We start from the raw sequence: 56,745 nt of genomic DNA on the forward strand, positions 1-56,745 counted from the left end.
GCTTTCCGGATTTTCCGGGCGCCAGCTTTACGTTGCTTAGCGACAGAAAGATAGTCCTTGCGGGCTCTTTTTCTGTAGGTCCGTGGCTTATGTAATTCCTTTTGTGTGGTTCATGCAGGACATCAACGATATGCTCCAATTTCTCACGGGCTTCGTTCAACAACCCAAGGTCTGTAGGGTAAGCAATATCAGTCGGTGCACAGGTTGCGTTCAGAATGAGCTTTCCTTTGTTATGCGTTTTAGGAGAAACCGATTCAGTTGAGTCTCTTCCGAAGCAGGACCAGAAGGTTAATGATCATCACTACCATGATCGTCATCAACGTCATCATCATTGTCGTCGTGATGATCATCATCGTTGCTCTTTTCCTCTTCCAATTGACGTTTTTGTTCTTCCAAGACGATCCATTCATTCAGTTCGTTGATGATATTTGCGCCCAAACGTTTTCTAAAACGAGTCATCAGAGAATGGTCGAATGGGGCTTTTTCCTGGAATTCAGGCAAGCCGATAAAATACTGAAGATACGGGTTTTCTGTGATCTGTTCGACTGTTTCCCGGTCAGACAGCCCAAGCCGTTCTTTGATATAAAGAGCCCCAAGAGCGATTCTGACAGAATAAGCCTTTTCGCCTTTGAATTTTTTCTTGGAGGACTTGGCATACTTTTCTTCCGCCATCCACCAAGGAATCATTTCAGCAAGACGGACCCAGCGATTTTCTTTATTTAATTTTCCACCGAAGGGTAGAAAAAAATCATCTACAAAAGTTAATTGATGTTCGGTCTTTTTGTACATCGCAACAGCCTCCAAGTGCAAGGTTTTTTACATGTTTCCTATGAAATCCTTACACTTTATATTCGACAAAAGTAGCCAAAATCCTTGTCAAATCTGGAATTTTTGCTTATTCAGCAAGCCCTACTTAAAAACCCAAATAACTAAAAGAAATCAAATGGAGAAGTTGCTTCTCCATTTGATTTCTTTTTAAGGTGAATTTTTTGCATCTCTATATTAAGATGAACGAAGTATCATGTGATTTGAAAAATTATTTAGAAAGGTTTACTTATAATTCCAAAATATTCCACTATCTTTTCTATTGAATTTATAGTAAAATAAACTGTTAACGCATAGAAAGGAGGCAAACGTCATGGCAAAGAAATCGATGATTGTCAAACAAAAACGTGAGCCGAAATTTAAAGTTCAGGCTTACACACGCTGTGAGCGGTGCGGGCGTCCTCATTCGGTATACCGCAAATTCAAACTTTGCCGCATCTGTTTCCGGGAACTTGCGTATAAAGGCGAGATTCCAGGCGTAAAAAAATCCAGCTGGTAAGCCTTCCCCGCTCCCCTTTTTCGGGGCACGGGATACATATCCCCGTTCTTTCCGCATCTTTGTAAATTCTTTAATCTCTCTTCATCATAATTTAACAAACCGGTGGTACTCTAAAATCAGCGGGGATGGCAAGCGTGGCCATCATCGGTACACCGCGTAGGCGGAGCGGGTACCTTGATTTCCAGTACAGCCGGCATGTTTACTTGGAAATCCAAAACCTTTCCCTTCTGATTTTTTTAAAAGGAATTTCGGCATGCATGCAGAAATTTTTCTTTTATAGAAAATGAAAAAAAGGGAGGACATAGGAAAATGTCGTCATAGGCAAAACCTTTTATGACGAGGTATGTGTCAAGCTTTTCTCGATTGTGAGATGTTGAAGGCAGCCTTCGAATGCGATTGAGAACTATTTTTATACATATGAGACAGTTGTCAAAACTGAATGGTTAGATTTTATGTCAACACTCCGTTCCAATATGCTACTATTAAACCAAAGCAATTGGAACGGAGCAATGTCAATGGACACGAAACAAGACTTTTTTACCCGTAAAAAAGAGGAGTCCGGAATTGTGCTGAATGCAGTGCAGCAAGAGGCCGTAAAGCAAACGGAAGGTCCGCTTTTGCTTTTGGCTTCTCCCGGGTCCGGAAAAACGACGACAATTATCATGCGGATCGGCTATTTAATTGAAGAAAAAGGGGTGGCACCTGCACGGATCAAAGCCATTACGTTCAGCCGGGCCGCTGCCGCTGACATGAAAGACCGGTTCCGAAAGCTTTTTCCGAATCTTCCGCCCGTTGATTTTTCAACGATCCACAGCCTTGCTTTTGAACTCGTCCGCGTATTTTTCAGACGGAACAATGCTCCTTTCTTGCTGATTGAAGGCGAGGCAGGACCGTACCATAAGAAAAAAATCTTGCGGAATGTGTACAAGGCCATTCATGGAGAGAAGATCACGGAAGACCAGCTGGAGGAACTGCAGACGTATATCAGCTATATCAAAAACAAGATGATCCCGCCTGCAAAATGGAGGAAGGTGGCGACGAGTGTGCCGGAAGCTGCCCGGATTTTAAAGGAGTATGAGGCATTTAAAAAGCAGGGCACCAGACAGCTGCTTCTTGATTTTGATGATATGCTGACGCATGCGAATGAAATATTAAGGCGTGATCCTGATCTTCTCCGTATGTATCAGGGGCGTTATGACTATGTGCTGACGGATGAGAGCCAGGATACGTCCATGGTACAGCATGCCATTGTTGAAAAGCTTGTGCGCCGGCATCGCAATTTGTGCGTTGTCGCCGATGATGATCAGTCAATATACAGCTGGCGGGGTGCGGAGCCGTCCTACTTGCTAAATTTTAATAAAGTGTATCCGGATGCGAAAATTTTATTTATGGAACAAAATTACCGGTCATCTCAAGAGGTTGTCACGACTGCCAACCTGTTTATCAAGCGCAACAAGCACCGCTATGATAAAAACATGTTCACGGAAAACCCGCCTGCCGGGCCGATCCGGTTTGTGCGCCTGCCGGATTATAAATACCAGGCAAAATATTTGGCCCAAAACATTGCCGCATCCGAAAATTTCTCGGAAATTGCCGTGCTGTACCGCAACAATATGTCTTCGATTGCCCTGATCAACGAATTTGACCGGGAAGGGATTCCGTTTTATCTCAAAGATACCGACAACCGCTTTTTCTCCCACTGGGTCGTCCAGGATATTTTGAATGTGATGCGGCTCACGTTTACCGATAAACGGGCGGATATCCTCGCGCAGGTCCATTCGAAACTGGACGGTTATATTACGAAACAGCAGATGGAAGCGGTAAAGGGGATCCATAATAACCAATCTGTTTTTGACAATTTAATCCAATACGCACATTTGAAGGACTACCAGGTCCAAAAAGTGCGTGAAGTAAAGGAGACGTTCCGGGAAATGCGGGGCATGCCGCCGCTGGATGCGATTCATGTTATTCGCGGCAGGCTCGGCTATGAAAAAGCGCTCGAAAACATGTGCAAAAGATTAGGATTTCGAAAGGATCCCCTGATTGGCATTTTAAACACACTCGAAGAAATCGCGGACACGCTTTCCACCATGGAGGAATTTGCCGCGCGTCTTCAGCATTTGGCGCAAATTTTAAAAACGGCGAAAGGGAACAAAGGCCGGAATGCTGTGACGCTTTCGACGTTTCACAGCTCTAAAGGCTTGGAGTTTGAAAAAGTATATATGATTGACCTGGTGAATGGGATCATTCCGGGTGACGATGAAAAAGAAGATGAGTTACTGATGGAAGAATCGGTCCGTCTTTTTTATGTGGCCATGACGCGCGCGAAAAAGTCGCTGGAAATGGTCAGCTATGAAAAACGGGACCGAACCCGGACAATGGACTCGCCGTTTGTTGCAGCGGTGAAGGAAATTGTCAACAATGTTGAAAAGGCGGCAAAAACAAAGCCGGACATGGCAGTTGCCCGAATCGGCAAAAAGACGGTCTCCATCCCGCAGAACCCGAATGCAATGAAGGATGCCTCCGCTTTTGTGGCCGGCAAAAAAATCCGGCACCGTGTGTTTGGCCATGGTGAAATTGTAGAGATCAACGGCGACACCATGGCCATCCGGTTCGAAAAACGGACGGTGAAACTGTCTATCCCGACCTGCATCGAAATGGGGCTGCTTGAGGAAGCCGGTCGGTAATCGTGTGTGAAGAAGGAAAACTGAAGCGGATATAAAAAATGCCGGGAATCTCCCGGCATTTTTGCACCCCTGACCGCCGCAAAGGGTTCGCGGCTGTATGTAAGGCAAGGGATGCAGGCCATTTTGATGATTGCAGCAAAGCCTGCATCCGGTTGGTGACACGGGACTCCGTGCAAATGGGAGCAGAGCATTCCCTGCTGTTTGGCATTACTGCTCGCGGATGCTGTTTTCCTGCATTTTTCTTTTTTTTCTCCAAATCAGCAGCTGTTCTGTCAAAATGCCGACTACAGATCCAAGGATTAAGCCGTTGTTTAGAAAAGTTGCCACGACCATTGGCAAATGTTCGGTCGCATGAGCGGGTAAGAACATTGCGCCGATTCCGACCAGGAAGGAGATGCCCGCTGTTGTATGGGCAATCTCTTTGTCCGGGCTTTTTTCAAGGTCATTTAAGGCAAGGCCGACCAACTGTGTGAAGACCACAAAGGTAACGGCATAACCGACCGGCGCGGGAATCGCAGACATGATATGCACGAGCGGTGGGAGCAGAGCAATAATGGAAACGAAACAAGCGCCGTACAAAAATGGTTTCAGCACTTTTATGCCGGTTTGTGCAACATAGCCTGCCGCTGCTGCAATCGGCACCGCACCGACAGCGGAAAAGACGCCGGCAAGCAGCTGGTTGATGCCGGATATGAACAGACTGCTCCGCACCCGCTCTTGGCGGACTCCCGTCACATTTCCCATGACGCGCACAGACGTAATCATATTTGCAGTTAGCAAAAGCCCGATGAATACACCGGTTGTGATGGCGCCGGAATCAAAACGCGGTTTTCCAAAATCAAATACGGCGGGAAGAGAGAACCAGCTTTCCCCAAATGTAATAGCCGGCGCTTCACCGAAAAGCGCGAACAAAATCCAGCCGCAAATCAAACCGAGCATGATCGAATATTGCTTGACCCACGGTTTCTTTACATGACCAAAATAGAATGTAAGCAATACTGTGACAAGGCTCAAAACAGCAACAAGCGGCCGGACTTCCTGATGGGCCCCCGTAATGCCGAGCATCCCTTTCATAAAAGAGCCGCTCAACTGCAGCACCAACAATAGCAAATAAATAAATGTCACTACCGGTGTAAACAGTTTATTTAATTGGTCCACAAGGCCGGTAAAAGCGAGCAGGAAGAAAAAGATGCCGGTTACAATCAGTGCGCCTGACAAATATTGCAGAGATTCAGTGCTTGAACTGTACATGCTGCCGACAAGCCCCGCATAAATGGCAAACACGCTCCACCACAGCCCGGCGGGCCCTTCATTGATTGGCATTCTGTGGCCGAAAATGCCTTGCAAAAGGCCGCCGATCCCGAGTACAAAAAGCGTCCGCTGCACAAACAGGGCAGTCTCACCTGCACTGAAATGGAAAGCAGCCGCAATGGCAATCGGGGCCGCGATCGACCCGGCGATCATAAATGCCATCCATTGCAGCGACGAAATCAATGTTTTCATAGACACACCGTTCTTTCCGTTCAAAAAATGGAAAATACCAGTAAATATAATTATAGCAAAACAGGTTTTACATTTTAAACATAATACACTTTACGGACGAGGGAGGGATAGTGGGCATGGCGGACAGCGGCATAAACTGGGGCGGCAAACCGGACGGGGCGCGTGCTAAGCCATGTTTTTTGCCCATGTTTTAATTTATATAAAAATCTAGCGTATATGTGGCGCGGGCTAAGCTATGTTTGGATCCGCAAAAAATTTCTGGACGATCTTCATGCAGAACGCTTTTTGTTTGTCATTAAAAGAGTTTGCGGTTGCCTTTACTTAGGCGTGCTATCTCGAAAAAAATTATGATGGATAATTTTTGCTGGTGCTACGTGGTATCGGCAGGCCGGTTATGTTAAGGAAGCTCGGTAAAAAGGTGTTGTTTCTTAACATAGAGGCCGTCTACGTAAAGGAAGCGCGGTAAAAAGATGTTGTTTCTTAACATAGAGGCCGTCTACGTTAAGGAAGCACGGTAAAAAGATGTTGTTTTTTAACATAGAGGTCGTCTACGTAAAGGAAGCGCGGTAAAAAGATATTGTTCCTTAACATAGAGCCCGCCTACATTAAGGAAGCGAGCAAAAAAGGCACTGTTTCTTCACATAGAAGCGTATATGTTTATTTTTTGCCAAAATTTGTTTAGGTAAAAACAATTCGGGCAATGGATCCCTTGCCCGAACATGTTCCTTATTCTGCGACGCTTACGCTGGCGCTGGCAACTGCCCGCTTGTGTTTTCTGATTGTATAGAAAATGAGGATTGCCCATATTGCCGCAATGGCTGTATAGGTAACGCCGTACCAGCCGCTTCCGGCGCCGGCCATTTTTAATAAAGTTTGCACGTTGCTGAACACAATCATGCCGCTGACAATGACAGCCAGCAAATGAGCCGGCAAAATTTTAACCAGATAGGCTGCAATCGGTGCGGCGATCAGGCCGCCAAGCATGAGGGCGATCGTCCAGATCCAGTTAATCTGCATAGCGCCGAGGGATAAAAGGAAACCGATGCTTGACGCCAGGGATACGGCAAATTCACTTGTATCCACCGAGCCGATCACTTTCCGCGGTTCGATGTCATTTCTGGACAGCAAAGCCGGTGTGGCGATAGGGCCCCAGCCGCCGCCCCCCGTTGCATCAAAAAATCCTGCGACAAAGCCGAGCGGGATAAAAAATACGTTAGACCCGGTCTTTTCTTTGACTTTCAACGCCCCGCGCGCGTTGATCAGAAACCGGATAAGAATATAGAGGCCAAGGGCGATCAGAAAAATAGAAATGTACGGTTTTAATGTGCTTGCAGGAAGATGGCTGAGAACGGTTGCCCCGAGAAAGGCGCCGACAGCCCCGGGTACAACCAGTTTCCAAATGATCCCTTTATCGACATTCCCAAATTTCATATGTGAGACCCCGGAAGCCGCCGTTGTAAAAACCTCCGCCAAATGCACAGAAGCTGATGCGACAGCCGGCGCAATTCCGAAAGCCAAGAGGAGTGAGGTTGAAGTCACCCCGTAACCCATTCCGAGAGATCCATCCACCAATTGTGCGGCAAGGCCGACAAGTGCTAAGACAATTAATTTTTGCATGTTCATGTTCCCCGCTTTCTTCATCCATAAATTTGATTCATCCTGATGTAGAGGAATTATACGCATCAGGGCCTATCCTGGTTTAAACGGCCGGCCTTGCAGAAATTAAAAATCTTTCCGCCATTTTACGGAAAGACAGCGAGTAAAGGATAAGCGCTTATCTTTCAAAATGGTACCCATTTTGCTGGAATTGGCACCTTGCTGCTCGCTGCAGGTTGCCGGACTTCATTGGGCCAGATCCCTCCGCCGCTCTTGATAAGTAATTTGTTGTTTAAAATTTTATCAGAAAATAAATGGAAGTCAATATAATTATTGCAAGTTTTTTTATCGGATTTATACGAATGGGGGGATAAAGAAAAAACCCCCATCAGATTACGCTCTGTCGGGAGTTTTTTCTTTACGCCGGATTGGTGTTAAAAAGCTTGTTTTAGGATGCGCGGGGGGATTATGGTTGCTTCCATTCAATAGTCCGAACGGGTTAGCGGGCCCGCCCATTCTGGCAGTTTGATACGCGCTATCCACCCGTGCCTGTCCCCTGCACGCCCAAGGAAACCGGTTTTATCAACACAAGCCTATTCCTTTGCTTTGATTTTCAGTGACAGGACGACCAGCACGATTAAAATAGCGAGGCAGACGCTTGTACCAATCGGGTTGCCGCCGCCCAGCAAAAAGGACAGGAAAATGCCTGCCAGTGTAAGCAGCGCAATCCAGACCATGAAAGGGTACCCTTTTACACGGAAGGAAGGCAATTTTGCATACGACTTCCGGAGCCGCAGTTCGGCTGCACAGATGGCGATCCAGACAAGGACGACGGTAAATCCCGGGATGGTCATCAAATAGCTGATGACCTCATCCGGCGTAAGATAGGCCAGAATCACGCCGGCTAAAATAAACAGTGAGGTCAGCAAAATACTGGTGAGCGGGACGCCTTTCCGGGAAATTTTTAAAAAGGCGCGCGGCGCTTCTCCGGATTGTGCCATGTTGAACAGTGTGCGCGAAGTGGCATAAATGCCGGAATTGGCGGCAGAAAGAACGGCCGTCAAGAGCACAAAATTCATCACATGGGCGGCAGCGGGGATCCCCGTGCGGCTGAACACCTGCACAAACGGGCTTTCCACGGAAGAAACCTGGTTCCACGGGATAATGCCGCAAATGATCAGGATGGGCAAAATATAAAAAAGCATGACGCGGACAACGGTCTGTTTAATGACACGCGGCAGCACTTTTTCGCTGTCTTTCGTTTCCGAAATGGTAACGCCGATCAGTTCCGCGCCGCCGTATGAAAACATCACGATCAGAAAAGCGCTGAACGTACCGTGAAGCCCGTTCGGGAAAAACCCGCCGTGCGCTGTATAGTTGGACAGCATGGAAGATGTCCCGGGGAATAAACCGAATATAATCAGCGCGCCAAGCAGGATAAAAACGATTAATGTGATGATTTTAATGCCGGCAATCCAAAATTCAAATTCGCCGTAGTACTTCACTTCAATTAAATTGATGCCGACTATGAAAGCGGCGCAGAGCAAACTGAGCAGCCACAATGGCGCGTGGGGAACCCAGAATTGCAGGAAGCTCCCGGCTGCAAGCAGTTCCACGACTGTAACAATGACCCAGTTAATCCAGTACAGCCAGCCAATAATGAAAGAAACCCGGCTGCCGAACGCTTTGTGGATCAGATTTTGGACGTTGAGGCCGGGGTGGACGAGCGCCATTTCCCCCAGCGCTGACATGACAATGAATAAAAGCGCGCCGCCAATCAGGTAAGAAACGGCAACACTCGGGCCGGCAAGGCTGACGGTATCGGAGCTGCCTTTAAAAATGCCGGTTCCGATCATCCCGGCCAATGCGATGAACTGGACATGCCTTGGTGACAAGCCTTTTTGCAAATGATGTTGGTTTTTTTCCATTTCTATCAATCTCACTTTTCTTTTTTAGATAAACGCTTTTCAGTGCTAAAGCATTTATTCTATTTTAGCAGAAAAAAGGAAATATTGATATACAAAAAAATGGAATCGCCGGATGGCAGATGCATCCATATTTCACCAAAGTAAAATGTAAAAACGGCGGGACACCACTCATTGTAGTATCTCGCCGTTCTGTTTAAATTTGTGCCCCGGGACGGGCAGAGGAAAATACGCGCCAGCTCCCTCTACTTTTTATCAAACCCTTGGTGTTCTACAAATTCCTTCATAAAAACGCGTGACGGTTCTTTAAAAAATTGTGCCATTTGGCCTGTCCAGGTATCGTTCCTTTTTCCGTCGGTGCGTTTTGTGTAATATTGCGAAACCGTTTCATTGTATTCCTTCAGATCGCGCAAAAGACGTTCATCAGCCGGGTATTCATCTTCAAAATAAACATGCTCAGCCGCCATGCGCGGTTTTTTCGCAGACGGATCGGCCGGATAGCCGATTGTCATTGCAAATAGCGGAAGGACATATTGCGGGATTTTCAAAAGTTCGGCCACTTCCGGCAGCCGGTTGCGCAAGCCTCCGACATAACAAATGCCAAGCCCCATCGATTCCGCAGCGAGCGCGGCGTTTTGCGCGGCCAGTGCCGTGTCGATGAGCGCGACCATAAATTTTTCCGTTGTCTCAAGTGTATCTTGCGCATCTACGCCTTCCATTTCCGCCGCAAGTGCATGTTTATGGAGATCGGCACAGAAAATGAGCAGATGGCCGCATGTTCCGACATGGCGGTTCCCGGTCAGTTCTGCTAATCTTTGCTTCCGTCCGGGATCCTGAATGCCGAGAATCGTATAAGCCTGGACGAAATGAGAAGTGGCGGCTGCCTGCGCGGATTCCACAATCAGGCGGATTTGTTCATCAGATAGCGGTCGGTCTTCATAATGGCGGATCGACCGGTGATTGAGAATCGTTTCAATGACTGTGTTCATTCTTTTACACTCCTGTCTTTGGTGAGTCCATTGTATGTTCAAATATAGCACAGAAAATAACGGCCGGCATGAAAGGTGCTTGTTGTCCAGCATGGCCACGATGGTCTGCCAAAAAATATTTGGATTAAGGCTAAATTAACCTATTTTCGTTTTGGTATACCCGAAGTGCGAAGGCGGGAGAACCCAAACAGTACATTTGAACGATGAACAAAATATAAATCGTTTCAAAGATGACGGATTCTTGAAAAAATAAATATGGAGTGAAGTAATGTTTTCAAGCATTGCCAGGAGCGGAGCGGTCGTTCCAAAATTTTATTTTGAAAAACCCCCCATCTTTCCGTTGTGGATTTGGATTTAGCGTTTCAGCTTGATGCCATATTGTTGCAGTTTCTTATAAACCGTCGTTCTTGAAACGCCTAAAATTCTTGAGATCTTGCTGATATTAAAGCCTGTTTCCTCCAACAAGGCTAAAAGATGTTGTTTTTCCGGTTCTTCTTCTGTTCCTTTTCCTTCAATCATTTGGTCCTGCTGGTGTGTATGGTTATACGTATTTAGCAGATAGGGATCCAAACATTCAGGCAGTATGACAGAATGAAAACCGGATAAATAATAACTGCGTTCAATAATGTTCTCCAACTCTCTAATATTGCCGGGCCATTCATACTGTTTAAGAATTTGGACGGCATCTGCTGCGAATTCTTTCCGTGTTCCGTTTTTCTGGTTTAATTGTGATAGAAAATATTCCGATAGTTTCTGAATATCACCCGGCCTTTTTCTGAGCGGCGGGAGTTCGATTTGAAATACATTCAAACGGTAGTATAAGTCACTCCGGAATGATCCGTTATAGGCAATTTCATCCCGGAGATTTTTGTTTGTGGCTGCAATTATTCTGACATCTACCGGAACAGGCTTGTGTTCCCCAATTCTCGTAATTTCCCTTTCCTGTAGCACTCTTAGCAACGTAACCTGCAAGTCAAGCGGCATTTCTCCAATTTCATCAAGAAAAACAGTCCCGCCGTTTGCTTCTTCAAAAAGGCCTTTTTTGCCACCTTTTTTTGACCCGGTAAAAGCTCCTTCTGAATAGCCGAAAAACTCTGAGTGAATCAGATCTTTTGGCACAGCGCCGCAGTTGATGGCAATGAAGGGCTTGTCTTTCCGCAAACTTTCGTGATGAATGGCTTTGGCAAACAATTCTTTGCCTGTGCCGCTTTCCCCGATAATAAGCACATTTGCATCTGTTTTCTCAGCGGTTTTGGCGATATGAACGGCATCAAGGAATGCGGGTTCTTTTCCAATAATATTTTGAAAAGAAGTTTTTGCAGCCGGATTGCTGTCCCCCTCTTTCTTATCCCCCTGCTTGACGTAAATCAAAAAATAATCCTCCCATTGTCGCATTCGGATTTCGTAGGCATCATCTCCAATCCTCCTCCGTAAATGTTTTTCCGGTACAAGGCGGTTGCCCAGCTCGGCAATGTCTGAAGATAAAGCATCAATTAATAGGGGCTGGTCATTGACAATCTGTTCTGCCTGCTCATTGGCAAATACGGTGCTGTTCCGGTATAAAACGATCATGCCTTCAGGGCGTCGTTTCACCATCGCTTCTTGCAAAATATGCTCAAGCAGCCTGCTTTTTTTCCTCTCGGTCACAAGTTTTGAAAACAAGTCTATATGCAATGCAATCTGCCTGGCTGCCTGCTCTACATTTGCCTGGCTGCCGGCGCTCCCGGCAATGCCAAGGACACCTGCTGTTTCATGAAATATTTTGATCGGGATCCCGGCTGTCGTAAAATTTTTTAAACAAGCATGTGTATGATGGCGCCCGGTGACGACGCTCAAATCGTTTCGTTTTAAAGCCCTGCCAAATCCGTTTTCTCCGGCATCTTCCAATCTCCATTTTGAACCGGGCGGAAAGAAAATTGCTGTTTCGGATGAAGAGAAAAACGATTTGATCAAATGACCGGAATGGCTGATCAAATAAAAGGAAAAAGGAAATAATTCCGCAAGACTTTCAAAAAAGATAAAAGTTTCGGCCCATTTTTTCTGTTCCTGGCGCAGCCGGCCCTGTTTTATATACATGTCATCAGGCTGAATGATGTTGTTCTTTTTGAAAGTCGGTTTCGGGTGAGTATTTAATAAAAAAGGCGCCGGTTCTATCAGAGTATTGGATTGCCAGACAATATCAAAACCCCCGTTTCCATTGACTCTCCCTATCCTGGAATGCTGCCATAAGTGCTGGTTGGTCCCGTCGAAGTGAACCGGTCCCTGAGGAGCTGTAAAAGAAGACCGGGCCAATGCGGCTCTTAAAGCGCCGGTTGTTGCCTTATCCGTTTTATGTAAAGCATTAAAAAGAAGATAAATACTGTTGTATGCATTTTCCATCACCGAACTAATCACATTTGAGTGATATTCCGCTTGAAAATGCCGGACGAATGCTCTATTTTCTTTTGTTTGAATGGAGCTGAAATAAGGAAAGGAAGAGTACAAGTTCAGGTGATAATCCGAACGAATTGCGTGTATTTCTGTTTCTGCTGTAATCGGGCTGCAGATAGGCTGTTCGAATCCGCTCCTGTAAAATTGTTTGTAAAAAGCAGCAACACTGTCGCCAACCAATGTGGAAAATATAATATCCGGTTTAAGCCGGCTGATTTCAAGCAGTGCCGGTTCAAAATCCTGGCTTCCGAGCGGATAGTAAGACTCTCCCAATATTTCAGCGTAGTATTCCTTCGAAAGCTTCTTAATGTGTTTATTGGTCTCCCTTGGAAAAACATAATCAGAACTGATCAAATAAAAAGTTCGCCCGAGATTTGTAATGATCCACGGTATAAAAAATTGCAGTTGCTGATTCGGTGTAGCACCGGTGTAAAATACCCACCGATTTGCTTCATTCCCTTCGTACAGCGTCGGATAAATCAAAAGAATGTCCTCTTCTTCCAACAGCGGGAGCAAAGCTTTTCGGCAAGCGGAAGTGTAGGTGCCAAACAATATATCTACTTGGTTTTCCCCTATAAGCTTCCTAGCCTTTTCGACGGTTACAGACGGGTCTGACTCAATATCTTCAAAAAAAGACGTGATCGGATGCCCATTTATCCCTCCTTTTTCATTTATTTCCTTGATCGCAAGCAACGCCGCCTTGTACTGCCCGGTTTCCGTAACGGCTGTGGGCCCGGTCAATGAAAATAACAGTCCGATGCGTATTCCTTCATTTACCATCTCATGACACCTTTCATTACAAAATGGAAAGCCTACACTTATTATAGACAATAAAGGCTGGCAATCAAGAATATTTACAAAAAAATGAACAGTTTGTATACCGGTGTTCATACAGTTTTAAACAAAATGTCCATATTTGATGTAAGGAATTATTACATCTTCAAGGAGAATATAGTTTTAGGTTTTCGGAAAAGTTGGCATGGTTCTTGCAATATTATTTAGTGAACATCAAAAATGGGAGGGATCCTCATGCCAGTAGGTTCTATTTCTTCTTCTCAAGATACGGTAGGAATTGCAGTTGTTAATTACAAAGTGCCGGTTTTAGAAAGCAAAGAAGAGGTGATCGAAAATTGCCGGTGCATTGCCGACTTTGTTGAAGGCACAAAAATGGGATATCCGGGGTTGGATTTAATTGTGTTTCCGGAGTACTCTACCCAGGGTTTTCACCCGACAAAATGGAATGAGTTGTGTACAACCGTCCCGGGTCCTGAAACAGACATTTTTGCAGAAGCCTGCCGTAAAAACAAAGTCTGGGGTGTATTTTCCATCACGGGAGAAATGAATCCGGAAGGCAATCCGTATAACTGTTTCGTCTTAATTGATGATACCGGGAAAATCAGGATGAACTACCACAAAATCAATCCGTGGGTGCCGAAAGAACCTTGGTATCCGGGTTCGGAAACGATGGTGGTGGAAGGACCAAAGGGACTAAAAATAGGGGCGAATATTTGCTATGATTCGAACATGCCTGAAATCGTCCGTGATACCGTGATGAAAGGCGCGGAACTCGTTGTTCGTATTCAAGGATATATGTACCCTTCAAAAGAACAACAAATTAAAGTGGCAAGTATCAGGGCTTGGGAAAATCTGGCTTATTTTGCAGTTGCCAATATGGCCGGCCGGGATAAAGTTTACTCTTACTTTGGGCACTCCAATATTGTGAATTTTGATGGCGTTACTTTAGCGGAATGCGGCAGTTCTCCGGATGAAGTGACATATGCAGAATTATCCATTTCTGCCATCCGGAATGCGCGAAAAAATTGGACGGCTGAAAATCACTTGTTCAATTTAACCCACCGCGGGTATGCGGCAGTTGAAAATGGCGTCGCAGGCTGCCCTTATTCCTTCTATCAAACCTGGGTGGAGAACCCGGAAAAGGCGAGAGAAATTTGCGAAACCTTGACAAGGCCGACACCGGAACAAGAAGAAGGACGTGCAAAAGAAACGGTCGGATGATTAGCATCCACGGGATCATACAAAAGCGAAGGGGGAATGGAAGTGGAACAGGACATATATTCCATGTCAAATACAGCACCAAAATCGAAAACAAAGCCGAAAAGAAAATTCAATTCCTGGGTTAATAACCCTGTTTTAGAAGATTATGCATTACGGTATGCGCCAAAATCATTCCGGAAGTGGTCCAGTTTTTCCGTTGCAAGTTCAGCACTCGGCGGGATCGCTTTTTTGGCCGATTTTGCAATTGGTGCTTCAATCTCTATCTCTTATGGGTTTACGAATGCATTTTGGGGAATTGTTGCAGCAGCAGTCATTATCTTTTTAACCGGAATTCCGATTGGCTATTACTCTGCCAAATATAATGTGGACATGGATTTACTAACCCGGGGCGCAGGATTCGGATATTTAGGATCAACATTAACCTCGCTGGTTTATGCCACCTTTACATTTATCTATTTTTCAACAGAAGGGGCCATCATGGCGCAGGCACTGGAAGTTTATTTTCACCTTCCGCTTGCGATTGGTTATTTAGTCAGTACGTTAATTGTGATCCCGCTTGTATTGTTCGGAATGACAGCCCTGTCGAAATTGCAAGTGTGGACGCAGCCGATCTGGCTTGTTCTAATGATTGCACCTATCCTTGCCATTTTGATGAAAAATCCGCAGGCTTTTAATGCCTGGCTGCACTTTGAAGGCAATTCGCCGGAGGGGACAGCGTTTAACCCGCTTTTCTTTGCAATGGCGTCCGGTGTTGTCTTATCACTGATCACCCAAATTGGGGAACAGGCGGATTATCTTCGTTTTATGCCGGATCAAACATCCAAAAACCGCAAGAAGTGGCTATGGGCAGTTATTTTATCAGGTCCGGGCTGGATCATCCTTGGTTCGTTTAAACAATTGAGCGGCTCTTTCCTTGCTTCTTATATTGCGCCGAGTGTCGGGCTGGCAAAAGCGAATGAACCGATTCAAATGTTTATCAAAGCGTTCAGCGAGTTTATCCCGGGTACCTTTGTTGTACTGACGATCGCGACATTTTTTGTTTTGCTTTCACAGGTCAAAATTAATGTGACCAATGCTTATTCCGGTTCCTTATCATGGTCCAACTTTTTCTCGCGGCTGCTTCATTTTCATCCGGGCCGGGTGGTCTGGTTGATCCTTCAGGTGGCTATTGCGATTACTTTGATGGAAGCTGGGCTGTTTGGTTTTCTGAATACCGTTCTCGGTTTTTATTCCAATGTTGCGGTTGCCTGGATTGGCGCTATTGTGGCAGATCTTGTGATTAATAAAAAATTGCTGAAACTCAGCCCGCCTTATATCGAGTTCAAAAGGGCCCACTTGTATAACTTTAATCCGGTTGGGTTCGGCTCCATGATAATTGCGTCCATTGTCTCAATTTTGGCATACTTTGGCGTATTTGGGGCGGTATTACAGGCATTTTCGCCTTTCCTTTCTCTTATACTCGCCTTTATCTTGGCACCAATTATTGCAATTGCCACAAAAGGAAAGTATTACATTGCGAGAGAAAATCCTGTCATGCAAACCCAGCACGAAATGGTTGCAGGGTTAATGGTTGAGGATGAAGCGGAAGCACCAGCTGGCAGCAGCCGTGCACATCATCACCATCATGTTAACAAAAACGGTGAAGTAACTTGTTCGGTTTGCGGGTTTGATTATGAGCCGATGGACAGTACTTACTGCCCGTTCCACAAGGGAATGATTTGTTCGCTTTGCTGCAGTCTGGAAAAAGATTGCCATGATATGTGTAAGAAGGCCACATCCTGAGCTTATTTTGCAATACTCATTTGAAGATAAACGATAAAGGGGAGTTGGATATGGGAAGCATTGGCAGTATGTCAAAACCAACAGAAGGGTTTTTAACGGCATTGATTCAATATCCTGTGCCGGTAGTCGATTCGAGAAGTGATATTGATAAACAAATCGAGCAGATTGTCAAAATGATCCATTCTACAAAAGCAGGTTATCCGGGCGTGGAACTGATTGTGTTTCCCGAGTACAGCACCCAGGGTTTAAATACAAAGAAATGGACAACGGATGAATTTCTTTGTTCAGTGCCCGGGCCGGAAACGGATATTTTTGGGGAAGCCTGCCGGAAAGCGGAGGTATATGGTGTTTTTTCACTGATGGAAAAAGATCCGGATGGCGGTGCACCTTATAACACGGCAGTCATCATTGATCCGGACGGGGAAATCATTTTAAAATACAGAAAACTGAATCCGTGGGTGCCTGTTGAACCATGGCAGGCAGGCAATCTTGGCCTCCCGGTTTGCGAAGGGCCGGGCGGGAGCAAATTAGCTGTCTGTATTTGCCATGACGGGATGTTTCCGGAAATTGCCCGGGAAGCCGCATATAAAGGGGCGAATGTATTGATCCGGATTTCGGGTTACAGTACTCAGGTGAATGACCAGTGGATTTTGACAAACCGTTCAAATGCATGGCAAAACCTCATGTATACGATGTCTGTCAATCTTGCAGGTTATGACGGCACATTCTACTATTTCGGGGAAGGGCAGGTATGCAATTTTGACGGCACAACTTTAGTACAGGGGCACCGCAATCCTTATGAAATTGTAACAGCGGAAATTTATCCGAAATTGGCGGACCAGGCAAGACTGGGTTGGGGGCTTGAAAATAACATTTACAACCTTGGGTCAAGAGGCTATGTAGCTACGCCAGGGGGTGTGAAGGAGAATCCATACACTTACATCAGGGACTTGGCTGAGAATCGCTACAAGCTTCCATGGGAGGATGAGATTAAGATCAAGGACGGCTCCATATACGGATATCCAGTGCAAAATCCTGTAAAGAGCTGAGTAAGAAAAAGGGGCGCTGGAAAATTCCAGCGCCTTTTTAGTTTATAATTCGGAAAATTTCATCTTGATCAAAATATTTTTCTGTTGTATGATGATGTTAACTGATGTGACATTTAATTGTTATTTTTTTTAACGTCCGATATTTTTATGATGAGGAGGTGTTATGTTGAAACTCACCCCCAGAGAAACCGAAAAACTCATGATTGTGGTAGCGGCGGATCTTGCCCGCAGGCGGCAGAAACGCGGATTGAAGCTGAACTACCCGGAAACAGTTGCCATCATTACATATGAAGTGATGGAAGGAGCAAGAGATGGGAAGACAGTGGCAGAGCTGATGCAATTCGGGGCAACCATTTTAAAACAGGAAGACGTCATGGAAGGCGTCGCGGAAATGATTCCTGACATCCAGGTTGAGGCGACATTTCCGGATGGTACAAAACTGGTCACGGTCCACAATCCGATCCGATAAAGGAGGTGCTCGAATTGATTCCAGGAGAGTACATATTAAAAAATGAACCAGTTGTCTGTAATGCAGGCCGGAAGACGGCCCGGATCACTGTGACGAACCGCGGTGACAGGCCGGTGCAGGTCGGTTCACATTTTCATTTTTATGAAGTGAACCAGGCGCTTGTGATGGACCGTGCCAAAGCGTTCGGTATGCATTTGAATATTCCTGCGGGTACGGCTGTCCGGTTTGAGCCGGGGGATGAAAAAGAAGTGGAGCTGGTATCGTTTGCTGGAAAAAGGGAAGTTTACGGCCTGAATAACCAGACAAACGGCCCGCTTAAAAAGGAGGGGGAAGCATGACTTTTTCAATGCCGCGCAGGCAATATGCGGATATATTCGGTCCCACTACCGGAGATGCGGTAAGGCTTGCGGATACGGAGTTGTTTATCGAGATTGAAAAAGATTTTACCGTGTACGGGGATGAAGTGAAATTCGGCGGCGGCAAGGTAATCCGTGACGGGATGGGGCAGCATCCGCATGCTTCCAGCGATGCCAGCCCGGACCTTGTTTTAACGAATGCCATCATTTTGGATTATACAGGCATCTATAAAGCGGATATCGGGATAAAAGACGGATTTATTTCAGCAATCGGAAAGGCGGGTAATCCGCTCTTAATGGAGGGGGTTGATATCACAATCGGTGCGTCAACTGAAGTGATTGCCGCAGAAGGGATGATTGTAACAGCCGGCGGCATAGATGCGCATATTCATTTTATCAGCCCGCAGCAAATTGAAACGGCGCTTGCATCGGGCATTACAACGATGATTGGCGGCGGGACCGGGCCTGCGACCGGAACGAATGCGACAACGTGCACGCCGGGGCCTTGGAATCTTCACCGGATGCTCGAGTCTGCAGAAGCCTTCCCGATGAATCTCGGATTTCTTGGCAAAGGAAACTGTTCGGCAGAAGCGCCACTAAATGAACAAATTGAAGCCGGAGCCATCGGGCTGAAACTGCATGAAGACTGGGGTTCGACAGCTTCTGCAATTGATACGTGCCTGAAAGTGGCGGATTGTTATGATGTGCAGGTGGCTATTCACACAGACACCTTAAACGAGGGAGGGTTTGTCGAGGACACGCTTAAGGCAATCGGGGGCCGTGTCATCCATACATACCATACGGAAGGCGCGGGCGGCGGGCATGCGCCGGATATCATTAAAGCAGCAAGTTATCCGAATATTTTACCTTCATCTACCAATCCGACCCGCCCGTTCACCGTCAATACATTGGAAGAGCATCTCGATATGCTGATGGTCTGCCACCATCTCGATGCCAATATCCCGGAAGACATCGCTTTTGCAGACTCACGGATCCGAAAAGAAACAATTGCGGCGGAAGATATTCTCCATGATATGGGTGTGTTCAGCATGATTTCGTCCGATTCGCAGGCAATGGGCCGTGTCGGCGAAGTGATTATGCGAACATGGCAGACTGCTGACAAGATGAAAAAACAGCGCGGCAAACTCCCGGAGGATACAGGTATCGGGGACAATTTCCGGGCCAAAAGATATATCGCCAAATACACGATTAATCCGGCTATTGTCCACGGCATTTCCGACTATGTCGGATCTGTTGAAACCGGGAAGTTTGCCGATCTCGTCCTCTGGCATCCTGCTTTTTTCGGTGTCAAACCGGAACTGATTTTAAAAGGCGGGATGATTGCTTACAGCTTGATGGGCGACCCGAACGCAAGCATTCCGACGCCGCAGCCGGTTCTCTACCGTAATATGTTCGGAGCGTTTGGAAAAGCAAGGCAAAAGACCTCTCTGACATTTGTGTCAAAGGCGGCTTACAATAAAGGCATACACCGTGAACTTGGTTTAAACAAACAGGTAAAGCCGGTGAAAAACATTCGCCAATTATCCAAACAAGACCTGCCATATAACGACAAGACACCGAAAATTGAAGTAGACCCGCAAACGTATGATGTCGAAGTGGACGGGGAGCTGATAACGTGTGAACCGGCTGAAACCGTCCCGATGGCACAACGTTACTTTTTGTTTTGAGGGAGAGAATCAGATGATTATTGAAAAAGTAATTGGAAATGTAGAAACTTTAGAGAATAAAGGTTTGCATGTGGAACGGGTGTACATGAACAGCGATGACCTGCTGAAACGGATCAAACGCGCCGTTACGGACCACGGAAATGAACTCGGCATCCGTTTAAAAGAAAACCAGGAACTGCATGACGGCGATATTTTATACATGGATAATCGCAATATGATTGTCGTTTCTGTTTTGGAGGATGATGTGCTGACTATCACACCGCGGTCAATGAAACAAATGGGGGAAATCGCCCATCAGCTCGGAAACCGTCATTTGCCGGCCCAATTTGAAGCAAACGATATGATTGTCCAGTATGATTATTTGGTGGAAGAGTTGCTTGAAGGGCTCGGGATCCCGTACCGGCGGGAGAAACGGAAGATGAAGCAAGCGTTCCGCCATATTGGGCATCATCATGATGCATAACTGGTATCTGCTTTTCCAGCTCTGTGACTCTAATTTCCCATCAGGTGCCTTTTCACACTCGCTCGGTTTTGAAACTTTTTTTCAAAAAAACCGCCTGGAGGACCGGGAACATGTTGAAAAAGCAATTTCTGTCTACATACGCAGGCAGCTTGCTTTTACAGACGGCCTGGCCTGCAAGCTTGCGTATGAAGCGGCAGAAAAAGAAGATCTCCAAATGGTTGAGGAAATTGACAGCATTTTGTTTGCGTCCTGCCTAGCTGAAGAATCGCGGGAAGCGGGTCGAAGAATGGGAGAGCGGATGGCAAAGGTTTGCGCGGAATTGTATCCTTCATCGTTGCTGTCGGGTTATTTGGAAGGGATCCTGGACAAAAGGCTGTGCGGTCATCCGGCGATTGTATTTGCACTTACCGGATTTGGCATTCAGGCACCGAAAGAAGTGGTTACCGGCGTCTGTCTGTTTTCGGCTGTATCCGCACTTGTGCAAAATGCTGTCCGCGGAATTCCGATCGGGCAGACGGATGGACAACGGATTTTAACCAATATCCAGCCGGCAATTGATGAAGCGCTTGGCGTGATTTCAATCTGTACAATAGATGATCTGGGGATCAGCTGCCCGGGGCTTGAAATTGCCCAGATGCAGCATGAAAGGCTTCATGTACGTTTGTTTATGTCTTAATATCTTAATTTTTCATAAAAAAGGGAGATGTGCTTATGGAACCGGTTCGGATTGGCATCGGCGGCCCGGTTGGTGCCGGAAAAACCATGCTTGTTGAAAAACTAACAAGGGCAATGCAGGATGAGTTCAGCATGGCTGTTGTTACAAATGATATTTATACAAAAGAGGATGCAATGTTTCTGGAAAAAAACAGTATCCTCCCGAAAGACCGAATCATCGGCGTTGAAACGGGAGGCTGCCCGCATACTGCGATCCGCGAAGATGCCAGTATGAATTTTGCGGCAATTGATGAGTTAAAAGAGAAGCATCCGGATTTGGATTTGATTTTTATCGAAAGCGGTGGAGATAATCTCGCAGCGACGTTCAGCCCGGAACTGGCCGACTTTTCGATTTATATTATTGACGTGGCGCAAGGGGAAAAAATCCCCCGTAAAAACGGACAGGGAATGATCAAATCCGATTTATTCATCATTAATAAAATTGATCTGGCCCCGTATGTCGGTGCGGACCTTGAGGTAATGAAACGGGATACGATAGCGGCAAGGGGGGAGAAGGAAAATATATTCACGAACCTAAAAAATGAAACCGGGCTTGAAGAAGTCGTGGCCTGGATTAAGCAAAATGCGCTGCTGTACGGATTAGAGTCATGAACTGGACAGGCATGCTTGAAATAGAAGCAGTAAAAAAACAGAAGAAAACGGTTCTTTCCTCTTGTTACCAGGAAGGCGCTTTTAAAGTGAGCCGCCCGATTTATTTGGATGAAGATATGCCGCTTATTTATTTCATTCATGTTGGCGGAGGCTATGTGGACGGGGACAACTATTATACGGCGCTGAAACTCGGGGAGGGAGCCCGAATGACCGCAACGACACAGGCATCTGCAAAAGTGTACAAAACGCCGGTGCAACCGGTAGCGCAAAAGACGGTTTTCCATTTAAAAAGTGGCAGTGTCTTTGAATATTTGCCGGATCCGCTCATTGCTTACGAAGGCGCCCGGTTTGTACAGGAGACTGAAGTCCGGATGGAACTCGGTGCAAGTTTGTTCTACCGGGACATGATTACCCCTGGATGGGCGCAGAACGGCCGCTTTTTTACATATGATTGGATCCGTTCGAAATTAAAGGTATGGATGGACGGAGCGCTTATTTTATTTGATCATTTAAATTTAGAGCCGGACCGGGGGATTGGCGATATATTGCAAATGGACGGGTTTACACATCTTGGCACTTTTGCCGTCATCCATCCGCTGGCTGGGAGGGAATTTCTTGAGGCGCTTTATGAAAAGCTTGAAAAATCCGGCGCCGGCCTGAAGTTCGGTTTGTCATGTCTGCCTTCCGGGTACGGTGTGATGCTGCGGGTAATGGGCTACAATACCGGATTAGTTGAACAGTTTATGAAAACTGCCCATTCATTTGCAAGGGCTGAACTGCTTCATAAAGACAGGCTGTTTTTAAGAAAATACTAGTCAGATATATTTCCGGTTAGCAGGATGAAGGGAGTGGTATTAAATGGATGTAAGTTTTATATCTGTCCTTGCCTTAGGATTTGTGTTGGGAATTAAACATGCGATTGAACCGGATCATATTATTGCTGTATCTACAATTGCCAGCCGAAGCAAGAAACTGTCCCAGTCATCCCTTGCAGGCGTTTTTTGGGGGATTGGCCATACGGCAACCTTATTTATTGTTGGAATTTGCCTTTTAATTATAAAGGGTGAAATTCCGGAAAAATGGGCCATGTCACTTGAATTTCTTGTAGGAATAATGCTGGTTTATCTTGGCATTACAACGTTGTCTGCATTTAAAAGGGTACGTATAAATCATCATTATCATGAACCGGGCCATAAGCGCAACTATTCCTACATCAAATCAGTGTGTATCGGGTTTGTACACGGACTTGCCGGAAGCGGAGCAATGGTACTGCTGACAATGAGTACTGTTAAAAGTGTTGTTGAATCAGCTATTTATATTTTGATATTTGGAATTGGAACTATATTCGGCATGCTTTTCTTTACAACTATCCTGGGTATCCCGTTTATCATAAGCGCTAAAAAAGTAGAGGTAAATAAGACGCTTACGCAGATCACTGGAGCCATTAGTACGGTATTCGGTATCTATTATATGTACAACTTAGGGATAGGGGAAGGATTGTTTAAAATGTGGTTGCAATCATTGTAACTGTCTCTTGCTGCTGTATCACGACAGGCTGGTCCTTCCGAAGTCCCGGATTTTCCGTCCGATTAACAAAAAAACACTGCACCCTGATCGGAGGGCTGCAGTGTTTTTTTGTTATTCGAAATTAAGCTGATAGTCCTCTGACTTGATGAGCCTTAATTTTTTTGAGAAAACGTAAATGAGTCCGACATTTAAGATAAGCGGCAACACGAAGAAAGTGCTTAGCATAATGGCAATATTTTTTGCAGTCCAGCCGCCTTCAGCAAGATGCATGAAATTGAGCGGGCCGACTAAGCCTGACAGCCCGAATCCTGCACTGTAAGGCGTGCCCTGAATATGAAAGACGCCGGCCAGCGCACCGAGCACGGCAGCGGTGATGAGCATCGGGAAAGCAATTTTCGGCTTCATAAAGAAGTTTCGCATCTGAATTTTCGGCGAGCCAAGTACATGGGCAAGGGCGGTGCCGAGCGAGTTGGCTTTATAGCTGGCGATGGCAAGCCCGACCCCGGCGGCACAAATGCCAAGATTTGCCGCCCCTGAACTGACACCTGACAGCATAATAACGGTTGCTACGCCGACTGTTGAAATCGGCGATAAAATAATCAGGCAGAAAATGACGGCGATAATCGCGCCCATTACGACAGGCTGCATGCTTGTCACATGTGCCACCCCGACGCCGACCAACCCGGTAGCCGCTTTAATAAACGGCAAAATCGTGAGGCCGATCATGCCTGGTATTAAAATGCTTAATGTCGGGATCAGGAGGATGGAATAAGCCTTTAACCTTGTTCCGACCCACTTGACGAATAAAACCGCCAATGCCGCAGTAATCCCTGTATTGATGACAATCCCGATCCCGTTTAAAGCAAATGCGCCGGCAGCCGTTTTCTCGATGGCGCCGCTCCCGACCATTGCGGCAATGCCAACACTTGCAATCTGGATCGGTGTCAATTGAAAGGTCATGCCGACCATCACGCCAATCAATACAGGCAGCATACTCATGATGATAACGGTTGCATCCACAACATGCTGCAAATAAGGCGCATGCGGGATAATAAGCTTCAATATCTCCCCGAGCAAGGCGTTTGGGATCAGAGAAACGACAATGCCTATGCTCATTCCATTTAACAGTTTACTGAAAAAATCCTTCATTGTTGGAGCCCCCATTTGTTTTGACCTCGCTGACGGCGCTGCCGGATAAGCGCCGATGCTTGTCTGTTTGCGTATGATTATATAAAACATTCAGATTATAGTCAACAAAAATTTTTAATACTTTACCGCGTGTGTGCATATATGCATAAAAGTACTAAAAAGCAGGCTGTTTTAGATAAAAAGTGATCGAAAACAATCCCGGTTTTTTCAAAGCGGAAAATGACTGAAAAAATAGCGGTTGAAACAAAAGACATAGGGTTGATGAAGAAAAAATGGGCATCCGTGATTGCTGGCCTGGCATGAAAAATGATTTTTTTTCACGATGGAAGCGGTATAATAAAAGTGGTGTTTTAGAATGTGTTGTGCCGGGCAAAAGAAAGGACATCAGGATGCGGAGGGATACGCCATGAAAAAAATTATAAACGACCCTGGAAAAGTTGTCGATGAGATGCTGGATGGATTTGTGTACGCCCATGAAGGAAAAGTGGAGCGATTGGAAGGGACAGGCGTCATTTATCGTACTTTCCGGGATGAAGGGAAAGTGGCGCTCATTAGCGGCGGCGGCAGTGGGCATGAACCGAGCCATGCCGGTTTTGTCGGGGAAGGAATGCTGTCTGCGGCAGTTTGCGGTGAAGTGTTTACCTCGCCGACGCCGGACCAGATTTTTGAAGCGATAAAAAAAGCCGACCAGGGCGCCGGTGTGTTCATGATTGTGAAAAATTATACAGGGGATGTCATGAATTTTGACATGGCCCAGGAATTAGCTGAAATGGAAGATATTCAGGTGGAGAAGATCGTGGTTGACGATGACATCGCGGTAGAAGACAGCACCTATACAGCAGGAAAGCGCGGCGTTGCCGGTACCGTTCTTGTCCATAAAATTCTGGGCGCGGCAGCAGCAGAGGGGCAGACGCTTCAGGAAATCAAGGCGTTGGCTGAACGGCTTGTGCCCAATGTGAAGACAATCGGTGTCGCTATTTCGCCGGCAACAGTTCCGGAAGTCGGAAAGCCGGGCTTTGTCCTTCAGGAAGATGAAATGGAATACGGTGTCGGTATTCACGGGGAACCGGGTTACCGGCGGGAAAAAATCAAGTCGTCAAAAGCGATCGCGGAAGAACTCGTTGCCCGGCTGAAAACTGCGTTCAACTGGAAAGAAGGGGACCGGTTTGCGCTCCTTGTCAATGGGCTTGGGACTACACCGCTTATGGAACAGTATATTTTTACCAAGGATGTGCATGCCCTGCTTGACCGGGAAGGCCTTGCCGTTCCGTTTAGAAAAGTGGGCAATTTGATGACGTCCATTGATATGGCCGGCCTTTCTCTCACGCTTGTAAAACTGGAAGATGAGGCGTGGCTTAAATTTTTAAAACGGCCGGTATCCGTTCCGGCATGGGTGTAAAGGAGGCGGAAATATGTTAACAGCAGAAACAGCAACAGACTGGCTGCATCGTTTTGCAGAAAAAATCAATGAGAACAAAGCCTATTTGAGCGAACTGGACAGTGCGATCGGTGATGGCGACCACGGTTCGAACATGGCACGCGGGGTGGCGGCTATGGAAGAAAAACTGGAAGCCGGCGGTTTTGCCACGGTCCAGGACGTCCTGAAAACAGCGGCGATGGCGTTGCTTGGAAAAGTCGGGGGTGCCTCGGGGCCGCTGTATGGATCAGCGCTGATTGCGATGGCAAAACAGGCAGGGGAAAATGAACAAGATGTTGCGGCAATTGTAAAAGCCGGGCTTGAAGGCATCCAAAAACGCGGGAAAGCGGAAAAAGGCGAGAAAACGATGGTTGATGTCTGGATACCAGCCTGTGAAGCACTCGCGTCCGGATCGCTGACAAAAGAGGCCATTCAATCTGCCGTAGAGGCGACAAAAGAGATGAAAGCGACAAAAGGGCGCGCATCTTATCTTGGCGAGCGTTCCATTGGCCATCTTGACCCTGGGGCGGTTTCAAGCGGCTATTTGTTTGAAGCTTTGTTGGAAGGCGGGATTCTGGATGAGTAAAAAACCAGTCGGCATTGTCATTGTTTCCCATATTCCTGAAATCGCGGCCGGCCTTGCCACATTGTTAAAGGAAGCGGCCAAAGACGTTTCCATTACGTATGCGGGTGGCACCGATGACGGCGAGGTTGGCACCAGTTTTGACAAAATGAATGCCGCCATAGCCGAAAATGAAGCGGATGATCTGTTTGCTTTTTATGACCTCGGCAGCGCCAAAATGAATTTGGAAATGGCAATGGAGATGTCGGATAAGTACATCCGCCTGATGGACACCGCCTTTGTCGAAAGTGCTTATACGGCTGCCGCGCTGATCCAGGCAGATGCAGAACTGGAAGAGATTTTAAAACAGCTGGAACCGTTAAAGGTAAAATAAAAAATAGCCCGGGCCGGTATGAACGGTCCGGGCATTGCTTTTTTGTGGAAAAACATAGGATTAAGGGCCTCGCCAAAATGAAACGTGTGGCATCCTTCATCAGGTTTTCACGCAAAACGCACGGGCGCCCTGCATGGCCATTTTAAAGCCTTTTTTGCCCGCCCGCGCTGTACGGCGTTCGAAAGGCCCTTAGGAAAAACGAGGCCGGTGCTGTATGCATGTTAGAGATTCACGAAAAACCGGGCGCCGCTTTTTAATATCATAATAAAGATATTTCTTCCTTTACGTTTGCGGCAGCAGCAATGGACTGTTTTAAAATATCCAGGCCTTCCTGCAGCTGGTCGTTTGTAATGACAATGGGCATCAGAATGCGGATGACATTGCCGAAAATCCCGGCATCCAAAAGAAGCAGCCCCCGCTTGTTGGCTTCTTTCACAATCCGCTTTGTCAATGCTTTATCCGGTTCTTTTGTTGTTTTGTCTTTTACGACTTCAAATGCACACATGGCGCCAAGTCCGCGCACATCCCCGATAAAGGTAAACGCCTTCTGCCAGCTGCGGAACGTATCAAGTACCTGTCTCCCGATTTTTTTCGCCCGTTCGTTTAATTTTTCAGATTCAATAATGTCCAGTACGGCAAGGGCGGCTGCGCATCCAAGCGGGCTTCCGGCATAGGTGCCGCCAAGTTCACCCGGATTTGCCGCATCCATTATGTCGCTCCGTCCGATTACACCGCTTAACGGGACGCCTGCTGCAAGAGATTTCGAGATGGTAATCAAATCTGGCACAACATCAAAATGCTCAATGGCAAAATAGCGCCCGGTCCGGCTGAATCCTGCCTGAATTTCGTCCGATACGAACAAAATGCCGTTTTCCTGGCAGAAGTCATAAACCGCTTTTACAAATTTTTTGCCTGGCACAATGAATCCGCCTTCTCCCTGTACTGGTTCCATGACCACAGCAGCAACCGTTTCAGCGGCAACATCGTTTTGAAAGAAATTCCGGAACTCCTGGATCATATAGTCTTCATATTCTTCATCAGTAAAATGGCCGGGTTTCCGGTAAGCATAAGGGTAAGGCGCCTTATAAACTTCAGAAGCAAACGGGCCGAATTCGTATTTATACGGCTTCACTTTGCTTGTCATCGACATCGTCATTAACGTTCTGCCGTGAAAGCCGCGGGTAAAGCTGATAATGGCCGGCCGCTTCGTATATTTTCGGGCAATTTTAACGGCATTTTCGACGGCTTCGGCCCCGCTGTTTAAAAGGATGACCTTTTTCTCCGCATTCCCCGGGGCGAGCGCTGCCAATTTCTCAGCCAGTTCAATATAAGGTTCATACATCATGACGTTAAAGCCGGTATGGATAAAATGTTCAAGCTGTTCTTTGACAGCTGCGATAACTTTCGGGTGGTTATGCCCGACATTCAGCGTGCCGATTGCGCCGGCAAAATCAATATACGTATTGCCGTCCACATCTGTAACAAGCGCGCCTTTTGCCTCTTTTGCAAATGTCGGAATGCCATTGCTGACACCGCGGGGAACGGCTTTTTCCCTTCTTTCCAACAGTTCTTTCGATAGCGGCCCCGGCAGTGTTGATTTTACATTTGCATAAGTCATTCGATACGCTTCCTTTCATTTAAATAAAATGTTTTTCAATATTTACAAGGGGTACTTCAGCAGCATTTTCCGCACTTTCGAATTCCATTTCCGGCGGCTCTTGCTTGAATCCCTTTGTTAAAAAGACTAAATAGATCAAACCGATGGCAGCCCAAATGCAGCCAAGGATTTTTGCGTTTTTATCTAAATTTATAAATAATCCGAAGTCTAACAATGCTCCAATCAGTGGAATAAGAAGATAAAGCAAAAAATTTTTCCCGGACCTTTGTTTGCCACGGATATAATAAAAGAAAATGACATCAATATTTACAAAAATAAACGTGAGAAAAGCACCAAAGTTCACGAAAGAAGTGGAAGTTGTCACGTCCATTTTTAAAGCAAACAATGCAATGATGCCGATAATCACAATATCAATAATTGGTGTTTTCGTTTTTGAATTGATATAACCAAATATTTTAACAGGCAGTACATTGTCCCTGCCCATGGCATACAACAAACGTGCCCCGCTTGCCTGGGCTGCAACCCCTGATGCAAATTGGGCGATAATCAATCCTGCCAGGAAAATGGCGCTGAATAAGTTACCGCCGACTTGTTTTGCAATTTCAAAAGCAGCGGAGTCAATATTTTTAAAATGTAAATAACCAGGCTGAACAAGATGCAGGACATAAGATGAAAGGACAAATAGTATCCCGCCTATAAATGTAATCAGGAAGATTGCACTTGGAAGTGTTTTTTCTGGTTGAATGGTTTCTTCTGACATTGTAGTAACGGCGTCAAAGCCTAAGAATGAATAACAGGCAATTGAAGCGCCTGCCAGAATATAGGATAGAGAAGCATGGCTGTTATAAAACGGGCTGCTGCTGAATAAGAAATGTGCGCCGGTTCCGGTTACAACGTCTGAAATACATAAGGCGATAAAGATTGCAACAACCAGTAATTGAAAGACCATCATCAGGATATTTACATTTGATGTCATTTTGACACTGACAACATTAATTATGGATGTGATTAAAATAAACCCGATAATCCATCCCCATGATGGAATGGAAGGGAATGCCGTGTTGAGGTATACAGCGCCAATCAGCCAGATCACCATTGGCAGAAAAATGTAGTCGAGAAGGACAGCCCAGCCGATCATAAAACCAAGATGTGGATGGATTGATTTTCTCGTATACGTGTAGGCGGATCCGGATTTCGGGAAGGCTTTTACCATTTTTCCGTAACTATACGCTGTAAAAAGCATTGCCGCCAATGCAACAATGTATGCTGTTGGCACCATCCCGTGCGTTGTTTCTGTCAGAACCCCGTAAGTTCCGAAAACAATCATTGGTGCCATATAGGCAAGGCCGAATAAAATGACTTGCGGCAGTTTTAAAGTGCGTGTTAAGTGAGTCTGTTTCTCCATATAAGGCACCGCTCCTTTTTAATTTTATTGAAACACCGTGTATTGTTGTAACGATCCATACAAATCAATCCTTCTATCTGTTAGATAATTTAATTTTTCGTCTTTTTTTTCGTTTGCTGGGATTTGGACTACTTCAAGCTGCTCGTGATTTCCCAGCTTTTTCGCCAATTTTCCGTCACCGAGAATGGCAGTGCTTTCTCCGAAAAAATGCGTTTTCAATTCTTTCCCGGTGCGGTTACATAGTATGACGGGAATCTGATTTTCCATAGCACGGCTTTGTGCGTAGATAAATTGATAATGTTCGTATGGAGACATATTGGCCAGCGGCACAAGAAGCATTTCTGCCCCCTTGATGCGGAGAATTCTGGCAACTTCCGGGAACTCCAAATCATAGCAGATCATACAACCAATTTTCCCGAATTTTGTTTCAAATACAGGCAGCACGTCTCCTGGTGAAAAGCAATCTGATTCCTGGTCAAAAAGATGTGTCTTCCGGTACACTCCTGCTATTCTTCCTTCATCATCAATCAGGATTGCGGAAATATAAAAAGTGTCATCCGCTCCTTTTTCTGGGAATGAGTAAAGTGCATGCATGCAGTTGGTTTTGCAAGCATTTTGGATCAGGCAGATACTCTCTCCTGAAGAAAGATCTTCAGCAAGTTCATCCAGGCGGTCTGAAATATGATAACCGGTTAGGCACATTTCCGGGAAAATGATCAAATCGGCGTGCATATTCTTTGCCTCATTCATCATGCTAAGCATTTTTTGCACGTTGCGGTCTTTACTCCCAAGTACGGGCTCCATTTGGGCAATTGCGATTTGAACCGACATCCCCCGCCTCCTTGTCTTGTAATAATTGTGTACAAAAATTGTATACAATTTATTGTGGCAAAAAATTTTAGAGATACTTTTGGATTACTTGTACTACGGGCACAGTATGCGTATATTCCTTTGAAAAGTCTACGTCTTCTTCAATAGATGAAACGTGATGATGTGCCATTTCTTTTGCAACAACTGGCTTTCGGGAACGGATCGCTTCCAAAAGCTCCATGTGTTCAGAAATGGCATTTGCTTCCTTATGTTCCGATGCATCATAGAAATTCAAAATAATATGGGATAAGCTGATCATCTTTCTTAATGTCTCGATTAAAAATATATTTCTGGATGCTTCAATAATGCTCAAATGGAAATTTTTCGTAGCCACGAGCGACTGGTGAAACGCTTTCTGCCGGATCAACATTTTTTCTTTTTTTAGAAAAGCTTCCATACGTTGAATTTCAAAATCTGTGGCATAAATTGCAGCAAGCTCGGTTGCCCTCGGTTCCAGAAGCTTTCGCATTTCAAATATTTGCTGGGCTTCATTCGGTGTAGGACAGTAAACAAAAGCCCCCCTTTTTGGAATGAGTTCAATTAAGGAATCAAATTTTAATCTTTGAAAAACCGTCCGGACCGGCGTACGGCTGACACCAAATGCTTTGGCCAATGAACTTTCCTTCAGCTGCTGGCCCGGAGGAAATTCAGCATTTAAGATAGCGTCATGAAGAACCTGGTAAATTTTTTCCTCTGTTGCTTTGCTGTTTGATACCATGGCATCTCTCCTAAGTTGCAATTTATTTTACAATATTATGATAATGCAAAAATTATAAAAATACAAATATATTGTTAAAAAATCTTTCGCATTTTTTATTCAGACAGCAGCATTTATCAATTGCTAAATCATGCAATTCTTTGACAAAACCCCCATCCTGCCTTTAAGATGGGGGTAACGGATTTGCATTGCAAATTTGAAGGAGAGACAAAAATGGAAGTTGCCATCCCGATAGATTTTGAGCAGATGAAAGAAGTCAAAACAGAGCTGACGCGGTTTATGATGTCGTATAAATTCGCGCTCCATGAAGTGATGACAAAAATTGATATTTTAAAAGAAGAATTTCAGTACGTCCATGACTACAATCCGATTGAACATGTAAAATCACGCTTAAAGTCACCGGAAAGCATTCTGAAATAAAGCGTACCGGAAAGGCTGTGGATTATCGCTTGATTCGATCCGTGAAAACATCCGCGATATTGCCGGTATCCGGATTACGTGTTCGTTTATTTCAGACATATATGAGATCAGCAAAATGATCCAGCAACAAAAAGATGTAAAGTTAATTGAGTGCAAGGATTATATTCAAAATCCGAAACCGAACGGCTACCAGAGCCTCCATATGATCATCAAAATTCCGATTTTCATGTCGGACAGGTCGGAAGAAGTGTATGTTGAGATTCAGATCCGGACAATCGCCATGGACTTTTGGGCAAGCCTGGAACATAAAATATATTATAAATATGACGAGGATGTGCCACAACATTTGAAGGAAGAACTGAAAGAAGCAGCACTGCAGGCAGCACAGCTCGATGTAAAAATGGAGAACATCCAAAAAGAAATGAAGGAAGTCAAAAAGCGGAACAGTGAAAACAGCGTGCACCAACTGATCATAGACGCTGAAAAGCTTCGAATCCCTGAAGATTTTTTAAAAGTGGCCTTAAATGAAACGGATGGGAAGGGATCCATTTGATCATTAATTTGAACGAAATGCCGGGATTTGTCCGGTTCGAAATGGAGAAATTAGGGGAAATGATCACCCCAAAACTGAAAAAAGCCAACCAGTATGCATTTTGGTCCAAACCGCTCATTTTTGTGGCAGCGCTCAATTTGTTTTTGTTGCTTCTCGTGATGCCGGCGGAAGACCGCTCGATTCCGCTCCTCCTTTTCTGTGCGGTCGCCGGGGCGTTCGGCATGGCGCTGTCGCAGGAAGCGCGGGTTTTGAGAAAAGAAATTACGAAGCTCAGTTTTTCCTATATGAAAAAGCGGATTGAAAAAAGCAGCATTGTCACGGAGCCGGTGAAAAAACGCTATGCGGCATTGATCGAAAAGGAACCGACGAATATTTTCCTCCACTTTATCCACTTTTTGGAAGAAGAGCAAAACAGGAAAAAAGAGATTTGGTAAAATCCGCACGGCCGTTTGATGGCGTGCGATTTTTTTGAATTTTTATGGACAGATGGGAAAATCCAACATTTACGCGGCAGTATTACGCTCGTTTGCCTGGATGCGCACGTTTTTTGCCCGATCGCCGGGAAGACGGGCGGCAATAGGCCGGGCATTTCTCTGCGGTTTTTTCCCGTTTCCCGCTAACGCATGCATGCGGATTGTTGGCAGCGGATCGCCGGGAAACGGGCGAAACCAAAATACGCCGCATGCCGCTTTTGCCGCTTTCGCAGGTAACAATACAGCGGGCTGCCTTTTTCATCAATAAACGCTTTCAAAAAATAAGTTTTGAAAGCGTTTAAAAAGGCTACTCTCTTTCCGGTTCATGCCCGATTGTGATTAAGCGCGTGTCCACGTTGATGTCCAAGTTCACATCGTATCCGCAGTTTGACACCTTGACGGATGCATCATTAACAGAGAAAGCAACCACCGTATCCAGTTCGCCATCCAGCACGGCAAAGGCATATTGGTCTTCCTGGTTTGTGTACAAGTGGTATGATTCGTGAATGACAACGGTCCAACGGTATGGCAGGAATAATGTTTTTGTGCCCATGTCTGTCTCTCCCTGAAAAAATGTAGTTTACTGAACTATATTCGTTCCTTGCCGCTGGAATTCCTGCTTTCGCTTCGGCCCATTTTGCAACATCTGCCTGTGGAAATCAGCGGCAAATTCGATTACAATAGGAATTATGCGAAAAACGCCAGAAAAGAGGGGTAGAATGGAAAAGAAATCCATCTTTGGATTGACGATAGATCAACTGGCCGGCTGGATGCTGGAACACGGGCAGAAAAAATTCCGCGCACAGCAAGTGTGGGAATGGTTGTACCAAAAAAGGGTGAAAAGCTTTGCAGAGATGACGAATGTCAATAAAGACTGCCTTGCGTTGCTTGAGGAACATTTCCATATTCACACGTTAAAACAAGTGGTGAAACAGGAATCAAAGGACGGCACGGTAAAATTTTTGTTCCAGCTTAAGGACGGCAATTTAATTGAAACGGTTTTGATGCGCCAACATTATGGTTTGTCGGTTTGCGTGACGACCCAGGTCGGCTGCAATATCGGCTGTTCGTTCTGCGCAAGCGGCCTGCTCCGCAAAAACCGCGACCTGGACAGCGGGGAAATTGTAGAACAGATTATGTATGTCCAGAAACATTTTGATGAAGCCGGAAAGGGCGAGCGGGTCAGCCATGTGGTCGTCATGGGGATTGGCGAACCGTTCGATAACTTTGAGAATGTGGTGAACTTTCTTAAAATTATCAATGCGCCAAAGGGACTGGCGATCGGCGCGCGCCATATCACCGTTTCCACAAGCGGCCTTGCACCGAAAATTTATGCGTTCGCAGACCTTGACCTGCAGGTGAATTTGGCCATTTCCCTGCATGCGCCGAATAATGAACTCCGGTCGCGCATCATGAAAATCAACCGCGCATACCCGCTTGAAAAGCTGATGCCTGCGATCGATTATTATTTAGAAAAAACAAATCGCAGAATCACGTTCGAATATATTTTGCTGAAAGATGTCAATGACCATAAGGAAGAAGCGCTGCAGCTTGCAAAACTGCTGCAGGACAAGCGCCATCTTGCCTATGTCAATCTCATTCCTTACAATCCTGTTAACGAGCACGGTTATCAAAGAAGCGAAAAAGAATCGATTATGACATTTTACGATACGCTCAAAAAAAATGGCATCAACTGCGTTGTGCGCCAGGAACACGGCACGGATATCGATGCGGCATGCGGCCAGCTCCGCAGCAAACAGATCAAAAAAGCGAACAGAACGGCATAATAGAGCCCGCCCCGTATTTTGGATTTTATCCAAAGCGGGGCGGGCTTTTTACGTTTAAAAAAACGAACAAACAGGGTAGGTATAGGGTACAGCAATTATATGCTGAAAAAATATTTTAACAACATACGAAGAATACATGATAGGAAAGGAATGAGCGTAATGAGAGGAAAAGATGAGGGAGACGGGGGCAGGCGTGTTTCAGTCCGTCCCGAGGAAGCGGGAACTAGGAAAGAATCATTTTCTAAAAAAACTTTTCTGCGTTTGATTACAATCGTATCAACATTTGGCGGTTTACTATATGGCTATGATACAGGCGTTGTCAACGGGGCGCTGCCATTCATGTCAAGGGACGACCAGCTTGGTTTAACGCCGTTTACGCAAGGGCTTGTCACAAGCACCTTGCTTTTAGGGGCAGCATTCGGTGCCGTGTTCGGGGGGAGGCTTTCTGACCGGAAAGGGCGCCGGAAAACGATCTTAAGCGTCGCTTTTATTTTCGTCATCGCCACGCTTGGCTGTTCGATGGCGCCGAATGTGGCCGCCATGGTTACCTTCCGGATGATCTTGGGCCTTGCAGTTGGCGCGACAGCTGTCACAGTCCCGGCTTTTTTGGCAGAATTGTCGCCTGCCGAACACCGCGGGCGGATCGTTACACAAAATCAACTGATGATTGTCTCCGGCCAACTATTTGCCTATACGTTTAACGCGATACTGGCCAATACGTTCGGGGAAGCCGGAAACATTTGGAGATATATGTTGGCAATCGCAACATTGCCGGCTGTCATTTTATGGCTCGGGATGCTGATTGTGCCGGAAAGCCCGCGCTGGCTCGCCGCAAAAGGCAAATTTGGGGAAGCCCTCGATGTGTTGCGGAGAATACGCGAAGAAAAACGGGCACAAATGGAATGGAATGAGATTCGCCAGACAGTCGAAAAAGATGCCAAAATGAAAAAGGCAACCTTGAAAGATTTAAAACTTCCATTTGTCCGCCGCATCATTGTCATCGGTGTCGGCATCGCGATGATCCAGCAGCTGACCGGCGTGAACTCCATTATGTATTATGGGACGGAAATTTTAAAGAAATCCGGATTTTCGACAGGCGCAGCACTGATCGGAAATATTGCCAACGGTTTGATTTCCGTTCTCGCCACCCTTACAGGCATTGCACTTTTGGACAGGGCCGGCAGAAGAAAAATGCTGATTACCGGGCTTGCAGGGACAAGCACTGCGCTCCTTTTGATCGGGATTTTTTCGATCACGTTAAAAAACAGTGCGGCATTGCCATTTCTCGTTTTGGGCTTGACCGTCATGTTTCTCGCTTTCCAGCAGGGCGGCGTATCTCCTGTGACATGGCTCATGCAGTCGGAAATTTATCCGATCCATTTACGGGGGCTTGCGATGGGGATCTCGGTTTTCTGCCTGTTTATAACGAATTTCCTTGTCGGCCTGTTGTTCCCGGTATTGTTCCATGCAATCGGACTGTCGGCAACATTCTTCATTTTTACCGGGCTTGGCATCTTCTCCATCCTGTTTGTAAAAAAATTCGTCCCGGAAACGAAGGGGCGGTCGCTTGAAGAAATTGAGCAAAGCTTCCATGCGCGGAAGGAGCGTTACTTTGCGCGCAGAAAAAAATCAACATTCAACCGGAACAACCAGCCGCAGCACGTGCATCACAGCGGCATGGACCGGTAAAAATTTTTCGAAAAGGGTCCGGCGCGGGCCCTTTTCGTTTGTCCATACATATAATAGAATAAGAAGTTTTTCCAAAAAGATGTGAAGTTTCCTGACGCCAAACAAGACAGTGTTTCAAAATAGGTGTATAATAGAAGTGAAAAATACAGATTTTACTGACTAAAGGAGGTGTTGTGAGATGTTCAACTGGCTGAAAAGAAAAAATTCAAAAGTGGTTACACTTGTTTCCCCGATAGCCGGCAATATGATTCCGTGCAAAGATACGGGCAAGCCGGGTAAAGGCATTGCCATCCAACCGCTTGAAGGAAGGGTGCATTCGCCCGCAGCAGGAAGAATTACGCACATTTCTCCGGAAAACAACGCCATCAGTATATTGACAGACCAGGGGCTTGAAATTACAATCCGCCTCAATACAGAAGAAGCCGCTATGGAAAGCGAAGAATTTGTGATCATGGTCAAAGAAGGCGATCACATTACCGCCGGAACTCCGCTCATGGAATTTTCCTTTCAATTGACAGATGCCAAAACAGAAAATCTTTACTCCTCTGTCTCCGTTGCCAATATGGATCAAGTCGAAAGCATGGAAGTCCCGCCGGCCCAGACAATCGGCCTCGATGACTGGGTAATGCGGGTAAAAATGAAATCAGGGAACCGGGAATAATCTTTTTTAAAGAAGGTGGCGCCCATTTTTTACCGTTTGTTAAAAGGTACATAGAAATGCCGTAAAGGCTTTTGTTCTTTACGGCATTTTTGTGTGCATTGTAGAAAAATCGTTAAAATTGCTTTTCTGTGGCTGTGGTATGGTGAAAACAGGAGGTCGATCGCCATGCCAAAAAGGGAATTAAACAACGGGCCGGTCATCCAAAAAGAAAAGGAAACCGTGTCACAAATGATTGCCATTTACTGCCGGAAAAAACACCACCGCAAGACGCTTTGCGAAGAATGCCTCGATTTACAAAACTATTGCTTAAAAAGGCTTTCCTATTGCCGGTTTGGCGAGGAAAAAAGCGCGTGTTCCAACTGCAAGGTCCATTGCTACCGGAAAGATTACCGTGAAAAAATCAGGGCGGTCATGCGTTTTTCCGGCCCGTGGATGCTTTTGTACCATCCCGTTTTTTCCATCCGGCATTTATTAAAAAAATAAGTTTGGGCGATGCATGATTTGTAAATTAGTTACATAAATGGATTTTACCGGCTGAGTGTATTATGATAAAACCATATGAAATTTTTTCATCACCAAGGAGCAGAAAAATATGTATAAATTGATTGCCATTGATATGGACGGAACGCTTTTAAACGACCAGCATGAAGTCACTCCGGAAGTCCGGGAAGCTTTACATAAAGCGAAAAAGAAAGGCGTCAAAATCGTGCTGTGCACGGGGCGGCCGATCGGGGGCGTCCGCCGCTTTCTTGAAGATTTATTGCTGAATGAAGAAGATGATTATGTCATTGCCTATAACGGCGCGCTCGTGCAAAATACGCATACGAACGGGGTTGTCGCGGAACGGTCGATTGGTTACGGCGATTTGGTGCGGCTGTACGGGCTCAGCCTCGAACTGAAAACGCCGATGCATTTTTTTGACCCGGAACATTTGTATACGCCGAACCGGGATCTCAGTCCTTATACGGTTGTGGAATCTTATTTGACGCAGATGCCGGTGCATTACCGGACATTGGAAGAGCTGCCGCGGGATATGGTGATTCCGAAAGTGATGTTTATTGACGAGCCGGAGAAGCTGAGCCGGACGATTGAAGCGATTCCGGACTGGGTGCAGGAGAAGTACACGATGGTCAGAAGCATGCCGTTTTATTATGAAATTTTGCATAAAGATGCGAGCAAAGGCAATGCTGTGAAACTCCTTGCCAGCCATCTCGGCATCCGCCGCGAGGAAGTGATTTGTATCGGCGATAATGAAAATGACCTGACCATGATTGAATACGCCGGCTGCGGGGTGGCGATGGGCAATGCCGTCCCGAAAGTAAAGGCGATTGCCGATTTCGAAACGCGCACGAACAACGAACACGGCGTCGCCTATGCAATTGAGAAACTGGTGTTGTCGTAAAAAGAAGGGTGCCCGCCGGCAGAAGGCAGGCACCCTTCTTTAAAATGGATTCGGGCCGGGCTCTTCCAGTGCCTCAGCGAGTTCGCCGCAATCCGGGCAACAAATATAGGTATCATACAAATGATACCCGACATAGCCGTGCGTCAACTCCTGCATATCCCAAATCGTTTCCCATTCCATATCAAAAGTCTTGTTGCAACGTTTACAGTAAAACATCACGCTTCCAAAATCTTCCTGTCCCTTTTCCTGCTTCTTTTTCTTCAATTGGATTAGCCCCATTCTAAAATAGTTTTAACGGTTCGGCTTTTGGCTTTTCGTGATGCATCTTACAGGCAGGCTGTCTTTTTTAAAACAGTTTGGGTCGCCCTGAACGGATTCTGCCAAATAAGACAAATTTGCAAACTATGATCTGTATCACGCCATTTTTACGCCATCTTGTTTAAAATAAAGGAAATGGCAAAGAAAGAGGGAATTAACATGGAAATGCCACATTGTGCCATGATTAGCGGCGGGGCTGATGTTGCATTGTGCGCAGGCCTCAACCAGTTGAAAAATGAGCATGGGCACTTGAATGAATTAAAACGCGCATTGTATGAAACGGCAGAGCAGATGATAAACGGTGAACTCGAAAATAAACGAGAAGCCCTTGGCGCGCTGCGGAAAGGGACTGAATCCTTTTCCGCACAGCTGAAACACCATGCCGAACGGGAAGAAAATGTGCTGTTTACCATGATGGCCCGCTACATTGGACGCGAAAACGGGCCGATCGCCGTGATGGAATACGAGCATGATGAAGCAGAAAAATATATTGAGATTTTCTTGAATGGCACAAAAATCATGGATGAAGGCCAGGCCGAAATGCTTGCTTCCTATATCGTTCAAATGTATGAGCTGCTCACAAGCCATTTTTTCAAAGAAGAAAACGTCCTGTTTCCAATGGCTGAAAACCTGTTATCAGCAGCTGAAAAAGACGAGCTGGAAGAAAAAATCTGTACAACTGGATTACAGTGAAATTCCAAAAAAGGGCTGTCCCGGAACCGGGAGCAGCCTTTTTTCCATCATGCCCATTTTTCCTTATAATACCGCCCTACGGAATCAGCAGTGACGATTGCTGCATACACATGGTCAGGGGTGACTTCAAACGGCATGTTATAAATCGTCTCGCCTTCCGCGCAGGAAAGTTCAGCCACTTTCCGGAGCTTTTCCTCATTGAGTTCTTTCACGCCCAAATCCCCGAGCGTGACGGGAAGTCCGACACTCAGGCAGAAGGAGACCACCTCTTCAATTTCCGCTTTCGGCGCATCTTCTAAAATCAGCTGGGCGAGGGTACCGAATGCCACTTTTTCGCCGTGGTACATGCTATGGGTTTCTTCAAGCACGGTAAGCCCGTTATGGATCGCATGTGCCGCAGCAAGTCCGCCGCTTTCAAAGCCGATTCCGCTCAAATACGTATTCGCTTCAATGATTTTTTCCACTGCTTCCGTAACAAGATGTTTTTCTGCTGCCAGTTTCGCTTTTAACCCTTCCAAAATTTGCGTGTCATAACAAAGTTTTGCAAGCGTAATCGCCGCTTCCGTAACATGTCCGCCGGCCATCGTCGTTTTATTTGCCCGCTTAGTGGCACGCGCTTCAAAATACGTCGCAAGCGCATCCCCCATGCCGGAAACGAGCAGGCGGGCAGGGGCAGAGGCAATCACTTTCGTATCCATGATGACAAACGTCGGGTTCAGCGGCAGCATCAAGTATTCTTCAAACTCGCCGTTCTCTTTGTAGATGACAGACAGGGCGCTTGTCGGGGCATCGGTGGAAGCGATGGTCGGCGCGACAATCACCGGGATGTTGTTGTAATACCCGACTGCTTTTGCGGTATCCAATGTTTTTCCACCGCCGATTCCGACCATGACATCAGCTTTCTGGGATTTGCAGGCATCACAAAGCCGTTCGATTTCTGGTTTAGAACACTCGCCGCCGAATAATGCCATTTGATACCCCGTTTCTTTGCCGGCATAGCTTTCTTCAACCGTTTTGCCGACAAGGCCGGTGACAAATTCATCCGCAATAATAAACGCTTTTTTGCCAAGCCTTTCCGTATACGCCGAAAGCCTGGACAATTCATCGGGGCCCTGTATAAACTTGCTTGGAGAGGTAATGATTTTCGTCATAAAAATGCCTCCTCTTTTTGTGAAAAGTATAACAAACACAACTCCATCATAACTTATTTTTGCAAAAAAGAAAACCTTTTCATCGCATCATCCATACTTTTTCAAAAACGTTCAATTTTCGGGGGAGAATAAGTAAAATGAGGCTGTTACGACAAAATGTGACAGAAATATGATTTGTTTTGAAGAAAAATGATATTTTTTGATTGAAAACGGTTGATTATGATTAAGTATATGATAAAATAACATCAGACGGAGGAATGAAGATGTTAGCAGAAGAACGCTATCAAATCATTTTGCAACATTTGCAAGAAAACCATATCGTAAAAGTGCAGGAGCTGGTTAACCTGCTTAATGCTTCAGAATCAACGGTCAGGCGCGATCTTCAGGACCTGGAAGCGATGAATCTGCTCAGGCGCATCCATGGCGGCGCATCGATTTTGCAACGCAGAAGCGAAGAACCGGATATGGATACGAAAACGCTCAAAAACGTTCAACAGAAAAGAATCATCGCTCAATTAGCAGCAAAAATGATCAGTGACAATGACTGCATTTATTTGGACGCCGGAACGACAACGCTTGAAATGATTCCTTATATAGAGGGGAATAATGTAATCGTTGTCACGAACGGGATCCCGCATGTGGAGGCGCTTGTCGAGAAAAAAATCAAATCTTACCTTCTCGGCGGGATGATGAAACGAACAACGAGGGCGGTGATCGGCAGTGTCGCCATGCAGACATTAAACAGTTTCCGGTTTGACAAAGCGTTTCTCGGCGCAAACGGCGTAGACCTTGAAATGGGCTTTACCACGCCGGACCCGGAAGAAGCATTGATCAAGCGGCGGGCAAAAGAACTTTCCGAACAATGTTATGTGCTTGCAGACAGCAGCAAATTTCAGGAAGTGGCTTTTTGCAAGATGTTTGACATTTCGGAGGCTTCCATTGTCACGGATGAATTGCCGGATTCCTTAAAATCTTCCATTTTAAGCAAAACGAAGGTGATATGTGAGCAAAGCGGAGCATAAAGAAGTTTTTCCTCCGCCATGATAAAAGCACGCAGTTGAAACAAAATAACAAATGGCTCTTCAGCACCCGGTTTGGATGCCATGATAAGATGTATTGTTTTCTGTACTGGAAAAAGGAGTGAACTAAAATGAAAATAACCGATTTATTGGTCCAGGAGACCATGGTTATGGATATGCAGGCGACGAAAAAAGAAGAAGCGATTGACGAATTGATTGCAAGCCTGTCAAAAAGCGGCCGCATCAATGACCCGGTTCTTTTTAAAGAAATGATTTTAAAACGCGAGCAGGAGTCGAGTACAGGAATCGGCGACGGAATCGCAATGCCGCACGCAAAAACAAAAGCGGTCAATAAAGCGACAGTCGTATTCGGGCGCAGCAAAAAAGGCGTCGATTACGAGGCGCTGGACGGCCAGCCATCCTATTTATTCTTCATGATTGCAGCGCCTGAAGACGCAGCGGATACGCATTTGCAAACATTGGCGGCATTGTCGAGGCTTTTGATCGACCAGGAGTTTGTACAGCAATTGAAACAGGCTGAAACGCCGGCTGAAGTGGCAAGGCTGTTCGATGAAAAACAAGCGGAAAAAGAAGGAAAAGAAGCAGCGGAAACGGGTGCCGGCAACGGTTCGGATGACAAATTGATCGTTGCTGTTACCGCCTGTCCGACCGGGATCGCCCATACGTATATGGCGGAAGATTCTTTGAAGAAAAAAGCGGAAGAAATGGGCATTCCGATCCGGGTGGAAACAAACGGCTCGGAAGGTGTCAAACACGAACTGACGAAAGATGAAATTGACCGCGCTGTCGGGGTCATTGTCGCAGCCGACAAGAAAGTTGAAATGGCGCGCTTTGACGGCAAACACGTCCTGCAAACGCCTGTCAGCGATGCCATCCGCAAGCCGGAAGACTTGATCAACCGGATACTGGCACAAAATGCGCCTGTTTACCATGCAGACAGCACGGACCGCAGCCAGGACGACGGGCCGGCGGAGAAAAAGTCGGTATGGGGAACCATTTACAAAGATTTGATGAACGGGATTTCGCACATGCTGCCATTCGTTGTCGGCGGCGGGATCTTGCTTGCGATTTCGTTCCTGATTGAAAGAACAGCCGGTGAACACAACACGATTTTCAAAATGCTGAGTGCGATTGCAGGCGGCGATACAGGGGCATTCCACTTCCTGATTGCGATTCTGGCCGGATTTATCGCATCGAGCATTGGCGACCGCCCGGCTCTCATGCCTGGTATGGTCGGCGGCTATCTTGCGTCCAGATCGAATGCCGGTTTCCTCGGCGGACTTGCAGCCGGTTTCCTTGCCGGATATATGATCGTCTTTTTGAAAAAAGTATTTGCAGGGCTGCCGCAGGCGCTGAATGGATTAAAACCGATTTTGATTTTCCCGGTTTTAGGCCTCTTGCTTACCGGCGGATTGATGTACTATATTTTTGACCCGATTTTCAAATGGATCAACACCGGTTTAATCGGTGGTTTGAATAACCTTGGCACGGGCAATGCCGTACTGCTCGGCATCGTTCTGGGCGGCATGATGGCCATCGATATGGGCGGCCCGTTCAACAAAGCGGCTTACACGTTTGCGATCGGTGTATTTACGTCGAGCGGCAACACGAACGGCATGATGATGGCTGCCGTAATGGCCGGCGGGATGGTACCGCCGCTTGCGATTGCGCTTGCCACCACGTTCTTCAAAAATAAATTTACGAATCAGGAAAAAGAAGCGGGCATTACAAACTATGTGCTCGGGCTGTCCTTTATTACGGAAGGGGCAATCCCGTTTGCAGCATCAGATCCGCTCCGTGTCATTGGTTCAAGCATTGTTGGTTCGGCGATAGCCGGTGGGCTGACACAATTCTGGCACATTAACATACCGGCTCCGCACGGCGGGATTTTCGTTGTATTCCTTGCCAACCATGCGGTCTTGTTCCTTGTCTCCATTATCATTGGCGCAATTGTTTCCGGCCTGATTCTCGGGTTATGGAAACGGCCTGTTGCACAGAAAAACGGATAATGCAGCGAACAAAGCCTTTTGTATAAAGCAAATAAGGTAACAAAAAAAGACCGGCCAGGCATGCCGGTCTTTTTTCATTCTCTAATATTTTTTAACGTGCGGCGATGGTGGCCTGTTCGGCAGATAAAAGATTGAAGCAACGGCCGGTCCGCGTTAACATAAAATTATCAAGATATTGCCATCACCGCCAAAAATTTCGTTACAGCTCGTTTTTTTACACGCTTTTCACGGATATTTGGGTATAGTTGTATTAGTGGATTTAATAAACATAAGAGGATAAGGGGAAAAATATCCATATGAACATGTTTCTGATTTTATTGATCTTACTTTTGCTTGTTGGCATCTCCGATATTTTAAATCATTTTATCCCATTTATTCCGGTGCCGCTTATTCAAATTGCCCTCGGTCTTGCGTTTGCAGCCGTGCCGGTCGGGGCGCATGTCCCGCTTGAACCGGAATTGTTTTTCGTGTTATTTATCGCACCACTGTTGTTTCATGATGGAAGAAACGTATCCCGCGAAGCCATGTGGAGGCTGCGGAATCCGATTTTGCTGCTTGCGCTCGGGCTTGTTTTTGTCACGGTGTTTGCGGTCGGGTATATTACCCATCTGATGATTCCCTCACTCCCGTTTGCGGCAGCATTTGCCCTGGCCGCCATTTTATCCCCGACCGATGTTGTAGCAGTCAGCGCCATTTCCGAGCGGGTAAAAATTTCACGCGTGATCATGCACCTGCTGCAAGGAGAAGGGCTATTAAATGATGCATCCAGCCTTGTTGCATTTAAATTTGCGATTGCGGCAGCGGTCACTGGGTCGTTTTCGCTTGCTGAAGCCGGCGCCAGTTTTTTGCTCATCTCGATCGGCGGCTTTTTAGGCGGCGCATTGCTGGCATTTTTCATTATCCGTTTCAGGGTGCTGATTCGCCGCCTCGGGATGGAAGATGTCACGATCCATATGCTCATCCAAATTTTAACTCCGTTTTTCATTTACCTTGTTGCGGAACATTTTCATTTATCTGGCATTTTGGCGGTTGTCGCCGGCGGAATGGTCCATGCCGTTGAGCGTGAACGGGAACAGTCCCCAAATCTTTCCTACCAGATCGTTTCGCGCAGTACTTGGACAGTTTTATCCTATATTTTAAACGGCCTTGTCTTTGTCCTTTTAGGCCAGCAAATGCCGGCAGTACTCGGCGAAATTTGGACAAGCCCGGATTTTAATAACGGCACGGTGATTTTGTATATCGTTGTGGTCACGGCCGCCCTTTTGCTGCTCCGGTTTCTCTGGGTGTACGCCGTGTGGTGGGTCGGATGGAAGTCAAAAAAACAGCGCCTTGCAAAGCCTTCCCTAAAGCATACGGCGATTACAACGATATCCGGCGTCCGGGGGGCGGTTACGCTGGCCGGCGCATTCTCTATTCCGTACACCATTGCAAGCGGAGCTCCTTTTCCGTATCGTTCTTTGCTGATTTTTATTGCGGCCGGTGTCATCCTGCTGACGCTTGTGATCGCAAGTGTGTTCCTGCCTCTTTTGGCGAAGCGGGAAGGAAATGAGGCAGATCGTTCAGAGCGTAAAGCGGAAAAAAATGCTTCAATCTTTATCAAGGAAGCGGCAGTCCAGTCTGTGCGTGAGGAAGTGAATGACGAGAACCGGGAAGCGGCAGCGGCTGTGATTGACAACTATCAAAATATGCTACATCAATTAAAAGCGGAAAAAAGTGAAATAGATTCACTTGAATTCAAACGGATTGAAACGGAGACAAGGATGAAGGCGCTGGAGGCGGAAACGGATTATATTAATGCTTTGATGAAATCAAAACGCATTGACCAGGAGATGGCTTTTTTGTTCCTTGAATATATTCACCGGATGGAAATTGCCGTTACCGATAAAATGAAGTTCAGGTTTTTGAATTTATGGACCCTTTTCCGGAAAGGCGCCACCCGGTTCCTTTTCCTCTTTTACCCGAATAAGGAAAGACGCCGCAAACAGCGGATTAACCGTTATGCGAAAATCAGGCAAATTAAAATTGAAATGGCGGAAGCGGCGATCCGGGCCATTAAATCGGGAATGACAGAGGAAAACAGGGAAATTTCGTTTCTTGTCATCAGTGAATACCGGAAGTTTATCCGGATTTTGAACAAGCCGAAAAATATGGAGGCATCCCTGAAGTATACCCAGATGGAAAGGGATCTGCAGGAAAAGGCTTTTCAGGCCGAGCGAAACGCTGTGCAGGCGCTGTTTGAACGGGGGGGAATTTCAAGGGAGACTGCCCGCAAACTCCGCAGGCAAATCAATATCCGGGAAGTGTATTGGATGGAAGAACATCAACTCCATGCATGATATAATAATCTTAGAAGGCCGTGCCGGAACGAATGCGGCATCCGCAAATTAATCAGGACAGGCTTTTGTGCCGCTTTTTCCGCACACGGGCTGATATAAAATGGCGTAATCTGGCCCCTTCTATTGTTAATCCGGCTTCATTTTGTGTAGTGAATATGATCCGGGATTGAAAGCCTCGTTGTATTTTCCGTATTCCAAAAAAAGATGAATCGGGGTGCCTGCAATGTATTTAACCATTCAGGAAACAGCGGAATATCTGTCTTTGCCGGAACCGGTGATTGAGAAACTGATCCTGCAAAGACGCATACGCGCCGTGCATGATGGAGAGCAGTATTTGATTAACCGGGATCAGTTTGATATTTATTTGCAACAGCTCGAAAAATACAGGCAGCTTGTGGAAGAATGGCTGAATGAACCGCTTCCGGAAGATCCGGACATCAAAGACGAGGACTAAACGGATATTGGAGGATTTGGAATGTTTGACAAGGTAAAAGGAAAGCTGATTGTGTCATGCCAGGCGCTGGAGGATGAACCTTTGCATAGCCCGTTCATCATGTCGAAAATGGCGCTCGCAGCAAAAGAAGGCGGAGCGGCCGGCACCCGGGCAAACAGCGCTGACGATATCCGGGCCATCAAAGCAGAAACAGGTCTGCCTGTCATTGGCATTGTCAAAAGGGATTACGAAGGTTCAGAAGTGTATATTACCCCAACAAAAAAAGAAATTGACGAGCTGTTTGCCGTAAAACCGGATATGATCGCGCTTGACGCAACCGGCCGGAAACGCCCGGGCGGCGAAACGCTTTCCGGTTTAATCGGATATATCCATGAAGCCGGCCTACCGGTGATGGCCGACATTTCGACGTATGAAGAAGGATTACAGGCAGCAAGGCTCGGTGCGGATTGTGTCTCCACAACGCTTTCCGGCTACACCTCCTATTCTCCGAAACAGGAAGGGCCCGATTTTGCATTGCTCAAGAAGCTTGTGGAAGCCTTGGCGATTCCCGTTTTTGCAGAAGGGCATATCAATACGCCGGCTGAAGCGAAAAAAGCGCTCGAATTCGGGGCGTTTGCAGTTGTGGTGGGTTCAGCCATTACAAGGCCGCAGCTGATTACAAGAAAATTCGCAGAGGCGATGAGGGCATAGAGCTTGATGAAAATGCCGGGTAAAGCCAGAAACGGCTTCTGGTTGCAAACCGATACAGGAAGGAATGGCTTCCATACGAAAGGTGACGTGAAAATGGAAGATTCATCTATCTCAAAGCGGAAAGCGGAACATATCCGTGTTGTGCTTGAGGAGAATGTTGCCGGGAAAGATATAACAACCGGCTTTGAAAAATATCGTTTTGAACATCAGGCGCTGCCTGAACTGGATTTTGAAGAAATCTCGACGGAAACGGCTTTTCTCGGCAAACCGTTGAAAGCCCCGTTTTTGATCAGTTCCATGACCGGCGGCACTGCCCAGGCCCGCACCATTAACCGGAACCTGGCGCAGGCGGCAGAGAAAAGAGGCTGGGCCTTTGCGTTAGGGTCGACACGGGCTGCATTGGAAAGCCCGGAACAGGCGTATACTTTTCAGGTGCGGGATGTTGCGCCGCATATTCCGGTTTTGGCCAATCTTGGCGCCGTCCAGCTGAATTACGGCTACGGGATTGACGAGTGCCGCCGGATTGTGGAACTGACCGGGGCGGATGCCTTGATCCTGCATTTTAACTCCTTGCAGGAAGTCTTCCAAAAGGGCGGCAATACGAATTTTAAAGATCTGCTTGTGAAAATTGAAGACATTTGCAGCCGCCTGGAAGTCCCGGTCGGCGCCAAAGAAGTCGGCTGGGGCATCAACGGCCGCCTCGCTGAAAAACTTTATTCCGTTGGCGTTTCTTTTGTTGATGTTGCCGGCTCAGGCGGGACATCGTGGAGCCAGGTGGAAAAATATTTAACGTCCGATCCGTTGAAAAAAGCGGCAGCAGAGGCATTTTCGGGCTGGGGAAACCCGACGGCAGAGTGCCTTACCCAGGCCCGCAACCTTGGGCTGCAAGGCACTTTGGTCGCAAGCGGCGGCTTGAAAAACGGGGTGGATGCCGCCAAAGCCATCGCCCTCGGAGCCGACTTGGCGGGATTCGGAAGAAAACTGTTGCACGACGCAGTACATTCAGTGGATGCGCTGCTTTCTACTTATGAACAAACAGAGCTTGAGCTGAAGATTGCCATGTTCGGAATCGGGGCAAAAGACTTGTCCGCTTTGAAACAAACACCGCTTTTGAAAAAAATGTAAACCATCCTGTTTCGGATGGTTGTGCCGGTATATAAGCTTGGCGGAAACAAATAGACGGGCCGGAAAGATCTGGCAAGACAACCCCGCTGCTTAGAAATTTGCAGCCGGATGGCCCGGAAATTTCGGGCAGATGAATGGGCTGGAAATATTTGTTTGGAATTTTAACGGATGTGAACGCCGTATATTTAGCCGTGGGAGACACGAGGAACTTGGGTTTTTGCCGGGGTAAAAAAGCCATACAAATATTTTTTAGAAATTCTAACCGCCTTTGCTTTTAAGCCGGGGGACACGAATATAAAAGTTTCGGTCTGGAAATTTTGCTGTGGTGAATGACCATGCAAATATTTGTTTAGAAATTCCAACCGGCTTTGGCAGATGTAAACGCCGGATATTTTAGCCGGTGGAGACACGAATATAAAAGTCCCGCCCCGGAATGTGAACCGGCTGCATAAAAAACCCCGGCTCCCGTTTTTGGGAGGCCGGGATTTTTTATTTTTTCGCGCCTGCAAAGTTAGACAGTTGGTCCATCAGTTTGCTGCGTGATCTTTTATTCCGTAATAAATAGGCAGCACCTAAAGCGACTGCTGTCATGGCCATTGATTTTTTCATCATCCACCACATCCCTTTCTTTTTTCGTATGTTTGTACTTTTCCCCTTGTATGCGGAATTAAACAGTTTAAAGCCAAAATGAAAAAGCAAACCCGGAAAAGGTTTGCTTTGAAATGGACCGGTTAATGGGCAGGGCGCGGTTTATGGGCCCGGTTTTGGAAATAATTTTTTATTGCCGGGATGGCGATACGGTCAAGTCCCCAGTAGTAAGATGCGCTGCCTGTAAACAACAGAATGATGGCGACGGTGTAAAGGACCGGGTTGGTGCTCGTTGTGCCGGCAAGCATAAAATTCAGGTTCATAAACGCGCCTGCAATTAATGCCGGGATGGTTGCCAGCCCGACAATCAGGCCAAGGCCGACCAGCAATTCCCCATAAGGAATCAGCACATTAAAAACGTGGACATTCGGTACGGCAAAATGGGCGAGGAACGCTGCGTACCAGCCTTGAACTTCGGCATTTTCGCCAGCCGTTTTTGCCAGAGCCCCCTTTAAAAATCCGGAAGCGTCAAACCCTCCTGTCAATTTATGGAAACCTGCTTCCAGCCATTGAATGCCGAGCCAAATGCGGATGATTGCCCAGATAATGCTGACTTTGGAATCATGATACCATTTCATTTTGAACATCTCCTCAAGATAAATAATGATGATTTAATGTGAATTCCTTCACATATCTTACATTTTTAGAATACAGCGTTGGCAACGGAATTACAATGGATTCCGGCTAGTTGACAAGAATTTGTGATATATTTCACATTTGTGAACAAAACATTAAAAAAGCGGCAAGCCAGGCTCACCGCTTTTTTTCGATGTTCCATTTCCATTTGAAAACAGCTTTCCCACGGCCGTTGCCGGATTCGTTGTTGCTTTGGTCAAGCTCCGGATCCCTTCTGCCGACTTTATTTTACCGGATTTCCGAAACTTCCCTCGAAAACCGATTCTTTCACAGGCCTGCGTGCAGAAGGCGTCTCTCTTTCCTGCAGGGAAGGAGGCAGTGCCTCTTTTTCACCGCGGTACCCGATGGCAATAAGGGCGTCAATTGCATAATCGGCCGGGATGTTCAATACTTCACGTGCTTTTTCAAAATCAAAGCCCGTCATCGGATGCGTGGCGAGCCCTTTTCTGACGGCTTCAAGGGAAAGATATCCCCATGCTGCGCCCGCATCAAAAGCATGTGAACCGATCGGGCCGGTTTCACTTTCCGTTTTCGAGAGAATGAGCGCAAATGCTGGGACGTTCTTGCACCACATCCTGTTGTACTCTCCGAGAAACGACAGAATCTTTTCCCTGTCTTCCTTTGTACGTGCAAGAATAAAGCGCCAAGGCTGGTGGTTATAAGCGGACGGCGCCCAGCGCGCTGCTTCAAACAAGCTCAAAAGCACCTCTTCCGGTACTTCTTTTTCCAAAAAAGAACGCGGTGACCATCTTTCCAAATAGACCGGATCGATATCATAGTGCGCTTCACGCGGCGATGTTGTCTTTACCATGGGGATTCCTCCTTATTGATGTCATATCTTTTTTATATTAAAATAATCCAACGCAATCTACAAACGATTCAACTTGGGCAAAAAATGTATTTATGTGCCTGTTATTGTATAATAGTACCCAGGAGAAAATACGAACAGGATGATCTGAATTGGTTGAGCTTTTGCTTTTTGAAGAAGATGTTGAAGATATGTATTCCCCCGCTATTTTCCGCAGAGGAATGAGGTATTACCTTGAAGGACGGGTAAAAAAATTGATACCTGATTCTACTATGGAATTTACCTGGACGGCAATCGTAAAAGGATCCAAAACCTATTACGTCACCGTTCGGTATGACGAAGAATTCGGGGGATTTGCAAACGAATGCACGTGCCCGGCATTTGCACAATACGGCGAGTGCAAGCATGAAGTGGCGGCCATGCTTGCGATTGCAAATAGGGAGGAAGAGGTGGCGGAACCGGATATTGGCGATGTTCCGGAGACGCACCAGAATATGAAAACTTTACAATTAATGAATATTTTTTCCGGCCTTCAGCAAAGCATGATGGAAACCAAACACCATGCCGCGAGAAAGCCGCTCCGTCTTGAATATTTTTTAAAAGCTACGAACATTTCCGGCTTTGGCTCTGACCACTTTTTAACCATTGAATTTAAAATCGGGCCCGGCCGGACATATGTGGTGCGCAACATAAAAGAATTCCTTGGCCATGTCAGCCACGGGAACCCGCATGAATTTACGAAAAACTTCACTTATGATCCGGATGAATATGAGTTTGAAAAAGAAGATCATGAAATTGTGGAGATGCTGCTTTTTATGCTTTCCACCCAGCAACTGTACGAGGCTTCTATCGATAATTGGTACAGATATACATTTGAGCGGGAACTGGTTATTCCTCCGTTTATCGCAAGGCCGCTCATAGAAAAGCTGGCAAACCGCAAGTGCAAATTTGAATATGGGCGTTATGCCTCAGACTCGATTACGGTGCAACCGGGAGAAGAACTGCCGCTTTCTTTCCGGCTTGACGGCAACAGACAGGGCGGCCCGGGCTTTTCACTGCAGCTGAAGAGCTTAAGGGACCTGCTTTTGTTTGAACAATACGGGCTTGCATTTTACAAAGGGGTTTTTTATGAAACGCCCGATGAGCAACTTGTTCTCTTAAAGGCGCTCGAAGATTTTTACAAAAACAGCGGCGATGAAGTAGAGATCCGGCAAGAGCAGATAAGCCCGTTCCTTTCCAATGTGCTGCCAGGCCTGAAGCGGATCGGAAAAGTAAAGCTTACAAATGAAATAAAAGGGAAAATCGTCCAGCCAAAACTGCAAACGAAAATTTTCATGGACAACGAAGACGAAAAAATTACGCTCCGGATTGAACATCATTACGGCTCCCGTGTCATTGATCCGTTTACGGACAAAGAGACCGCCGATGATGATAAAATTTTGCTGCGCGATGTGGAAAAAGAACAGAAAATCATGACGATGATTGAACAGTCCCCGCTCAAATATAACGGCAAACAGCTGTATTTGGAAGACGATGAAGAAGCGCTGTACGAATTTATTTTTACTATTCTACCGCAGCTTGAAGAAGAAGCGGAAGTGTATATTGCAGGCGGGATAAAATCGTATTTTCAGACAAGCCGCTACACGCCGGTTACATCGGTGGATATGGATACGAGCGGAAATTTTCTGGAAGTCAATTTTGACATGGACGGCATTGATGAAGAAGAAATCCGCAATGTGCTCCGGTCCGTCATCGAGAAAAAACGGTATTACCGGCTGCCGGACGGGGCTTTTGTCTCCCTCGAAAGCGATGCATTCGAACATATCGGGCAGCTCCTTAATGAACTGCATGTCTCGAAAAAAGAGCTTGAAGACAACCGCCTCAAAGTCCCGGTTTACCGCGGGCTCCAGGTGGAAGAGCTGATGAAAACGCGTGATAAATACGCCGTTAAATTTGGCAAAGCGTTCCGGAAGCTTGTCCAGCAGCTGAAAAATCCGGAAGATACGGATTTTGAACTGCCAAAAGGGCTTCAGGCGAAGATGCGTGATTATCAGGTGACCGGGTTCCAATGGTTCAAGTCGCTTGCTTATTACCGTCTTGGCGGGATTCTGGCTGATGACATGGGGCTCGGGAAAACATTGCAGAGCATCTCTTACATGCTGTCGGAAAAAGAAGCGAATCCGAATATCAATCCGTTCTTGGTTGTAGCGCCGGCATCCTTGATCTACAACTGGAAAAGCGAGATTGAAAAATTTGCACCGGGGCTGTCGTCAGTGGTTATTGCCGGCACGCCTTCCGAGCGGAAAGCCTTTTTTGAAGCGGGCGAGCTGCCGGATGTGCTGATCACCTCATACCCGACACTGCGCCAGGATATCGGGGAGTATGAAAAAATGGAATTCAACACCCTCATTTTGGATGAGGCCCAGGCGATTAAAAACTATGCGACAAAAACAGCCGCCGCCGTCCGGAATGTGCAGGCGGGGAGAAGATTTGCGTTAAGCGGCACGCCGATTGAAAATTCCATTGATGAATTATGGTCGATTTTTCAGGCGGTTCTCCCGGGCTTTTTCCCGCCGCTATCCGAATTCCGGAAAATGGAGAAGGAAAAAATTTCGCGGATGGTGCGGCCGTTCATTTTGCGCCGCGTCAAAAAAGATGTGTTGAAAGAGCTGCCGGATAAAATCGAAACGAATCAATTGTCCGAGCTGACGAAACCGCAAAAAGAACTTTATTTGGCGTATTTGGACAGAATCCGGCATGAAACCGCCCAAACATTGGCTGAAGGGGATTTTAACCGGAACCGGATTAAGATTCTCGCGGGTCTTACCCGTCTGCGGCAATTGTGCTGCCATCCGGCCCTGTTTGTGGAGAATTACCGGGGCGAGTCCGGAAAACTCGAGCAGCTCGTTGAATTGGCCCATACGGCAATCGAAAACGGAAAACGGATGCTCATTTTCTCGCAGTTTTCCAGCATGCTCCAGCTGATCCGGTCGCGTTTTTCCGGCGAGGGCATCGATTCCTTTTATCTCGACGGCCAGACGCCATCACGCGAGCGGGTCGAAATGGCAGACCGGTTTAATAGCGGCGAGAAAAATGTCTTTCTGATTTCGCTCAAGGCAGGCGGCACCGGCTTAAACCTGACCGGCGCCGATACCGTTGTGCTGTACGATTTGTGGTGGAACCCGGCTGTGGAAGAACAGGCGGCCGGCCGCGCCCACCGCATCGGCCAGAAAAACGTCGTCCAGGTCATCCGCCTGATCGCCCGCGGCACCATTGAGGAAAAAATATACGAACTCCAGCAGAAAAAGAAAGAACTGATCGAAAAAGTCATCCAGCCGGGCGAAACCATGCTGAACAGCCTGAATGAAGAGGAAATTAAAGAACTGCTGGGCATGTAAAGGGAATGTGGCGGCATCGGCATTGCCCCCCTTTTTTACGGCCCGGGTGGAGGCAGGTATGTAAGGAAAACCCCCGCAGCTGTTTGGCTGCGGGGATTTTGGGATGAGAGTAGAAGGCGAAAAAGTTCTATATTTATTCAAAAAACAATTTCTTTATTGTTATATAATGGACATAAAAGGAGGAGATTTATGGAGTCCATTGCACATATTCGTGAAAGCGACCAGAAGGTACAAACAGTTGAAGAACATTTATTGGCAGCGAAAGATTTGGCTGAAACTTATGGCGAAAAGATTGGTGTAAAGCACATAACCGGGCTTGCTGCACTACTTCACGATTTAGGGAAATATACACACGCATTCCGCAATTATATTTTGGAAGCGGTAAACAACCCTGATCGCCCGCCGAAAAGAGGGAGTGTAGACCATTCTACTGCCGGAGGGAAGCTTTTGTACAGCATGTTCCATTCAGGGAAAACCAGTCCTCATAAAGCATTGTTAGCTGAAATGGTGGGCAATGCAATCATTTCTCACCATTCCTATTTGCAGGATTTTATCAGCCCGGAAATGGAACTAAAGTACTTAAATAGAGTTGAAAGTAAGGAAATTGACGAATTTGAAACGGCAAAGAAAAACTTTTTTGAAAAAGTGATGAGCCCATCAAGCTTTTCTGATTATGTGAATCAGGCCGAAATTGAATTAAAGCACTTTATTATGAAAGATGCATCAAAACCGCTTGCGCATAAGATGATGTTTTTAACGAAATATATTTTCAGTGCGCTAATTGATGCTGACCGGACGAACACCAGATTGTTTGAGGAAAACAGACCGGAAATAGAGCATACTCCAGTTGCAAAGTTGTTTAATCAATACTATGAAAAACTGTTACTTACTTTAGACAGTTTTAAGGAAAATTCGAGCGCTAATGCCCGTATCAACCGATTAAGATCCGGGATGTCCGAGCAATGCGATGCTTTTGCCGAGAAACCGTCCGGTATTTATACGCTTTCGATCCCGACCGGAGGAGGAAAAACTTTTGCCAGCCTGCGATACGCATTAAAGCATGCCCAACTTTATAACAAAAAGCGTATCATTTATGTCGTGCCTTTTACGACAATTATCGAACAAAATGCTGAGGAAGTGCGGAAAGTTTTGCAGGACGATGTAAATATTCTTGAACATCATTCAAACGTCGTCGAAGATGCTGATGAGAATGATGAACAACAGGACGGAATTATGAGTGCGCAGCAACGGCTGAAATTGGCAAGGGATAATTGGGATGCTCCAATCATTTTTACCACAATGGTGCAGTTTTTAAATGTCTTTTATGCGAAGGGAAGCAGAAATATTAGACGCCTTCATAATATGAGTGAAGCGGTGCTAATCTTTGATGAAGTGCAAAAAGTGCCGGTTCCTTGCATTTCCTTATTTAATGAAGCACTAAACTTTTTAAAAACATATTGCCATTCCAGCATTCTTCTTTGTACGGCAACCCAGCCGGCATTAAATTATGTTGAACATCAATTGCAGGTCAGCCCAAATTCGGAGATTATCCGCGATCTGGAAAACGTATTAGACGCCTTTAAGAGAGTTGAAATTGTTGACAGGGCAACTGATGAATCATTCAACACCGAAAAGCTTGCCGGCTTTATTGAGGAAAGAATGACAGAGGTTTCCAGTGTACTGGTGATATTGAATACCAAGCGTGTTGTAAAAGAATTATATAATCATTTAAATTCTAACGATAATACCCATATTTTCCATTTAAGTACATCTATGTGTGCAGCCCACCGCAATCAAATTTTGGAAGAGGTAAGGCACTGCCTGAATACCGGTAAAAAAGTAATATGTGTCAGTACCCAATTAATTGAGGCGGGTGTCGACGTGAGCTTCGATTGTGTCATCCGTTCCTTAGCCGGCCTGGATTCGATTGCACAGGCGGCCGGGCGTTGCAATCGGCACGGAGAGAAAGAGACCGGTTTTGTGTATGTGATCAACCATGAAGAAGAAAATCTAAGCAGGCTCCCGGAAATAAAAAAAGGCAAAGAGATTTCAAAGCGAATTTTTATCGATTTAAAAAATAATCCGTCTATCCATAATGGAAATGTTCTGTCTACCCAAGCAATGGAAAAATATTTTAAAGAGTTTTATACAGAACTTAATACCCGTTTGGATTACGATGTTCCGTCTCTTCAGAGTAATATGGTGGAAATGTTAACAGCTGACCCCAACCACTATAGTTATGCGAGGGCGTATCGCAGTAATACGAAGAAGGAATTTCCGTTGTTCTTAAGCAGCAGTTTTTATACAGCTGCAGAAAAATTCCGTGTGATAGATGATAAGACTACTTCTGTTATTGTTCCTTTTGGGAAGGGGAAAGACGTGATAGCCGAATTAAGCAGCAAAGTAACCATTGAAGATCTCGGCAAACTCATGAAAAAAGCACAGCAGTACACGATCAATCTTTACAGTCAGGAACTACAAAAGCTTGAGCAAAATGGCGGAATCATAGGTTTGTTTGACGGTAAAGTATTGGCTCTCAAGGAAGGTGCATATGATCATGAATTTGGATTGAATGTGGAGAATGACAGCGAATTGGATTTTTTGTCAATTTAAAAACCTATCATAATAGATAGGTTTTTAAATCATATAATATATATTTCAATCCGCGCTTTCACAGCGACTATATTATCATAACACAAAAACAGAAAGAAAGATTTTCTTCATATAATATATAATTTTTTGACTAGAAAAGATTCGCATTGTATACTGAATTTATCAAAAAAGCCAAAAAATGAGAGGAGGGGAAAAATGAGGAATTCTATAGAATTTGAGGTATATGGCAAATATGCTTTGTTTACTGACCCGTTGACAAAAATGGGAGGTGAAAAATTATCCTATCAAATACCTACCTACCAAGCACTAAAGGGGATAGTTGAATCGATCTACTGGAAACCCACTATTCTAATGATAATTGATGATTTGCGTGTTATGAATCCAATCAAGATGGAGTCTAAGGGTGTTAGGCCGATTGAATATGGCGGCGGCAATACACTGGCAAATTACACATATTTGCGTGATGTACGCTACCAGGTAAGGGCACATGTGTATGGCAAAATAAAAGTGCAGAGCTTTGCAAAGGAAAAATGCAGAGTCCTGCACTAAATTTTTGTGCATAAACAAAAAAAGACTTG

Annotated in this window: 47 protein-coding genes, 3 pseudogenes and 1 riboswitch; of the genes and pseudogenes, 33 read left to right on the plus strand and 17 right to left on the minus strand. The window is 46.1% G+C overall.

Going from position 1 to position 56,745, the window contains the following annotated elements; translation table 11 throughout:
* A pseudogene (locus tag IC21_RS07900) lies at nucleotides 1–789 on the minus strand (transposase); the annotation flags it as partial.
* 349 nt (nucleotides 790–1,138) lie between these two features.
* Between IC21_RS07900 and IC21_RS07905 the strand changes: the two are divergent.
* Together IC21_RS07905 and IC21_RS07910 are read left to right on the plus strand one after the other, a co-directional pair.
* Nucleotides 1,139–1,324 (plus strand): type Z 30S ribosomal protein S14, encoded by a 186-nt coding sequence (locus IC21_RS07905; RefSeq protein WP_013860453.1) that lies wholly within the window; start codon nucleotides 1,139–1,141, stop codon nucleotides 1,322–1,324.
* A gap of 515 nt (nucleotides 1,325–1,839) precedes the next feature.
* Complete coding sequence (locus IC21_RS07910) at nucleotides 1,840–4,011, plus strand: ATP-dependent helicase (RefSeq protein ID WP_029141845.1); 2,172 nt, start codon at nucleotides 1,840–1,842, stop codon at nucleotides 4,009–4,011.
* 207 nt (nucleotides 4,012–4,218) lie between these two features.
* Here IC21_RS07910 and IC21_RS07915 read toward each other — a convergent pair whose 3' ends face one another.
* From IC21_RS07915 to IC21_RS07940, 5 genes are all read right to left on the minus strand, one after another.
* Entirely contained in the window at nucleotides 4,219–5,514 is a 1,296-nt protein-coding gene (locus tag IC21_RS07915) for a purine/pyrimidine permease (RefSeq protein ID WP_029141844.1), read from the minus strand.
* 726 nt (nucleotides 5,515–6,240) lie between these two features.
* Nucleotides 6,241–7,197 (minus strand): sulfite exporter TauE/SafE family protein, encoded by a 957-nt coding sequence (locus IC21_RS07920; protein WP_029141843.1) that lies wholly within the window; start codon nucleotides 7,195–7,197, stop codon nucleotides 6,241–6,243.
* Nucleotides 7,198–7,285: 88 nt separating this feature from the next.
* A riboswitch (SAM riboswitch) is annotated at nucleotides 7,286–7,393 on the minus strand.
* Between the two features lie 310 nt (nucleotides 7,394–7,703).
* Nucleotides 7,704–9,038 carry an amino acid permease gene (locus IC21_RS07930; protein ID WP_029141842.1) on the minus strand — a complete coding sequence of 445 codons (1,335 nt, stop codon included), beginning with the start codon at nucleotides 9,036–9,038 and terminating at the stop codon, nucleotides 7,704–7,706.
* A gap of 242 nt (nucleotides 9,039–9,280) precedes the next feature.
* Nucleotides 9,281–10,024, minus strand: coding sequence for an oxygen-insensitive NADPH nitroreductase (gene nfsA / locus IC21_RS07935; RefSeq protein WP_029141841.1), 744 nt, complete (start codon nucleotides 10,022–10,024; stop codon nucleotides 9,281–9,283).
* Nucleotides 10,025–10,378: 354 nt separating this feature from the next.
* A complete protein-coding gene (locus IC21_RS07940; RefSeq protein ID WP_029141840.1) occupies nucleotides 10,379–13,234 on the minus strand; it encodes a transporter substrate-binding protein in 2,856 nt (951 codons plus the stop codon).
* 249 nt (nucleotides 13,235–13,483) lie between these two features.
* Here IC21_RS07940 and IC21_RS07945 point away from each other — a divergent pair, with 249 nt between their 5' ends.
* The 11 genes from IC21_RS07945 (at nucleotide 13,484) to IC21_RS07995 (ending at nucleotide 23,130) form a co-directional block, all read left to right on the plus strand.
* Nucleotides 13,484–14,470: an aliphatic amidase gene (locus IC21_RS07945; protein ID WP_019722123.1), complete on the plus strand. Its 987-nt coding sequence runs from the start codon at nucleotides 13,484–13,486 to the stop codon at nucleotides 14,468–14,470.
* Nucleotides 14,471–14,506: 36 nt separating this feature from the next.
* Complete coding sequence (locus IC21_RS07950; RefSeq protein ID WP_234969473.1) at nucleotides 14,507–16,252, plus strand: cytosine permease; 1,746 nt, start codon at nucleotides 14,507–14,509, stop codon at nucleotides 16,250–16,252.
* Between the two features lie 50 nt (nucleotides 16,253–16,302).
* Nucleotides 16,303–17,301, plus strand: a complete 999-nt coding sequence (locus IC21_RS07955) for a formamidase (protein ID WP_029141838.1) — start codon at nucleotides 16,303–16,305, stop codon at nucleotides 17,299–17,301.
* A gap of 166 nt (nucleotides 17,302–17,467) precedes the next feature.
* Nucleotides 17,468–17,770 carry an urease subunit gamma gene (locus IC21_RS07960; protein WP_029141391.1) on the plus strand — a complete coding sequence of 101 codons (303 nt, stop codon included), beginning with the start codon at nucleotides 17,468–17,470 and terminating at the stop codon, nucleotides 17,768–17,770.
* A 14-nt stretch (nucleotides 17,771–17,784) separates the two neighbouring features.
* Nucleotides 17,785–18,108 carry an urease subunit beta gene (locus IC21_RS07965; protein WP_013860436.1) on the plus strand — a complete coding sequence of 108 codons (324 nt, stop codon included), beginning with the start codon at nucleotides 17,785–17,787 and terminating at the stop codon, nucleotides 18,106–18,108.
* Nucleotides 18,105–19,814 carry an urease subunit alpha gene (gene ureC, locus IC21_RS07970; protein WP_029141837.1) on the plus strand — a complete coding sequence of 570 codons (1,710 nt, stop codon included), beginning with the start codon at nucleotides 18,105–18,107 and terminating at the stop codon, nucleotides 19,812–19,814. The genes IC21_RS07965 and ureC overlap by 4 nt, the downstream gene beginning before the upstream one ends.
* 13 nt (nucleotides 19,815–19,827) lie before the next feature.
* Entirely contained in the window at nucleotides 19,828–20,277 is a 450-nt protein-coding gene (ureE, locus tag IC21_RS07975; protein WP_013860434.1) for an urease accessory protein UreE, read from the plus strand.
* A complete protein-coding gene (locus tag IC21_RS07980) occupies nucleotides 20,270–20,953 on the plus strand; it encodes an urease accessory protein UreF (RefSeq protein WP_029141836.1) in 684 nt (227 codons plus the stop codon). The genes ureE and IC21_RS07980 overlap by 8 nt, the downstream gene beginning before the upstream one ends.
* 35 nt (nucleotides 20,954–20,988) lie before the next feature.
* A complete protein-coding gene (ureG, locus tag IC21_RS07985) occupies nucleotides 20,989–21,603 on the plus strand; it encodes an urease accessory protein UreG (RefSeq protein WP_013860432.1) in 615 nt (204 codons plus the stop codon).
* The gene (locus IC21_RS07990; RefSeq protein ID WP_029141835.1) at nucleotides 21,600–22,418 is read left to right on the plus strand and encodes an urease accessory protein UreD; all 819 of its coding nucleotides are present in this window, start codon (nucleotides 21,600–21,602) and stop codon (nucleotides 22,416–22,418) included. Before ureG ends, IC21_RS07990 begins: the two co-directional genes overlap by 4 nt.
* 43 nt (nucleotides 22,419–22,461) lie before the next feature.
* Nucleotides 22,462–23,130, plus strand: a complete 669-nt coding sequence (locus IC21_RS07995) for a HoxN/HupN/NixA family nickel/cobalt transporter (protein ID WP_019722117.1) — start codon at nucleotides 22,462–22,464, stop codon at nucleotides 23,128–23,130.
* Nucleotides 23,131–23,241: 111 nt separating this feature from the next.
* On the opposite strand, the gene IC21_RS08000 is transcribed toward IC21_RS07995, so the two are convergent.
* Nucleotides 23,242–24,279 carry a PTS sugar transporter subunit IIC gene (locus IC21_RS08000; RefSeq protein ID WP_029141834.1) on the minus strand — a complete coding sequence of 346 codons (1,038 nt, stop codon included), beginning with the start codon at nucleotides 24,277–24,279 and terminating at the stop codon, nucleotides 23,242–23,244.
* 406 nt (nucleotides 24,280–24,685) lie between these two features.
* Between IC21_RS08000 and dhaK the strand changes: the two genes are divergently transcribed.
* The 3 genes from dhaK to dhaM are packed head-to-tail and all read left to right on the plus strand — an operon-like array spanning nucleotide 24,686 to nucleotide 26,652.
* Nucleotides 24,686–25,678, plus strand: a complete 993-nt coding sequence (gene dhaK, locus IC21_RS08005; protein WP_029141833.1) for a dihydroxyacetone kinase subunit DhaK — start codon at nucleotides 24,686–24,688, stop codon at nucleotides 25,676–25,678.
* A 13-nt stretch (nucleotides 25,679–25,691) separates the two neighbouring features.
* Complete coding sequence (gene dhaL / locus IC21_RS08010; RefSeq protein WP_019722114.1) at nucleotides 25,692–26,282, plus strand: dihydroxyacetone kinase subunit DhaL; 591 nt, start codon at nucleotides 25,692–25,694, stop codon at nucleotides 26,280–26,282.
* Nucleotides 26,275–26,652 (plus strand): dihydroxyacetone kinase phosphoryl donor subunit DhaM, encoded by a 378-nt coding sequence (gene dhaM / locus IC21_RS08015; protein WP_013860427.1) that lies wholly within the window; start codon nucleotides 26,275–26,277, stop codon nucleotides 26,650–26,652. The genes dhaL and dhaM overlap by 8 nt, the downstream gene beginning before the upstream one ends.
* A 259-nt stretch (nucleotides 26,653–26,911) precedes the next feature.
* Here the strand turns inward: dhaM and gabT are convergent, their stop codons facing one another.
* The 4 genes from gabT to IC21_RS08035 all read right to left on the minus strand — a co-directional run bounded on the left by gabT (nucleotide 26,912) and on the right by IC21_RS08035 (nucleotide 31,263).
* Nucleotides 26,912–28,270, minus strand: a complete 1,359-nt coding sequence (gabT, locus tag IC21_RS08020) for a 4-aminobutyrate--2-oxoglutarate transaminase (RefSeq protein WP_029141832.1) — start codon at nucleotides 28,268–28,270, stop codon at nucleotides 26,912–26,914.
* Nucleotides 28,271–28,289: 19 nt separating this feature from the next.
* Nucleotides 28,290–29,675: an APC family permease gene (locus IC21_RS08025; RefSeq protein WP_029141831.1), complete on the minus strand. Its 1,386-nt coding sequence runs from the start codon at nucleotides 29,673–29,675 to the stop codon at nucleotides 28,290–28,292.
* A 24-nt stretch (nucleotides 29,676–29,699) separates the two neighbouring features.
* Entirely contained in the window at nucleotides 29,700–30,506 is an 807-nt protein-coding gene (locus IC21_RS08030; RefSeq protein WP_029141830.1) for a carbon-nitrogen hydrolase family protein, read from the minus strand.
* Nucleotides 30,507–30,573: 67 nt separating this feature from the next.
* A complete protein-coding gene (locus IC21_RS08035) occupies nucleotides 30,574–31,263 on the minus strand; it encodes a GntR family transcriptional regulator (RefSeq protein ID WP_029141829.1) in 690 nt (229 codons plus the stop codon).
* A gap of 213 nt (nucleotides 31,264–31,476) precedes the next feature.
* Here IC21_RS08035 and IC21_RS08040 point away from each other — a divergent pair.
* Nucleotides 31,477–32,236, plus strand: a pseudogene (locus IC21_RS08040) (GTP pyrophosphokinase).
* Entirely contained in the window at nucleotides 32,233–32,670 is a 438-nt protein-coding gene (locus tag IC21_RS08045) for a YwnF family protein (protein WP_029141828.1), read from the plus strand. The pseudogene IC21_RS08040 and the gene IC21_RS08045 overlap by 4 nt, the downstream one beginning before the upstream one ends.
* Before the next feature lie 346 nt (nucleotides 32,671–33,016).
* On the opposite strand, the gene IC21_RS08055 is transcribed toward IC21_RS08045, so the two are convergent.
* Nucleotides 33,017–33,262 (minus strand): hypothetical protein, encoded by a 246-nt coding sequence (locus IC21_RS08055; RefSeq protein ID WP_017554281.1) that lies wholly within the window; start codon nucleotides 33,260–33,262, stop codon nucleotides 33,017–33,019.
* Between the two features lie 166 nt (nucleotides 33,263–33,428).
* Here IC21_RS08055 and rlmN point away from each other — a divergent pair, with 166 nt between their 5' ends.
* The 5 genes from rlmN (at nucleotide 33,429) to yidA (ending at nucleotide 38,248) form a co-directional block, all read left to right on the plus strand.
* On the plus strand, nucleotides 33,429–34,496 hold the full coding sequence (gene rlmN / locus IC21_RS08060; RefSeq protein ID WP_013860420.1) for a dual-specificity RNA methyltransferase RlmN: 1,068 nt from the start codon (nucleotides 33,429–33,431) through the stop codon (nucleotides 34,494–34,496).
* Nucleotides 34,497–34,655: 159 nt separating this feature from the next.
* The gene (locus IC21_RS08065; RefSeq protein ID WP_029141827.1) at nucleotides 34,656–36,185 is read left to right on the plus strand and encodes a sugar porter family MFS transporter; all 1,530 of its coding nucleotides are present in this window, start codon (nucleotides 34,656–34,658) and stop codon (nucleotides 36,183–36,185) included.
* Between the two features lie 178 nt (nucleotides 36,186–36,363).
* Entirely contained in the window at nucleotides 36,364–36,846 is a 483-nt protein-coding gene (locus IC21_RS08070; protein ID WP_013860418.1) for a PTS glucose transporter subunit IIA, read from the plus strand.
* A 165-nt stretch (nucleotides 36,847–37,011) separates the two neighbouring features.
* Entirely contained in the window at nucleotides 37,012–37,329 is a 318-nt protein-coding gene (locus tag IC21_RS08075) for a nitrous oxide-stimulated promoter family protein (protein ID WP_013860417.1), read from the plus strand.
* Nucleotides 37,330–37,438: 109 nt separating this feature from the next.
* Nucleotides 37,439–38,248 (plus strand): sugar-phosphatase, encoded by an 810-nt coding sequence (yidA, locus tag IC21_RS08080; RefSeq protein ID WP_029141826.1) that lies wholly within the window; start codon nucleotides 37,439–37,441, stop codon nucleotides 38,246–38,248.
* Nucleotides 38,249–38,287: 39 nt separating this feature from the next.
* Here yidA and IC21_RS08085 read toward each other — a convergent pair whose 3' ends face one another.
* Nucleotides 38,288–38,512, minus strand: a complete 225-nt coding sequence (locus IC21_RS08085) for a hypothetical protein (RefSeq protein ID WP_013860415.1) — start codon at nucleotides 38,510–38,512, stop codon at nucleotides 38,288–38,290.
* Nucleotides 38,513–38,725: 213 nt separating this feature from the next.
* Between IC21_RS08085 and IC21_RS08090 the strand changes: the two genes are divergently transcribed.
* Nucleotides 38,726–39,259 carry a hemerythrin domain-containing protein gene (locus IC21_RS08090; RefSeq protein ID WP_013860413.1) on the plus strand — a complete coding sequence of 178 codons (534 nt, stop codon included), beginning with the start codon at nucleotides 38,726–38,728 and terminating at the stop codon, nucleotides 39,257–39,259.
* A 47-nt stretch (nucleotides 39,260–39,306) separates the two neighbouring features.
* Here IC21_RS08090 and IC21_RS08095 read toward each other — a convergent pair whose 3' ends face one another.
* A complete protein-coding gene (locus tag IC21_RS08095; RefSeq protein ID WP_029141825.1) occupies nucleotides 39,307–40,410 on the minus strand; it encodes a glycerol dehydrogenase in 1,104 nt (367 codons plus the stop codon).
* Between the two features lie 263 nt (nucleotides 40,411–40,673).
* Here IC21_RS08095 and IC21_RS08100 point away from each other — a divergent pair, with 263 nt between their 5' ends.
* The 6 genes from IC21_RS08100 to fni all read left to right on the plus strand — a co-directional run bounded on the left by IC21_RS08100 (nucleotide 40,674) and on the right by fni (nucleotide 48,064).
* Nucleotides 40,674–41,432, plus strand: a complete 759-nt coding sequence (locus tag IC21_RS08100) for a DeoR/GlpR family DNA-binding transcription regulator (protein WP_029141824.1) — start codon at nucleotides 40,674–40,676, stop codon at nucleotides 41,430–41,432.
* 128 nt (nucleotides 41,433–41,560) lie between these two features.
* Nucleotides 41,561–43,459: a PTS fructose transporter subunit IIABC gene (locus IC21_RS08105; protein ID WP_029141823.1), complete on the plus strand. Its 1,899-nt coding sequence runs from the start codon at nucleotides 41,561–41,563 to the stop codon at nucleotides 43,457–43,459.
* Between the two features lie 296 nt (nucleotides 43,460–43,755).
* Nucleotides 43,756–45,795 carry a Na+/H+ antiporter gene (locus tag IC21_RS08110; RefSeq protein ID WP_029141822.1) on the plus strand — a complete coding sequence of 680 codons (2,040 nt, stop codon included), beginning with the start codon at nucleotides 43,756–43,758 and terminating at the stop codon, nucleotides 45,793–45,795.
* Nucleotides 45,796–46,018: 223 nt separating this feature from the next.
* Nucleotides 46,019–46,249, plus strand: a complete 231-nt coding sequence (locus IC21_RS08115) for an excisionase family DNA-binding protein (protein ID WP_013860408.1) — start codon at nucleotides 46,019–46,021, stop codon at nucleotides 46,247–46,249.
* Between the two features lie 21 nt (nucleotides 46,250–46,270).
* Nucleotides 46,271–46,939, plus strand: coding sequence for an N-acetylmannosamine-6-phosphate 2-epimerase (locus tag IC21_RS08120; RefSeq protein WP_029141821.1), 669 nt, complete (start codon nucleotides 46,271–46,273; stop codon nucleotides 46,937–46,939).
* Between the two features lie 93 nt (nucleotides 46,940–47,032).
* Nucleotides 47,033–48,064, plus strand: a complete 1,032-nt coding sequence (gene fni, locus IC21_RS08125; RefSeq protein ID WP_029141820.1) for a type 2 isopentenyl-diphosphate Delta-isomerase — start codon at nucleotides 47,033–47,035, stop codon at nucleotides 48,062–48,064.
* Between the two features lie 489 nt (nucleotides 48,065–48,553).
* Here fni and IC21_RS17560 read toward each other — a convergent pair whose 3' ends face one another.
* The 3 genes from IC21_RS17560 to IC21_RS08135 all read right to left on the minus strand — a co-directional run bounded on the left by IC21_RS17560 (nucleotide 48,554) and on the right by IC21_RS08135 (nucleotide 50,159).
* A complete protein-coding gene (locus IC21_RS17560) occupies nucleotides 48,554–48,676 on the minus strand; it encodes a hypothetical protein (RefSeq protein ID WP_013860405.1) in 123 nt (40 codons plus the stop codon).
* Between the two features lie 119 nt (nucleotides 48,677–48,795).
* Nucleotides 48,796–49,290: a DoxX family protein gene (locus tag IC21_RS08130; protein ID WP_017554259.1), complete on the minus strand. Its 495-nt coding sequence runs from the start codon at nucleotides 49,288–49,290 to the stop codon at nucleotides 48,796–48,798.
* A 281-nt stretch (nucleotides 49,291–49,571) separates the two neighbouring features.
* Nucleotides 49,572–50,159 (minus strand): nitroreductase family protein, encoded by a 588-nt coding sequence (locus IC21_RS08135; RefSeq protein WP_029141819.1) that lies wholly within the window; start codon nucleotides 50,157–50,159, stop codon nucleotides 49,572–49,574.
* 149 nt (nucleotides 50,160–50,308) lie between these two features.
* On the opposite strand from IC21_RS08135, the gene IC21_RS08140 reads away from it, so the two are divergent.
* The 3 genes and pseudogenes from IC21_RS08140 to cas5c all read left to right on the plus strand — a co-directional run.
* Nucleotides 50,309–53,554: a DEAD/DEAH box helicase gene (locus tag IC21_RS08140; protein WP_029141818.1), complete on the plus strand. Its 3,246-nt coding sequence runs from the start codon at nucleotides 50,309–50,311 to the stop codon at nucleotides 53,552–53,554.
* A gap of 189 nt (nucleotides 53,555–53,743) precedes the next feature.
* Nucleotides 53,744–56,167, plus strand: a complete 2,424-nt coding sequence (locus IC21_RS08145) for a CRISPR-associated helicase/endonuclease Cas3 (RefSeq protein WP_029141817.1) — start codon at nucleotides 53,744–53,746, stop codon at nucleotides 56,165–56,167.
* A gap of 195 nt (nucleotides 56,168–56,362) precedes the next feature.
* A pseudogene (gene cas5c / locus IC21_RS08150) lies at nucleotides 56,363–56,656 on the plus strand (type I-C CRISPR-associated protein Cas5c); the annotation flags it as partial.
* Between the last annotated feature and the right edge of the window lie 89 nt (nucleotides 56,657–56,745).

This window comes from Heyndrickxia coagulans DSM 1 = ATCC 7050 (assembly GCF_000290615.1).
Lineage (GTDB): Bacteria > Bacillota > Bacilli > Bacillales > Bacillaceae_C > Weizmannia > Weizmannia coagulans.

Bases quoted from the DNA above. Each gene is read 5' to 3' on its own strand.
- IC21_RS08090 (WP_013860413.1), top strand. From the start codon at position 38,726: ATGGAAATGCCACATTGTGCCATGATTAGCGGCGGGGCTGATGTTGCA.
- IC21_RS07910 (WP_029141845.1), top strand. From the start codon at position 1,840: ATGGACACGAAACAAGACTTTTTTACCCGTAAAAAAGAGGAGTCCGGA.
- ureC (WP_029141837.1), top strand. From the start codon at position 18,105: ATGACTTTTTCAATGCCGCGCAGGCAATATGCGGATATATTCGGTCCC.
- IC21_RS07950 (WP_234969473.1), top strand. From the start codon at position 14,507: ATGGAAGTGGAACAGGACATATATTCCATGTCAAATACAGCACCAAAA.
- IC21_RS08120 (WP_029141821.1), top strand. From the start codon at position 46,271: ATGTTTGACAAGGTAAAAGGAAAGCTGATTGTGTCATGCCAGGCGCTG.
- IC21_RS08065 (WP_029141827.1), top strand. From the start codon at position 34,656: ATGAGAGGAAAAGATGAGGGAGACGGGGGCAGGCGTGTTTCAGTCCGT.
- IC21_RS07980 (WP_029141836.1), top strand. From the start codon at position 20,270: ATGCATAACTGGTATCTGCTTTTCCAGCTCTGTGACTCTAATTTCCCA.
- IC21_RS08055 (WP_017554281.1), bottom strand. From the start codon at position 33,262: ATGGGCACAAAAACATTATTCCTGCCATACCGTTGGACCGTTGTCATT.
- IC21_RS07920 (WP_029141843.1), bottom strand. From the start codon at position 7,197: ATGCGTATAATTCCTCTACATCAGGATGAATCAAATTTATGGATGAAG.
- dhaL (WP_019722114.1), top strand. From the start codon at position 25,692: ATGTTAACAGCAGAAACAGCAACAGACTGGCTGCATCGTTTTGCAGAA.
- IC21_RS08110 (WP_029141822.1), top strand. From the start codon at position 43,756: ATGAACATGTTTCTGATTTTATTGATCTTACTTTTGCTTGTTGGCATC.
- IC21_RS08075 (WP_013860417.1), top strand. From the start codon at position 37,012: ATGCCAAAAAGGGAATTAAACAACGGGCCGGTCATCCAAAAAGAAAAG.
- fni (WP_029141820.1), top strand. From the start codon at position 47,033: ATGGAAGATTCATCTATCTCAAAGCGGAAAGCGGAACATATCCGTGTT.
- IC21_RS08095 (WP_029141825.1), bottom strand. From the start codon at position 40,410: ATGACGAAAATCATTACCTCTCCAAGCAAGTTTATACAGGGCCCCGAT.
- yidA (WP_029141826.1), top strand. From the start codon at position 37,439: ATGTATAAATTGATTGCCATTGATATGGACGGAACGCTTTTAAACGAC.
- IC21_RS08070 (WP_013860418.1), top strand. From the start codon at position 36,364: ATGTTCAACTGGCTGAAAAGAAAAAATTCAAAAGTGGTTACACTTGTT.
- IC21_RS08135 (WP_029141819.1), bottom strand. From the start codon at position 50,159: ATGGTAAAGACAACATCGCCGCGTGAAGCGCACTATGATATCGATCCG.
- IC21_RS08130 (WP_017554259.1), bottom strand. From the start codon at position 49,290: ATGAAATGGTATCATGATTCCAAAGTCAGCATTATCTGGGCAATCATC.
- IC21_RS08030 (WP_029141830.1), bottom strand. From the start codon at position 30,506: ATGTCGGTTCAAATCGCAATTGCCCAAATGGAGCCCGTACTTGGGAGT.
- IC21_RS07940 (WP_029141840.1), bottom strand. From the start codon at position 13,234: ATGGTAAATGAAGGAATACGCATCGGACTGTTATTTTCATTGACCGGG.
- IC21_RS08115 (WP_013860408.1), top strand. From the start codon at position 46,019: ATGTATTTAACCATTCAGGAAACAGCGGAATATCTGTCTTTGCCGGAA.
- IC21_RS07930 (WP_029141842.1), bottom strand. From the start codon at position 9,038: ATGGAAAAAAACCAACATCATTTGCAAAAAGGCTTGTCACCAAGGCAT.
- dhaK (WP_029141833.1), top strand. From the start codon at position 24,686: ATGAAAAAAATTATAAACGACCCTGGAAAAGTTGTCGATGAGATGCTG.
- IC21_RS07955 (WP_029141838.1), top strand. From the start codon at position 16,303: ATGGGAAGCATTGGCAGTATGTCAAAACCAACAGAAGGGTTTTTAACG.
- IC21_RS07990 (WP_029141835.1), top strand. From the start codon at position 21,600: ATGAACTGGACAGGCATGCTTGAAATAGAAGCAGTAAAAAAACAGAAG.
- IC21_RS08105 (WP_029141823.1), top strand. From the start codon at position 41,561: ATGAAAATAACCGATTTATTGGTCCAGGAGACCATGGTTATGGATATG.
- IC21_RS07995 (WP_019722117.1), top strand. From the start codon at position 22,462: ATGGATGTAAGTTTTATATCTGTCCTTGCCTTAGGATTTGTGTTGGGA.
- dhaM (WP_013860427.1), top strand. From the start codon at position 26,275: ATGAGTAAAAAACCAGTCGGCATTGTCATTGTTTCCCATATTCCTGAA.
- IC21_RS07915 (WP_029141844.1), bottom strand. From the start codon at position 5,514: ATGAAAACATTGATTTCGTCGCTGCAATGGATGGCATTTATGATCGCC.
- ureE (WP_013860434.1), top strand. From the start codon at position 19,828: ATGATTATTGAAAAAGTAATTGGAAATGTAGAAACTTTAGAGAATAAA.
- gabT (WP_029141832.1), bottom strand. From the start codon at position 28,270: ATGACTTATGCAAATGTAAAATCAACACTGCCGGGGCCGCTATCGAAA.
- IC21_RS08000 (WP_029141834.1), bottom strand. From the start codon at position 24,279: ATGAAGGATTTTTTCAGTAAACTGTTAAATGGAATGAGCATAGGCATT.
- rlmN (WP_013860420.1), top strand. From the start codon at position 33,429: ATGGAAAAGAAATCCATCTTTGGATTGACGATAGATCAACTGGCCGGC.
- IC21_RS08025 (WP_029141831.1), bottom strand. From the start codon at position 29,675: ATGGAGAAACAGACTCACTTAACACGCACTTTAAAACTGCCGCAAGTC.
- IC21_RS07905 (WP_013860453.1), top strand. From the start codon at position 1,139: ATGGCAAAGAAATCGATGATTGTCAAACAAAAACGTGAGCCGAAATTT.
- nfsA (WP_029141841.1), bottom strand. From the start codon at position 10,024: ATGAACACAGTCATTGAAACGATTCTCAATCACCGGTCGATCCGCCAT.
- ureG (WP_013860432.1), top strand. From the start codon at position 20,989: ATGGAACCGGTTCGGATTGGCATCGGCGGCCCGGTTGGTGCCGGAAAA.
- IC21_RS07945 (WP_019722123.1), top strand. From the start codon at position 13,484: ATGCCAGTAGGTTCTATTTCTTCTTCTCAAGATACGGTAGGAATTGCA.
- IC21_RS08035 (WP_029141829.1), bottom strand. From the start codon at position 31,263: ATGGTATCAAACAGCAAAGCAACAGAGGAAAAAATTTACCAGGTTCTT.
- IC21_RS17560 (WP_013860405.1), bottom strand. From the start codon at position 48,676: ATGATGAAAAAATCAATGGCCATGACAGCAGTCGCTTTAGGTGCTGCC.
- IC21_RS08145 (WP_029141817.1), top strand. From the start codon at position 53,744: ATGGAGTCCATTGCACATATTCGTGAAAGCGACCAGAAGGTACAAACA.
- IC21_RS08100 (WP_029141824.1), top strand. From the start codon at position 40,674: ATGTTAGCAGAAGAACGCTATCAAATCATTTTGCAACATTTGCAAGAA.